At 63.9% G+C, this 55,107-nt stretch carries 56 protein-coding genes, 1 tRNA gene and 2 pseudogenes (2 of these 59 cut by a window edge); 35 read left to right on the plus strand and 24 right to left on the minus strand.

What is annotated here, in order from left to right:
- From AC0L15_RS11105 to AC0L15_RS11125, 5 genes are all read left to right on the plus strand, one after another.
- On the plus strand, positions 1–120 hold the final stretch of the coding sequence (locus AC0L15_RS11105) for a thymidylate synthase (RefSeq protein ID WP_128246442.1). 675 nt of this gene lie to the left of the window's left edge; 120 of the gene's 795 nt are visible here — the last part of the coding sequence; its start codon lies off the left edge, out of view; its stop codon occupies positions 118–120.
- A 203-nt stretch (positions 121–323) separates the two neighbouring features.
- Positions 324–1,118 carry a molybdate ABC transporter substrate-binding protein gene (gene modA, locus AC0L15_RS11110; RefSeq protein WP_287247382.1) on the plus strand — a complete coding sequence of 265 codons (795 nt, stop codon included), beginning with the start codon at positions 324–326 and terminating at the stop codon, positions 1,116–1,118.
- Positions 1,119–1,131: 13 nt separating this feature from the next.
- Positions 1,132–1,836, plus strand: coding sequence for a molybdate ABC transporter permease subunit (modB, locus tag AC0L15_RS11115; protein WP_027153742.1), 705 nt, complete (start codon positions 1,132–1,134; stop codon positions 1,834–1,836).
- Complete coding sequence (modC, locus tag AC0L15_RS11120) at positions 1,833–2,945, plus strand: molybdenum ABC transporter ATP-binding protein (RefSeq protein WP_287237274.1); 1,113 nt, start codon at positions 1,833–1,835, stop codon at positions 2,943–2,945. Before modB ends, modC begins: the two co-directional genes overlap by 4 nt.
- A gap of 87 nt (positions 2,946–3,032) precedes the next feature.
- Positions 3,033–3,374: a winged helix-turn-helix domain-containing protein gene (locus AC0L15_RS11125; RefSeq protein WP_023798788.1), complete on the plus strand. Its 342-nt coding sequence runs from the start codon at positions 3,033–3,035 to the stop codon at positions 3,372–3,374.
- A 27-nt stretch (positions 3,375–3,401) separates the two neighbouring features.
- On the opposite strand, the gene cobF is transcribed toward AC0L15_RS11125, so the two are convergent.
- Positions 3,402–4,175: a precorrin-6A synthase (deacetylating) gene (gene cobF, locus AC0L15_RS11130; protein ID WP_287247380.1), complete on the minus strand. Its 774-nt coding sequence runs from the start codon at positions 4,173–4,175 to the stop codon at positions 3,402–3,404.
- A gap of 347 nt (positions 4,176–4,522) precedes the next feature.
- On the opposite strand from cobF, the gene AC0L15_RS11135 reads away from it, so the two are divergent.
- From AC0L15_RS11135 to AC0L15_RS11165, 7 genes are all read left to right on the plus strand, one after another.
- Positions 4,523–5,530, plus strand: a complete 1,008-nt coding sequence (locus tag AC0L15_RS11135; RefSeq protein WP_287183662.1) for a DUF4424 domain-containing protein — start codon at positions 4,523–4,525, stop codon at positions 5,528–5,530.
- Positions 5,530–6,048 carry a dihydrofolate reductase gene (locus AC0L15_RS11140; protein ID WP_287247378.1) on the plus strand — a complete coding sequence of 173 codons (519 nt, stop codon included), beginning with the start codon at positions 5,530–5,532 and terminating at the stop codon, positions 6,046–6,048. Before AC0L15_RS11135 ends, AC0L15_RS11140 begins: the two co-directional genes overlap by 1 nt.
- Positions 6,049–6,190: 142 nt before the next feature.
- Positions 6,191–7,300, plus strand: coding sequence for an FtsH protease activity modulator HflK (gene hflK, locus AC0L15_RS11145; RefSeq protein WP_473496336.1), 1,110 nt, complete (start codon positions 6,191–6,193; stop codon positions 7,298–7,300).
- A complete protein-coding gene (hflC, locus tag AC0L15_RS11150; RefSeq protein ID WP_287247376.1) occupies positions 7,300–8,277 on the plus strand; it encodes a protease modulator HflC in 978 nt (325 codons plus the stop codon). Before hflK ends, hflC begins: the two co-directional genes overlap by 1 nt.
- A gap of 84 nt (positions 8,278–8,361) precedes the next feature.
- Entirely contained in the window at positions 8,362–8,574 is a 213-nt protein-coding gene (locus tag AC0L15_RS11155) for a DUF2065 domain-containing protein (protein WP_287247375.1), read from the plus strand.
- A 139-nt stretch (positions 8,575–8,713) separates the two neighbouring features.
- The gene (locus AC0L15_RS11160; protein WP_128180498.1) at positions 8,714–10,228 is read left to right on the plus strand and encodes a DegQ family serine endoprotease; all 1,515 of its coding nucleotides are present in this window, start codon (positions 8,714–8,716) and stop codon (positions 10,226–10,228) included.
- Positions 10,229–10,252: 24 nt separating this feature from the next.
- Positions 10,253–10,435: a toxin-antitoxin system HicB family antitoxin gene (locus AC0L15_RS11165; protein ID WP_236386158.1), complete on the plus strand. Its 183-nt coding sequence runs from the start codon at positions 10,253–10,255 to the stop codon at positions 10,433–10,435.
- A gap of 16 nt (positions 10,436–10,451) precedes the next feature.
- Here AC0L15_RS11165 and AC0L15_RS11170 read toward each other — a convergent pair whose 3' ends face one another.
- Entirely contained in the window at positions 10,452–11,015 is a 564-nt protein-coding gene (locus AC0L15_RS11170) for a GNAT family N-acetyltransferase (protein WP_128167085.1), read from the minus strand.
- Positions 11,012–11,899, minus strand: a complete 888-nt coding sequence (gene serB / locus AC0L15_RS11175) for a phosphoserine phosphatase SerB (RefSeq protein ID WP_287247374.1) — start codon at positions 11,897–11,899, stop codon at positions 11,012–11,014. Before serB ends, AC0L15_RS11170 begins: the two co-directional genes overlap by 4 nt.
- Here serB and miaA point away from each other — a divergent pair.
- Both miaA and AC0L15_RS11185 read left to right on the plus strand, forming a co-directional pair.
- Entirely contained in the window at positions 11,889–12,881 is a 993-nt protein-coding gene (gene miaA, locus AC0L15_RS11180) for a tRNA (adenosine(37)-N6)-dimethylallyltransferase MiaA (protein ID WP_473496356.1), read from the plus strand. The two genes, serB and miaA, sit on opposite strands and share 11 nt — an antisense overlap.
- Positions 12,882–12,984: 103 nt before the next feature.
- Positions 12,985–13,776: a GGDEF domain-containing protein gene (locus AC0L15_RS11185; RefSeq protein WP_023798799.1), complete on the plus strand. Its 792-nt coding sequence runs from the start codon at positions 12,985–12,987 to the stop codon at positions 13,774–13,776.
- A 216-nt stretch (positions 13,777–13,992) separates the two neighbouring features.
- Here AC0L15_RS11185 and AC0L15_RS11190 read toward each other — a convergent pair whose 3' ends face one another.
- A complete protein-coding gene (locus tag AC0L15_RS11190) occupies positions 13,993–15,831 on the minus strand; it encodes an ATP-binding protein (protein WP_287247421.1) in 1,839 nt (612 codons plus the stop codon).
- A gap of 160 nt (positions 15,832–15,991) precedes the next feature.
- A complete protein-coding gene (locus tag AC0L15_RS11195; protein WP_473496337.1) occupies positions 15,992–17,794 on the minus strand; it encodes an NAD(P)-binding domain-containing protein in 1,803 nt (600 codons plus the stop codon).
- Between the two features lie 473 nt (positions 17,795–18,267).
- Between AC0L15_RS11195 and AC0L15_RS11200 the strand changes: the two genes are divergently transcribed.
- The 9 genes from AC0L15_RS11200 (at position 18,268) to AC0L15_RS11240 (ending at position 28,890) form a co-directional block, all read left to right on the plus strand.
- Positions 18,268–20,049: an acetolactate synthase 3 large subunit gene (locus AC0L15_RS11200; protein WP_473496338.1), complete on the plus strand. Its 1,782-nt coding sequence runs from the start codon at positions 18,268–18,270 to the stop codon at positions 20,047–20,049.
- Between the two features lie 79 nt (positions 20,050–20,128).
- Positions 20,129–20,701, plus strand: a complete 573-nt coding sequence (gene ilvN, locus AC0L15_RS11205; RefSeq protein ID WP_287247371.1) for an acetolactate synthase small subunit — start codon at positions 20,129–20,131, stop codon at positions 20,699–20,701.
- A 65-nt stretch (positions 20,702–20,766) separates the two neighbouring features.
- A complete protein-coding gene (locus tag AC0L15_RS11210) occupies positions 20,767–21,363 on the plus strand; it encodes a LysE family translocator (RefSeq protein ID WP_287247370.1) in 597 nt (198 codons plus the stop codon).
- A 165-nt stretch (positions 21,364–21,528) separates the two neighbouring features.
- Positions 21,529–22,758, plus strand: coding sequence for an efflux RND transporter periplasmic adaptor subunit (locus AC0L15_RS11215; RefSeq protein ID WP_287247369.1), 1,230 nt, complete (start codon positions 21,529–21,531; stop codon positions 22,756–22,758).
- Entirely contained in the window at positions 22,755–25,916 is a 3,162-nt protein-coding gene (locus AC0L15_RS11220; RefSeq protein ID WP_473496339.1) for an efflux RND transporter permease subunit, read from the plus strand. The genes AC0L15_RS11215 and AC0L15_RS11220 overlap by 4 nt, the downstream gene beginning before the upstream one ends.
- 65 nt (positions 25,917–25,981) lie before the next feature.
- On the plus strand, positions 25,982–26,587 hold the full coding sequence (nthA, locus tag AC0L15_RS11225) for a nitrile hydratase subunit alpha (RefSeq protein WP_023798807.1): 606 nt from the start codon (positions 25,982–25,984) through the stop codon (positions 26,585–26,587).
- Positions 26,584–27,243, plus strand: a complete 660-nt coding sequence (gene nthB / locus AC0L15_RS11230; RefSeq protein ID WP_287247367.1) for a nitrile hydratase subunit beta — start codon at positions 26,584–26,586, stop codon at positions 27,241–27,243. The genes nthA and nthB overlap by 4 nt, the downstream gene beginning before the upstream one ends.
- Complete coding sequence (locus AC0L15_RS11235; RefSeq protein WP_473496340.1) at positions 27,230–27,628, plus strand: nitrile hydratase accessory protein; 399 nt, start codon at positions 27,230–27,232, stop codon at positions 27,626–27,628. The genes nthB and AC0L15_RS11235 overlap by 14 nt, the downstream gene beginning before the upstream one ends.
- Positions 27,629–27,762: 134 nt before the next feature.
- Positions 27,763–28,890: an ATP-dependent DNA helicase gene (locus AC0L15_RS11240; protein WP_287247365.1), complete on the plus strand. Its 1,128-nt coding sequence runs from the start codon at positions 27,763–27,765 to the stop codon at positions 28,888–28,890.
- Positions 28,891–28,948: 58 nt separating this feature from the next.
- Here AC0L15_RS11240 and AC0L15_RS11245 read toward each other — a convergent pair whose 3' ends face one another.
- The gene (locus AC0L15_RS11245) at positions 28,949–29,353 is read right to left on the minus strand and encodes a SpoIIAA family protein (RefSeq protein ID WP_287247364.1); all 405 of its coding nucleotides are present in this window, start codon (positions 29,351–29,353) and stop codon (positions 28,949–28,951) included.
- A 112-nt stretch (positions 29,354–29,465) separates the two neighbouring features.
- On the opposite strand from AC0L15_RS11245, the gene AC0L15_RS11250 reads away from it, so the two are divergent.
- Together AC0L15_RS11250 and AC0L15_RS11255 are read left to right on the plus strand one after the other, a co-directional pair.
- Entirely contained in the window at positions 29,466–30,206 is a 741-nt protein-coding gene (locus tag AC0L15_RS11250) for a pyridoxine 5'-phosphate synthase (protein WP_287247363.1), read from the plus strand.
- A 103-nt stretch (positions 30,207–30,309) separates the two neighbouring features.
- Positions 30,310–32,223: a potassium transporter Kup gene (locus tag AC0L15_RS11255; protein WP_287247362.1), complete on the plus strand. Its 1,914-nt coding sequence runs from the start codon at positions 30,310–30,312 to the stop codon at positions 32,221–32,223.
- A gap of 171 nt (positions 32,224–32,394) precedes the next feature.
- On the opposite strand, the gene AC0L15_RS11260 is transcribed toward AC0L15_RS11255, so the two are convergent.
- Entirely contained in the window at positions 32,395–33,285 is an 891-nt protein-coding gene (locus AC0L15_RS11260; protein ID WP_473496341.1) for an SDR family oxidoreductase, read from the minus strand.
- Between the two features lie 136 nt (positions 33,286–33,421).
- Here AC0L15_RS11260 and AC0L15_RS11265 point away from each other — a divergent pair, with 136 nt between their 5' ends.
- Entirely contained in the window at positions 33,422–33,832 is a 411-nt protein-coding gene (locus AC0L15_RS11265; RefSeq protein ID WP_473496343.1) for a winged helix-turn-helix transcriptional regulator, read from the plus strand.
- An 82-nt stretch (positions 33,833–33,914) separates the two neighbouring features.
- A pseudogene (locus AC0L15_RS11270) lies at positions 33,915–35,147 on the plus strand (FAD-dependent oxidoreductase).
- Here AC0L15_RS11270 and AC0L15_RS11275 read toward each other — a convergent pair.
- Positions 35,113–35,871: a glutathione S-transferase family protein gene (locus AC0L15_RS11275; protein ID WP_287247358.1), complete on the minus strand. Its 759-nt coding sequence runs from the start codon at positions 35,869–35,871 to the stop codon at positions 35,113–35,115. The pseudogene AC0L15_RS11270 and the gene AC0L15_RS11275 sit on opposite strands and share 35 nt — an antisense overlap.
- Before the next feature lie 98 nt (positions 35,872–35,969).
- Here AC0L15_RS11275 and AC0L15_RS11280 point away from each other — a divergent pair, with 98 nt between their 5' ends.
- Positions 35,970–36,422, plus strand: a complete 453-nt coding sequence (locus AC0L15_RS11280; RefSeq protein ID WP_287235605.1) for a MarR family winged helix-turn-helix transcriptional regulator — start codon at positions 35,970–35,972, stop codon at positions 36,420–36,422.
- Positions 36,423–36,477: 55 nt separating this feature from the next.
- Here the strand turns inward: AC0L15_RS11280 and AC0L15_RS11285 are convergent.
- A pseudogene (locus AC0L15_RS11285) lies at positions 36,478–36,888 on the minus strand (anthrone oxygenase family protein); the annotation flags it as partial.
- Positions 36,889–37,020: 132 nt separating this feature from the next.
- Here AC0L15_RS11285 and AC0L15_RS11290 point away from each other — a divergent pair.
- Both AC0L15_RS11290 and ilvC read left to right on the plus strand, forming a co-directional pair.
- Complete coding sequence (locus AC0L15_RS11290; protein ID WP_128167043.1) at positions 37,021–37,674, plus strand: TetR/AcrR family transcriptional regulator; 654 nt, start codon at positions 37,021–37,023, stop codon at positions 37,672–37,674.
- A 138-nt stretch (positions 37,675–37,812) separates the two neighbouring features.
- Positions 37,813–38,832 (plus strand): ketol-acid reductoisomerase, encoded by a 1,020-nt coding sequence (ilvC, locus tag AC0L15_RS11295; protein WP_023798824.1) that lies wholly within the window; start codon positions 37,813–37,815, stop codon positions 38,830–38,832.
- A 198-nt stretch (positions 38,833–39,030) separates the two neighbouring features.
- Here ilvC and AC0L15_RS11300 read toward each other — a convergent pair whose 3' ends face one another.
- Entirely contained in the window at positions 39,031–39,315 is a 285-nt protein-coding gene (locus tag AC0L15_RS11300; RefSeq protein ID WP_128167039.1) for a PilZ domain-containing protein, read from the minus strand.
- Between the two features lie 202 nt (positions 39,316–39,517).
- Positions 39,518–40,135, minus strand: a complete 618-nt coding sequence (locus tag AC0L15_RS11305) for a BA14K family protein (protein WP_287282125.1) — start codon at positions 40,133–40,135, stop codon at positions 39,518–39,520.
- Between the two features lie 152 nt (positions 40,136–40,287).
- On the opposite strand from AC0L15_RS11305, the gene AC0L15_RS11310 reads away from it, so the two are divergent.
- Together AC0L15_RS11310 and AC0L15_RS11315 are read left to right on the plus strand one after the other, a co-directional pair.
- Positions 40,288–41,400: an endonuclease/exonuclease/phosphatase family protein gene (locus AC0L15_RS11310; protein ID WP_473496344.1), complete on the plus strand. Its 1,113-nt coding sequence runs from the start codon at positions 40,288–40,290 to the stop codon at positions 41,398–41,400.
- 12 nt (positions 41,401–41,412) lie between these two features.
- Positions 41,413–42,129: a hypothetical protein gene (locus AC0L15_RS11315; RefSeq protein ID WP_287247351.1), complete on the plus strand. Its 717-nt coding sequence runs from the start codon at positions 41,413–41,415 to the stop codon at positions 42,127–42,129.
- Between the two features lie 31 nt (positions 42,130–42,160).
- Here the strand turns inward: AC0L15_RS11315 and AC0L15_RS11320 are convergent, their stop codons facing one another.
- From AC0L15_RS11320 to AC0L15_RS11335, 4 genes are all read right to left on the minus strand, one after another.
- Positions 42,161–42,403 carry a hypothetical protein gene (locus AC0L15_RS11320; RefSeq protein WP_473496345.1) on the minus strand — a complete coding sequence of 81 codons (243 nt, stop codon included), beginning with the start codon at positions 42,401–42,403 and terminating at the stop codon, positions 42,161–42,163.
- 121 nt (positions 42,404–42,524) lie between these two features.
- The gene (locus AC0L15_RS11325) at positions 42,525–43,742 is read right to left on the minus strand and encodes an ABC transporter permease (protein ID WP_473496346.1); all 1,218 of its coding nucleotides are present in this window, start codon (positions 43,740–43,742) and stop codon (positions 42,525–42,527) included.
- 2 nt (positions 43,743–43,744) lie between these two features.
- Positions 43,745–44,449, minus strand: a complete 705-nt coding sequence (locus AC0L15_RS11330) for an ABC transporter ATP-binding protein (RefSeq protein ID WP_473496347.1) — start codon at positions 44,447–44,449, stop codon at positions 43,745–43,747.
- A 4-nt stretch (positions 44,450–44,453) separates the two neighbouring features.
- On the minus strand, positions 44,454–45,746 hold the full coding sequence (locus AC0L15_RS11335) for an efflux RND transporter periplasmic adaptor subunit (protein ID WP_287247348.1): 1,293 nt from the start codon (positions 45,744–45,746) through the stop codon (positions 44,454–44,456).
- Positions 45,747–45,872: 126 nt separating this feature from the next.
- Between AC0L15_RS11335 and AC0L15_RS11340 the strand changes: the two genes are divergently transcribed.
- Positions 45,873–46,784: a PhzF family phenazine biosynthesis protein gene (locus AC0L15_RS11340; protein ID WP_287247347.1), complete on the plus strand. Its 912-nt coding sequence runs from the start codon at positions 45,873–45,875 to the stop codon at positions 46,782–46,784.
- 104 nt (positions 46,785–46,888) lie between these two features.
- Positions 46,889–46,964: transfer RNA gene (locus AC0L15_RS11345), tRNA-Lys, on the plus strand.
- Positions 46,965–47,063: 99 nt separating this feature from the next.
- On the opposite strand, the gene AC0L15_RS11350 is transcribed toward AC0L15_RS11345, so the two are convergent.
- The 8 genes from AC0L15_RS11350 to cbiE form a co-directional block, all read right to left on the minus strand.
- Positions 47,064–47,600: an MgtC/SapB family protein gene (locus AC0L15_RS11350; protein WP_128180766.1), complete on the minus strand. Its 537-nt coding sequence runs from the start codon at positions 47,598–47,600 to the stop codon at positions 47,064–47,066.
- A 108-nt stretch (positions 47,601–47,708) separates the two neighbouring features.
- Entirely contained in the window at positions 47,709–48,719 is a 1,011-nt protein-coding gene (gene cobT, locus AC0L15_RS11355; protein ID WP_473496349.1) for a nicotinate-nucleotide--dimethylbenzimidazole phosphoribosyltransferase, read from the minus strand.
- A gap of 24 nt (positions 48,720–48,743) precedes the next feature.
- On the minus strand, positions 48,744–49,523 hold the full coding sequence (gene cobS, locus AC0L15_RS11360; RefSeq protein ID WP_287247344.1) for an adenosylcobinamide-GDP ribazoletransferase: 780 nt from the start codon (positions 49,521–49,523) through the stop codon (positions 48,744–48,746).
- A 63-nt stretch (positions 49,524–49,586) separates the two neighbouring features.
- Positions 49,587–50,897 carry a cobyrinate a,c-diamide synthase gene (locus AC0L15_RS11365; protein WP_287247343.1) on the minus strand — a complete coding sequence of 437 codons (1,311 nt, stop codon included), beginning with the start codon at positions 50,895–50,897 and terminating at the stop codon, positions 49,587–49,589.
- Positions 50,894–51,712 carry a uroporphyrinogen-III C-methyltransferase gene (gene cobA, locus AC0L15_RS11370; RefSeq protein ID WP_287247342.1) on the minus strand — a complete coding sequence of 273 codons (819 nt, stop codon included), beginning with the start codon at positions 51,710–51,712 and terminating at the stop codon, positions 50,894–50,896. The genes AC0L15_RS11365 and cobA overlap by 4 nt, the downstream gene beginning before the upstream one ends.
- Positions 51,709–52,473 carry a precorrin-4 C(11)-methyltransferase gene (gene cobM / locus AC0L15_RS11375; protein ID WP_287247341.1) on the minus strand — a complete coding sequence of 255 codons (765 nt, stop codon included), beginning with the start codon at positions 52,471–52,473 and terminating at the stop codon, positions 51,709–51,711. The genes cobA and cobM overlap by 4 nt, the downstream gene beginning before the upstream one ends.
- Positions 52,470–52,856, minus strand: coding sequence for a cobalamin biosynthesis protein (locus AC0L15_RS11380; RefSeq protein WP_287247340.1), 387 nt, complete (start codon positions 52,854–52,856; stop codon positions 52,470–52,472). The genes cobM and AC0L15_RS11380 overlap by 4 nt, the downstream gene beginning before the upstream one ends.
- Entirely contained in the window at positions 52,853–54,094 is a 1,242-nt protein-coding gene (gene cbiE, locus AC0L15_RS11385) for a precorrin-6y C5,15-methyltransferase (decarboxylating) subunit CbiE (protein WP_473496350.1), read from the minus strand. Before cbiE ends, AC0L15_RS11380 begins: the two co-directional genes overlap by 4 nt.
- 1 nt (position 54,095) lies before the next feature.
- On the opposite strand from cbiE, the gene AC0L15_RS11390 reads away from it, so the two are divergent.
- Entirely contained in the window at positions 54,096–54,863 is a 768-nt protein-coding gene (locus AC0L15_RS11390; protein ID WP_473496351.1) for a cobalt-precorrin-6A reductase, read from the plus strand.
- Here AC0L15_RS11390 and AC0L15_RS11395 read toward each other — a convergent pair.
- Positions 54,827–55,107: the end of a precorrin-3B C(17)-methyltransferase gene (locus AC0L15_RS11395; protein ID WP_287247338.1), read on the minus strand. It continues 484 nt past the right edge of the window; 281 of the gene's 765 nt are visible here — the last part of the coding sequence; its start codon lies off the right edge, out of view; it ends in the stop codon at positions 54,827–54,829. The genes AC0L15_RS11390 and AC0L15_RS11395 overlap by 37 nt on opposite strands.

The following is a 55,107-nucleotide window of genomic DNA, read 5'->3' on the forward strand; positions in this document are numbered from 1 at the left end:
GCGCTGCCGACGCTATGGATCAATCCGGAGGTGAAGGACCTTTTTGCCTTCCGCTTCGAAGATTTCCGGCTGGAAAACTACCTCGCCGATGCGACGATCAAGGCGCCGATCGCGGTGTGAGCCGCATCATCGAGCTTTTTGCTTTGTCTCAAATTGCTCGCCGGTGCCGTGTCGTCCGCCCGCGAGCGGTGGCGGTGCCATGCAATGCCGTCGGCGGGCCATTGGGCCAAAGTCTGGCAAAAAACCTTCCCTTGTTATATTCAGGCGGATATATCGACTGGCAGGGTCGCGCCGATCGGATTTCAAGTCCCAGGGAGAGTTTCATGCTGGTGCGCAAGGGTTTTGGATTGAAGGTGGCCGCCATTGGCGGTCTTGCGATATTGATCGCCGCCATGCCGGTTGCCCATGCCGATGACAGGCTGATCGTCTTTGCCGCCGCAAGCATGAAGAACGCACTGGATGCAGTGAACACCGCCTGCGCCGCCGATGTCGGCGAGGCGGCGACAATTTCCTATGCGGCAAGCTCCGCATTGGCCAAGCAGATCGAGGGCGGCGCGCCGGCCGATGTCTTCATCTCGGCCGACCTCGACTGGATGAACTATCTTTCCGACAAGAAGCTGACCAAGCCGGATACCGAAGTGAAGTTGCTCGGCAACCAGATCGTGCTGGTGGCGCCGAAGAATTCGACGGTCGAAACCAGGATCGAAAAGGGTTTTGATCTTGCCGGGCTGATCGGTGACGGCAGGCTTGCCATGGGCGATTTCAAGGCGGTGCCGGCCGGCAAATATGGCAAGGCGGCACTTGAATCGCTCGGCGTCTGGTCCTCGATCGAAGGCAAGTTGGCACAGGCTGAGAATGTGCGCGCAGCGCTCAAGCTGGTCTCATTAGGCGAAGCAGCGCTCGGCATCGTCTACGCCACCGACGCGCATGCCGAGCCCGGCGTCAAGGTGATCGGCACCTTCCCGCAGGATTCGCACCCGCCGATCGTCTACCCGGTTGCCCAGATCGCGGATTCGAAGGACAAGCATGCGTCGGCATTCCTAAAGTGCCTGCAATCCGCCAAGGCAGGCGACCTCTTCAAGGCGCAAGGTTTTACGGTCCTCACGCCGAGCAACTGAGGCACGCCAAAGGATGGATTGGTTGCTGGACCTCACTCCCGACGAATGGAACGCGGTCCGGCTGTCGATCAAGGTGGCGACAGTGGCGATGGTCGCCAGCCTGCCGCCCGGCATATTGATCGCGCTTGTGCTTGCCCGTGGCCAATTCTGGGGCAAGACGCTGCTCAACGGGCTGGTGCATCTGCCGTTGATCCTGCCGCCGGTGGTTATCGGCTATCTGCTGCTGCTCTCCTTCGGCAGGCGCGGCCCGGTCGGGGCGTTTCTGGCCGAGCATTTCGGCATTGTCTTCTCCTTTCGCTGGACAGGTGCCGCATTGGCCTGCGCTGTCATGGGCTTTCCCCTGATGGTGCGGGCCATCCGGCTGTCGATCGAGGCGGTCGACCGCAGAATTGAGGCGGCGGCCGGGACACTTGGCGCCAATCCGTTGTGGGTATTCGGGACGATCACGCTGCCGCTGATCCTGCCCGGCCTGATTACCGGCGCGATCCTGTCTTTCGCCAAGGCGATGGGCGAATTCGGCGCAACGATCACTTTCGTTTCCAACATCCCCAACCAGACGCAGACGCTGCCGTCGGCGATCTACACGTTCACGCAGGTGCCGGGCGGCGATGCCGGCGCGCTCAGGCTGACGCTGATCTCGATCGTCATCTCGATGGCAGCACTTGTCGCATCGGAGGTGCTGGCGCGGCGCGTCGGCCGGCGGATGGATATCGAATGACCGTTGTGGTCGACATCAGCCATCGGCTTGGCGACTTCGAGGTCGACGCCCGCTTCGAGAGCGCCGGGCGGCTGACCGCACTGTTCGGGCCCTCGGGCTCCGGCAAGACGACGCTGATCAACATGATTGCCGGCCTGATCCGGCCGGACAAGGGGCGGATCGAGGCCGACGGCCGCGTGCTGGTCGATACGGATGCGGGTCGGTTCGTGCCGAAGCACAAGCGCCGCATCGGCATGGTGTTCCAGGACGCGCGGCTGTTTCCGCATATGAGCGTGGCCAGCAATCTGCGCTACGGCCGCTGGTTCACGCCGACGGCCGAACGCTATGCGGACATCAAAGCGGTGGTCGACCTTCTCGGCATCGGTGCTTTGCTCGACCGGCGGCCGGCAAAGCTTTCCGGCGGCGAGAAACAGCGCGTGGCGATCGGCCGGGCGCTGCTCGCCAGCCCGAAACTGTTGCTGATGGACGAGCCGCTGGCTTCGCTTGACGAGGCCCGCAAGGCAGAAATCCTGCCTTACATCGAGCGGCTGCGCGACGAGACGAAAATCCCGATCGTCTATGTCAGCCATTCGGTCTCAGAGGTCGCGCGGCTGGCAAGCGACGTCGTTGTGCTGGCGCAAGGCAAAGTCGCTGCTTGCGGCCCGACCGGGGCGATCATGCAGCGGCTCGACCTGTTGCCGGCGGAGGAGCGCGGCGAGGGCGGCGCGGTGCTGGATACCGCGGTGCTGCGCCACGACAATGTCTTTGGCATGACCGTGCTCGGCTCGGTGGCGGGCGAGATCCGCGTGCCGCTTCTGGCCGTGCCGGTCGGTGCGCCGATGCGCGTTCGCATCCGTGCCCGCGATGTGATGATCGCCACCGAACAGCCGACGGGTCTCAGCGCGCTCAACATCCTGCAGGGCACGATCGTGACGATGGCGCCGGGCGAGGGTCCCGCAGTCGAGATCGGCATCGACTGCCATGGCGCAACCGTGCTTGCCCGGATCACCGAGCAATCGCGACAGACGCTGAAACTCCGGCTTGGTCGAGAGGTCTACGCCGTGGTCAAGACGGTGAGCTTCGACCCGGCGAATATGAGCGCCGGCCTGCCAGTCGAGGCGGATGGATGACCCGCGGATGATCGTCGCTATATCATTTTAGAATAGCGGTAGCGCCGGAGAGCTTCTAGGATGGATGGCGGGACTGCGGAGGAGAGAATGCCGTCGCTGAGCTTGCGGATAAACCTCGATCCAGAAGGGCGCATCGGGCCGGGCAAGATCGAGCTTCTGGAGCAGATCGCCGCCTTCGGCTCGATCTCGGCGGCGGCGCGCGGCATGGAAATGTCCTACAAACACGCCTGGGATCTGGTCGAGGACATGAACCGGGTGTTCGGCAAGCCGCTGGTCGCGGCGCAGACCGGTGGCAAAAAGGGCGGCGGCGCCCAGTTGACTCCGGCGGGGCTTGCGGTGGTCAGCCGCTTTCGCGCCATCGAACGGGCAGCGGCTTCCGCGGCGGCGGCGCATCTGGAAGCTTTACAGGCGGAGATCGATGCCGGGTGAGGTCGGTGGAACCTGTATTGGCGGAGCCTACTCCTCCGGCTCGCCGGGCTTGCGCAGCAGATAAGTGTCCATGATCCAGCCTTTTTTCCGGCGCGCCTCGTCGCGGGTCCTGACGATCTCGTCGCCGACGTCGCCAAGGCGGCCGGAAATGAGGATCTCGTCGGGCGTGCCGAGATAAGCGCCCCAGTGGATAAGGAGGTCGTTGTCGTCCAGCGTGTTGAAGGCGCACTTGCCGTCCAGCATGACGACGGTGCTGCCGGCATTGTCGGGCAAGCCTTCCTCGGTGAGCCGGCGGCCGGTGGTGATCTGAACCGCATCGCCGATGCGGTTCAGCGCCATCCTATGGCTTGCGGCGAGCGCCTGGACGGCAGTGATGCCGGGGATCACTTCGAGCTCGAACGCGACATTGCCTCTCATGCGCACCCGCTCCAGGATGCGTAGCGCGCTGTCGTAGAGCGAGGGATCGCCCCAGATCAGGAACGCACCGCAGCCATCTTGCGAAAGCTCGTCGCGGATCAGGCTTTCATAGATCGCGGCGATCGCCTCGTGCCAGTCATCGACGGTCGAGCGATAGGAGGGCGCTGGCTCGGCCCGCACCGGCACGTCGAATTCGACCCGGCGCGAGTTTGGATTGGTGACGAATCGGTCGCAGATCTGGCGGCGCAGTTCTGCGAGATCGTTCTTCCTGGCGCCCTTGTCGGGGATGAACAGCACGTCGGCGCGGTTCAGGCCGTCGACCGCCTGCACGGTCATGTGGTCGGGATTGCCGGCGCCGATGCCGATGACGAGAAGCTTGCGCATGGGCGATCTCCTGCCCGATCGGAACGTCGCTGTCCAGACTGGCCCGGCGGGTGGGCATGGCATTTGCGCAAGCGCGGAAGGGCTTTGAAACCCAACATTGAAACGGCTAGAGCGACGTGCGTCCACTTGGACGCACAAAGTACGCTCTAGCACCTTGAATCGTCGCATCGTGCTTTCCGAAAATCGATTCCGATTTTCGGGCCGATGCGATAGAGCGACGTGCGTCCACCTGGACGCACAAAGTACGATCTAGCACCTTGAATCGTCGCATCGTGCTTTCCGAAATCGATTCCGATTTTCGGGCCGATGCGATAGAGTCATAGCGGCATCTCGCCCAGGGAGCTTCCATGTTCCGTTATGTTCTGACCGCCGCGCTGGCGCTTTCGGCCACGCCCGTGTTCGCCAATGATTCGATCGCCGAATTGGGGACGGGCGGCCTGATCCTGTCGCGCAGCGACGCGGTCGCCATGGAAAGCGAGGACCTCTACATCTCGCCGGAAAAGGTGACGGTCGACTATGTCTTCCGCAACAACACCGACAAGGATGTCGATGCGATCGTCGCCTTTCCGATGCCTGACATCGAAGGCGATCCGAACGAAATGCCGGCAATTCCCGACGGCCAGAGCGATAATTTCCTCGGCTTCGAGGTGACCATAGACGGCGTGGCGGCAAAGCCGCAGCTCGAGCAGAAGGCATTTGCGCTCGGCATCGACATCAGTGCCGATCTCAAGTCGCAGAACGTGCCGTTCTACCCGTTCGGCGATGCGGCCAGGGCGGCATTGGCGAAGCTGCCGCAAGCGGTTGCCGACGACTGGGTCGACCGCGGCCTCATCATCGAGGATACCGCCGACGACGGTTCGGGCATGAAAACCGTCTATGTGCCGTTCTGGCAATTGCGCTCGACCTATTGGTGGCGCTCGACCTTTCCAGCCAACAAGGCAGTCCGCGTCGCCCATCGCTACAAGCCCAGCGTCGGCGGCACCTCCTCGGTCAGCTTCTTCTATGACGGCCAGTTCCAGGGCCAATACGCCGCCTACAAGACCCGTTACTGCATGGACGGCACGTTCGAGAATGCGATTCGCAAGGCGGCGAAGGGCACTCCCGACGGCACGCCGAGATATTTCGAAAACCGCATCGCCTATGTCCTGACCACTGGCGGCAACTGGGCGACTGGCTCGATCGGCAAGTTCAAGCTGACCGTCGACAAGGGCGATCCGAAGAACCTGGTCTCGTTCTGTGGCGAAAACGTCAGGAAAGTCGGGCCGACGCGTTTCGAGATGACGGCAGAGAATTTCTACCCTGAGCACGACATCGACATAATGCTGCTGGTACCTTCGGGCGGGAGCGGCGGCTGATGGACGTCGCGATCTATGTCGCCATCGCCGAAAACGGTGTGATCGGGCGCGATGGCGGTTTGCCGTGGCGGCTTTCCAGCGATCTCAAGCGGTTCAAGGCCGACACGATGGGCAAACCTGTCATCATGGGTCGCAAGACCTATGAAGGCATCGGCCGGCCTCTGCCGGGCAGGCTCAATATCGTGGTGACCCGCGACAAGGCCTGGCGCGCCGAGGGCGTCGAAACCGTGCATTCGCTCGACGAGGCGATCCGCCTGGCGAAGGTGCGCGGGCGCTGCATGGCCGGCGCCGACGAAATCTGCGTCATCGGCGGCGGCGAGATCTATGCCCAGGCGCTGCCGCTGGCCGACCGCTTGCATGTCACCCATGTCCTTGCCGCAGTCGACGGCGACGCGCATTTCCCGCCGATCGACCTGGATTTGTGGCGCATCGGCCGCTCGCAGGACGTTCCGGCCGGTGAAAAGGATAGTCATGCGACACGCTATTCGGTTTACGAGCGACGCCGCGACGTGCATTGAGAGACGGTAAAGGGTCGCGACGGTCCAAAACGGACGGTGACGACGACCGATCGCGTTGAAAGCGCGCCGTCGCATCCCTATAGAAGAACAACACCGGATTTTGCGTCGTCAGGCCGGCGCATGAGGGAGCGAAAGGACATTTATGCCCTGGAATGACAAAAGCGGCGGAGGCGGCGGCCCATGGGGCGGCGGCAACAATCCAGGACCCTGGGGGCAGGGACCAAAGGGACCTAGCGGTCCGCAGGGCTCGCCTCCCGATCTCGAAGACATCATCCGGCGCGGCCAGGACAGGTTGCGGCGTGCTTTGCCGGGTGGCACTGGCGCCAGCCCAGCCGTGTTCGGATTGATCGCGGCAGCGCTTATAGCGCTGTGGGCGTTCAAGGCGGTCTATACCGTGCAGCCCGACGAGGTTGCGGTCGAACTCAGATTCGGCGTGCCAAAGGCAGAGTTCTCCCAGCCCGGCCTGCATTTCCATTGGTGGCCCATCGAGACGGTCGAGACGGCCGTGATTGCCGAACAACTCGTCAACATCGGCGGCGGCACGGCCTCCGGCAACGGTTCAGGGCTGATGCTTTCGGGCGACCAGAACATCGTCAACGTCCAGTTCTCGGTGGCCTATCAGGTCTCCGATCCGAGGGCCTATCTGTTCGACGTGTCCGATCCCGACGGCATGCTGCGCCAGGTCGCCGAAAGCGCCATGCGTGAAGCAGTCGGCCGGCGGCCGGCGCAGGACATCTTCCGCGATGATCGCGAGGGCATTGCAGCGTCCGTGCGCGAAATCATCCAGACGACGCTGGACGGCTACAAGGCCGGCCTGAACGTCAACGCGATTTCGATCGAGGATGCCGCACCGCCGCGCGAAGTGGCCGACGCCTTCGACGAGGTGCAGCGCGCCGAACAGGACGAGGACAAGTTCGTCGAGCAGGCCAACCAGTATTCCAACCAGAAGCTCGGCCAGGCGCGCGGCGAGGCCGCACAGATCCGCGAGGAGGCGGCCGGCTACAAGAACCGGGTCGTGCAGGAGGCCGAAGGCGAGGCGCAGCGCTTCATCTCGGTCTATGACGAATACGCCAAGGCGCCGGATGTGACGCGCCAGCGGCTTTATCTGGAAACGATGGAGAGGGTTCTGAAGGATTCCAGCAAGGTCATTATCGAGCAAGGCAGCGGACCAGGGGTCGTTCCCTATCTGCCGCTGCCTTCTTTCCACCAGACGGCGCCGGCGCCGGCGCCGGTGCTGGGAGGAAACCAGTGATGGCCAACCGTCTTCCCATCATCGCCGTCATCGCCGCGGTCGTCCTGTTCCTGCTCTATTCGTCGGTCTTCGTTGTCAATGCGCGCCAGCAGGCACTGGTGCTCAGGTTCGGCGAGATCGTCGACGTCAAGAGCCAGCCGGGCATCTATTTCAAGGCGCCGTTCGCCTTCTTCGATGCCGACAGCGTGCAGTTGATCGAAAACAGGGTGCTGCGCTTCGACCTCGACAACATCCGCGTCCAGGTTTCGGGCGGCAAGTTTTATGAGGTCGACGCCTTCATCGCCTATCGGATCTCGGATCCGCGCGTGTTTCGCTCCGCGGTTTCCGGCCAGATCGAGCTGGCCGAGGCACGCTTGAGGACGCGTCTCGACGCCGCCTTGCGCCGTGTCTACGGTCTGCGCGACTTCGAGGCGGCGCTCTCGGAAGAGCGAGCCGTGATGATGCGCGAAGTGCGCGATCAGCTGAGGCCCGACGCCACGTCGCTCGGCCTGCAGATCGAGGATGTCCGCATTCGCCGGACCGATTTGACGGCGGAAGTCTCGCAACAGACATATGACCGCATGAAGGCTGAGCGTCTGGCCGAAGCCGAGCGGCTGCGGGCGCGCGGCAACGAGGCGGCGCAGCGCATCAGGGCGCGCGCCGACCGCGAAGTGGTGGAGATCGTCGCCGAGGCACGGAGAGAGTCTGAAATCCTGCGCGGTGAAGGTGAAGCTCAACGCAGCGCCACCTTCGCGAACGCCTACCAGCGCGATCCAGCCTTCTTCGACTTTTACCGGTCGATGAATGCCTACGGCACGGCGCTGAACAGTACCGGGACGACGATGGTGCTGTCGCCGAATTCGGACTTCTTCCGTTTCTTCCGCAATCCCGCCGGCGCGGACATGCCGGCAGCGACGGCTGCACCGGCAGCGCCTGGGCCAGCAGCTGTGCCCCGTGCACCCGCTGCACCGACAGCGCAGCCAGGCACCGGCCAGTAACGGCCGGTGCAGGACTTTCTGGCGGCAATAGGCCTGGTTCTCGCGCATGACCCCGAAAATCGGAATCGATTTTCGGAAAGGATCATGCGCCAAATCAAAGTGCTACAGCGTCCTTTGCGCGTCCAAAAAGACGCGCGGCGCTGTAGTGTCGAGGGCCTGGTCTATGGCGGCTTTCCCGGTCTCGCCAAGAAACTTGCCGGCGAAGTTCTGTCGATGCCGGAAAATACGCTGCGGGTCGCCGGGCTGATTGCAATCGCCGTTGGTGTCGGCCCGGTCTGGCTGGTGCGTGGTGGATGACGATGATTTCGGGATAACGGAGGATTTATCCTCTGCCGATAGCCATAGCCGCAAACGTGCCGTATTTCTTGCCAACATGGCTCGACGCAGCGTCTTCGGCGAGCGCTTTTTCTTCTCAGAGACACCGGGAGACTTCTCGATGACATCCAACAGCTTTTTGCGCGCGGCGAGGCGGACGTTGACCGCGGGTGCTGCAGCACTTCTTATCGGCGTCGCTACCGTCCCGTCGCTGGTGACGCCCGCGGCCGCCGACGACGGCCCGGCTTCGGTCGCCGATCTGGCGCAGGGCCTGCTCGGCGCCGTGGTCAATATATCGACCTCGCAGAGGGTGAAGGGCACGGAAGGCCCGGGCGCGGTGCCGATGCCGCAGCTTCCAGAGGGCTCGCCCTTCCAGGACTTCTTCGACGATTTCTTCAAGAACCGTCCCGGCGAACAGGGCAACCCCTCGCAAAAGGTGCAGTCGCTGGGCTCAGGCTTCGTGGTCGACGCCGAGCAGGGCATCGTGGTGACGAATAACCACGTGATCGCGGATGCCGACGACATCGAGGTGAATTTCTCCGACGGCGTGACGCTGAAGGCGACGCTGGTCGGCACCGACACCAAGACCGACGTGGCGGTGCTGAAGGTCGATCCGAAAGGGCACAAGCTGACGGCGGTGAAATTCGGCGATTCCAGCAAGATGCGCGTCGGTGACTGGGTGATGGCGATCGGCAATCCGTTCGGCCTCGGCGGCACCGTGACGGTCGGCATCGTCTCGGCCCGCAACCGCGACATCAATTCCGGCCCCTATGACGATTTCATCCAGACTGATGCCGCGATCAACCGCGGCAATTCCGGCGGGCCGCTGTTCAACAGCGCCGGCGAGGTGATCGGCATCAACACGGCGATCATTTCGCCGTCCGGCGGCTCGATCGGCATCGGCTTTTCCATCCCCTCGCAGCTGGCGTTGGGAGTCGTCGACCAGCTCCGTCAGTTCGGCGAGACGCGGCGCGGCTGGCTCGGTGTGCGCATCCAGCCGGTGACGGACGACATTGCCGAGAGCCTCGGCATGGCGACCGCCAAGGGCGCGCTGGTCGCCGGCGTCATCAAGGGCGGGCCTGTCGACAACGGCACCATCCTGGCGGGCGACGTCATCATCAAGTTCGACGGCAGGGACGTCAATGAAATGCGCGACCTGCCGCGCGTCGTCGCGGAGAGCACGGTCGGCAAGGCTGTCGACGTGGTCATCGTGCGCAAGGGCGTCGAGCAGACCGTGAAGGTGACGCTTGGCCGGCTCGAAGATGGCGAAAAGCTCGCCAGCGGCGAGAACGGCAATACCGACAAGGACACTGGCGACGAGGCGCCTGCCGTCTCGACGGCGTCCGTGCTCGGCATGACCGTTGGCGACCTCAACGACGAGACGCGGACGAAATTCGGCATTGCCGCCGAAGTCTCCGGCGTCGTCATCACTGAAGTCGCCAAGGATTCAGCCGCTGCCGAACGCGGCATCCAGGCCGGCGAGGTGATCACCGAGATCGCGCAGGAATCGGTCGCCACGCCCAAGGATGTCATGGACCGGATTGCTGCGTTGAAGGAGCAGGGACGCAAGAATGCGCTGCTGATGCTGGCGTCGAAGAGCGGCGAATTGCGGTTTGTGACGATCCGGATGGACTGAGTCCCGGAGGCACGTGCTGATGGTGTGTCGCTGAACCAGTGGATCGCGTCGGCGGTGGCGCAAAAGGTTGGAGCCATGAAGACAGCGGCCGATTTCCTGCGCCGACGGGCTGGTAATGCATCGGGCGACGATTTCGCGAAAGTGCTCGATCGGGTCGGCGTCAAACCGCCGCAACCCGGCGACGAGCTTCCGTTTGAAAAGCGCTGATCAGGGCCGGCGCTGATCAGCGCCGATTTGCTCGCCAATCCGTGGCTGTCAGCCTGTAGAACACATGCCGCTTGAGCCTGGCGTGGCTGTCCGGAATGCCGGGGTGGTCGAAATCCCTGGCCGGGTCGGCGGTCATGCCCAGGCGTTCCATGACGGCGGTGGACCGGCTGTTATCCCTGACGGCGAAAGAAACGATTTCCTCGAGGCCAAGCGTTTCGAAGCCATAGGCGAGCCAGGCTTCGGCTGCCTCGGTGACATAGCCATGGCCCCAGAATTCGGGCGCCAGCCGCCAGCCGATCTCGACGGTGCCGGCCGGCAGGAACGGCAAATGATCGGTGTCGAGGAGGCCGACGAAGCCGATGCATTGGCGCGTTTCAACTATCTCGGCGGCAGCGAAACCGTAGCCATCCTCGGCAATCCAGGCGCGGAACTCGTCCATCTTGGCGTCGGCCTGCGCGCGGTCGCGGCGAAACGGAAAGAACTCCATGACGCGCTCGTCGGAGTTGATGCGGTAGAAGAGGTCGCGGTCGCGATCCTCCCAGTTGCGCAGGATCAGGCGCTCGGTGCGGATTGGCGTCACTCCACAAACTCCTCCCGCCGGTAGCCCTGCAGATAGAGAAGCGCGGTCAGGTCGCCATGGTCGATGCGGAACTTTGCCTCCGCCGCCACGACCTGCTTGGCATGAAGCGCCACACCGGTGCCGGCAAGGCGGATCATGTCGAGGTCGTTGGCGCCATCGCCGACAGCAATGGCGTCGGCGGTCGTCAGCCCGAGGCGCGCCGAAATCTCGAGCAGCGCATCGGCCTTGGCGGCGCGCCCCAGGATCGGCTCGGCGACCAGCCCGGTGAAGCGGCCATCCTGCTCGATCAGGCGGTTGGCGCGATTCTCCTGAAAGCCGAGCATGGCGGCGATGCGTGAGGTGAAGACGTTGAAGCCACCCGACACGAGTGCAGTCCAAGCGCCGTTGGCCCGCATGGTCTGGACAAGCGCGCGGCCACCGGAAGCCAGCGTCAGGCGATTGGCGATGATGCGGTCGACCACGGCAGTGTCGAGACCTTTCAGCAGCGCCACCCGCTCGCGCAAGGCCGGCTCGAAAGCGATCTCGCCATTCATCGATCGCGCCGTGATGGCGGCGACGTAATCCTTGACGCCGATCTCGTCGGCGAGCTCGTCGATGCACTCCTGGTCGATAACGGTCGAATCCAAATCGGCGATAAGGATTTTCTTCCGCCTTGCCTCGGGCCGCTGAACGATCACGTCAACCGGTTCGGGTGCAAGCACCGCGCGCAGGCTGGCGGTCGTTTCAGCGGCTTCGGCCGTCTCGGGCAGAGAGAATTCGCAGGCGATGCCTTCGGCCAGCCAGCGAACAGTGCTTGCGCCGACCGACCGTGACGCCATATTCGCAAGCGCCGGCGACAATGCGCGACCGGCGGGATGGGATACAAGCGTGGCGATCAGCGGCATCGAAAATTCCGGCGGGCAGGCGGGCGAGGGCCGCGTTAAGAACGCGATCCTGATAGCCGGGCCGACCGCCAGCGGCAAGTCCGCCCTTGCGCTCGGCGAGGTCGAGCGCAAGGGCGGCGTCATCGTCAACACCGATTCGATGCAGGTCTATTCGGTGCTCGACGTGCTGACGGCGCGGCCGACTGCTGCTGAACTCGCCCGCGTCCCGCATTTCCTCTACGGGCATGTCCATCCCGCCAGCGCCTATTCCACCGGCGCCTGGCTGCGCGACGTGATGAAGCTCATCGACGGCGGTGCGCTCGTCGAACGGCCGGTCGGCACGTTCTTCGAACGGCCGGTGATTTTCGTCGGCGGTACCGGGCTCTACTTCCGGGCGCTTGCGGAAGGCATTTCGGAAATGCCTGACATTCCGCAGCCGATCCGTGATCGCTGGCGCTACGAACTCCAGGAGCACGGCGCAGCCAAGCTGCACCGCATCCTGCTGCGCGAGGATTCCGCAGCCGGCATGATGCTGAAGCCGACCGACGGCCAGCGCATCGTGCGGGCGCTGGAGGTGCTCGACGCATCGGGCCGTTCCATCGTGGAATGGCAGGCGGCGCGCGGCCGTCCACTGATCGACAGAGCCAGCACGCGCTTCCTTGTGATCGAGCCGGACCGAGCGGAGCTGGTGGAGCGGATCGAGGCGCGGTTCGACCGCATGCTGGAGAAGGGCGCCCTCGACGAGGTCAGGCAGATCACCAATCTTGGTCTCGATCCCGATTTGCCTGCGATGAAAGCCATCGGCGTTCGCGAACTCCAGGCCGCAATGGCCGGCGAGCTGAGTTTTCCCGAAGCGATCGAGCGCGCGAAGATCGCGACGCGACAGTATGCCAAGCGCCAGGCGACCTGGTTCAGGCATCAGTTGGGTCCGGAATGGCTGAGATTGCGCCTTGGTGATCGTGTGGAATCCACGATCTTGGACACCTTTTCGAGTGCAACCTGAAAAGTTGACTTTAAGGGAAGACTTCCCGTTGAAGTTGTCCTAATTAACCCTCCGTAAGGCCGTCGATGCCATAACGTCTTTCGGGTTTTGCAACGGGGAGCAGATGCGTTTTCACAAGGCGGAATCAGCCTTTTTCGTCTTCATCTTCGTGATCCTGGCCGCCGGCCTGGTGACGCTTCACGCCTATGGGCTTCTGCAGGCGCTCGCGGCGGAGATCACTACGCCTGCCGCGATTGAGAAGACCACTTATCTCAACAAGCTGTTGTTTGGGACCGGCGTCCTTTTGGCGACTGCCCTGTTCTTCGGGATTTTCTTCATCTACCCGCTGATCCGCAAGCAGGCGACGGAAGAAGGCAAGCTGCGCGCCATGACGGTTTCGCTCAGCGCCCGTTCGGAAACGCTGGAGCATGCGGCGCTGACCGACGGCCTGACCGGCATGCAGAACCGGCGTTATTTCGACGATGCACTGAAGGAATATCTCGAGGAATTCCGTCGCATCGACAAGCCGGTCGGGCTGATGATCCTTGATCTCGACCATTTCAAGCAGGTCAACGACACCCACGGCCATGATGTCGGTGACCAGGTGTTGCGGGCGGTCGCCAGCTGTCTCAAGGACATGACACGCTATCACGACGTGGTGGCGCGCCTGGGTGGCGAGGAGTTCGCGGTGGTCACGCCCAACATGGACGCCGAACTGCTGTCCAGGTTCGCCGAGCGCATCCGCAAGGCGATCGCCAACATGTCGATACTGTCGGGCAATGTCCGGCTGAAGATCACCACCAGCGTCGGTCTTGCCATCTGGGACCGCAAGGAAACCGCCGAAGAGTTCTATCGCCGCGCCGACCGCCAGCTCTACGAGGCCAAGAGGCAAGGCCGCAACCGCGTCTGCGCCTGAAATCCCGGAGACGAATTCATGAGGCCGGCCGACTGACGCAGCTTTCTCGACTTCCGGTGCTCATGGACTCAAATGTCCACTCCGCGCCGGGTTCTCGAAAGCCACGTCATTCGATCCGGCCTGATGAATTCCCTTCCGGGATTTGTCCTGGTTTCCTAGGGTGACATAGTTTTAACTTTGGAAGCGCCTTAGCCTCACAGGCTAAAGCCGCCCGGCTCAATCGTTCTGCGAGCGCAGGCCGAAGGTTGCGGGTTTCAGGCCATAACGCATGTCGAAATCGTCGTCCGGCTGGGCGCGTGCGACAGTCGGGGCGGGCGGCTTGCGATAGTCGGGATCGCCGGCCTGCCGGCTCGAATCCACGACTTCGGCGAAGGCCATCGCCTGCTGCGGTTTTGGCACGTTGCGAAGCCTTTCGACGATCGCCACCAGATCGACATCGTTGCCAAGCTTGGACGGCAGGGCTTCCTCGCGCTTGGCCGTGCCCGGGATCAGGCCCTCGGACAGTTTTTCGAATTTCATTCGCATGGTCGTCGCCACGCCTTCACCAAAGGCGATGGCTTCGCGTTGGCCCATCGAAGACAGGAATGCCAGTGTAGAGGCCGACGAATCGGCGATCGCCGAGCGGATGATCGCCTGGTCCTGCTCGTTGGCGAGTCGCATCGCAAAAAAGGTCGAGCACTGCGACAGGATGGTGGGGTCGAGTTCGCCCGGGCGCTGGGTGACGATGCCGAGATAACAACCATATTTGCGGCCTTCCTTGGCGATGCGCGACAGCGCGTGCCGGGTCGGCGCGAAACCAAGGCGCGGATCGGCCGGCATGTAGCGGTGCGCTTCCTCGCACAGCAAAAGCAGCCGCAGCCGGCCTTCGCTCCACAGCGCCAGGTCGAAGGCCAGACGCGCCAGCACCGAGCAGACGGAATTGACCACTTCCGAAGGCATGCCTGCCATCTCGAAGCAGGTCACCGGGCGGCCGTGATGCGGCACGCGGAAGATGTTGCCGATCGTCTCGTGGATGGTGTCCTCGATCAGCCGCGAGTTGAACATGAAGCGGTAGCGCGGATCGGAGGCTGCCGATTCGATGCGCGTCTTCAGCGATTTGAGGGTGGGGCGGTCGTTCTTGCTTTCCAGAAGCCCCATGCGCTCGTCGACCTGCTTGATGAGATCGACAATGCGATAGGGCACTGGCGTGTCCGCGGTCAGCGCATCGCTGCCGCGCCTGAGATACGTGCCCGAATTCGGGTTGCGATAAAGGTTTTTGGCCGCGGGAATAAGATCGCGCAAGGCGTCCACCTCTTCCGGCACGATCTCTCGACCGCGAAACAGCACTTCGGCAAACTCCTCGAGCTTGAACATCCAGAAGGGCAGGTCCAGCGTCGCCGAATCGACCCTGACGCAGTGCTCTGGCAAGGACGCGGCGAACTCGTTGTGCGGATCGAGGATGAGAACGCGCAGGTCGGGTCGAGCGGCGATCGACTTGCGCAAAAGCAGCGAGACGGCGGTGGATTTGCCGACGCCGGTGGTGCCGACAATGGCGAAATGGCGCGCCAGCGTGTCGTCGATAGCGATGTTGGCGTCGATCTCCTCATCCTGTGACAGCGTGCCGACGGTGATCGAGTGACGCCCGGCCAGGTCATAGACGGCCTGCAGGTCGCGGCTGCGGATGCGGTGGGCAATGGCGCCGATATGCGGATAGGTGGTGATACCGCGGTCGAAAACCGGTTTGGCGCCGGGCTCGGCGCTGTCGCGCACCTCGCCGATGAGCTCGATACTGACCTCGATCGGGTTCTGGCCCTCATCGTGCCAGGCGCGATCCGACTTGCCGACCGCGTAGACCAGCCCGACGGTTCGCGTGTTGCCAAGGTTGATGGAGATCATCTTGCCGACGCTCCAATGGCCGGTGACCGTGCCCAGGATATCGGCGGCATGGGCGCTGATGGTGGCGCGCGCGCCGTCGCACTGGACGACATTGCCCAGAACGCGCTTGTCGCTCTGCTCCGCCTTGCGGCGCTCCTGCAATGTCGGCTCTCCAACGGAGGCGTCGCGGTCGACGAACATGGACAGGCTGTTCCCCATTTCCCTTTTCCATTTTCCCCAAGGCGATCGACCTTACGCCGACGCGGTTAAGGGGGGGTGAGGTCGGATGGTGTAGGGACGATTAAGCCGGTCGCGAAAATTGAACCGACCGGCGGCAAGTCCCGGCGACAGCCTCGATCGTCTATCCTGTGTGATGGACCTGCTGCAGCCCGTAGACCGGCGTCGCGATGCCCTCGTGCCGCGCTTTCAACTGCAGCGACAGGAACTGCGAATAGTGGCGTGACTGGTGCAGATTGCCGCCGTGGAACCAGAGCGCTTCCTGTTGCGTCGGCTTCCACATGTTGCGCTGCTCGCCCTCCCAGGGACCGGGATCCTTGGTGGTGTTCGAGCCGAGCCCCCAGCATTTCCCGACTTTGTCGGCGACCTCTTTCGAGATCAGCTCTGCCGCCCAGCCGTTCATCGAACCGTAGCCGGTGGCATAGACGACGACATCGGCCGGCAGCTCGGTGCCGTCGCTGAGCAGGACCGAATGTTGCTTGATCTCGGTCACGTCGACGCCGCTCTTCAGCTTGATGGCGCCGTCGATGATCAGCTGGGAGGCGCCGATATCGATATAGTAGCCGGAACCGCGCCTGAGATATTTCATGAACAGGCCCGAACCGTCGTCGCCCCAGTCGAGCATGAAGCCAGCTCTTTCCAGGCCCTCGTAGAAGGCGGCATCACGCTCCTTCATCTTCTCGTAAAGCGGGATCTGGAATTCGTGCAGGATCTTGTAGGGCAGCGAGGCGAAGATGAGATCGGCCTTGGCCGTGGTCATGCCGTTTTGCACGGCCTGCTCCGAATAGAGGGCTCCGAGCCCGATATCCATCAGCGTGTCGGATCTGACGATGTGCGTGGTCGATCGCTGCACCATGGTGACGTCGACGCCGGCTTCCCAGAGTGCGGCGCAGATATCATGCGCGGAATTGTTCGACCCGATGACAACGACTTTCTTGCCAGCGCAGCTGTCTGGACCGGGATGTTTCGAGGAATGGTGCTGATCGCCCTTGAAATTCTCCATGCCTTTGAACGGCGGGATGTTGGGCCGGCCCGACATTCCGGTGGCCAGCACCAGCTGCTTCGGCTTCAGCGTGATGTCCTTGCCGTCGCGATGGACGACGACCGTCCATTCCCTCTTCTGATCGTCATAGGTGGCGCTCTTGGCCTGCGTGGAGGACCAATAGTTCAGCTCCATGACCTTGGTGTACATTTCGAGCCAGTCGCCGATCTTGTCCTTGGGCGAGAAGACCGGCCAGTTCCGAGGAAAGTCGATATAGGGCAGATGGTCGTACCAGACCGGATCGTGCAGGCAGAGCGACTTGTAACGCTTGCGCCATGAATCGCCGGCACGCTCGTTCTTCTCGACGATGATGGTCGGCACGCCGAGCTGCCTCAGCCGGGCACCGAGCGCGATGCCGCCCTGGCCGCCGCCGATGATCAGCGTGTTGGGCTGATTGACAAAGCCGAGTTCGGCGGCTTCCTTCTCGCGCTCCTCCTTCCAGGTCGGCCGGTTTTTGCCGTGACCGTGCTTGGCACCCATCGGCCGGGCGAAGCCGGCGGGTTCCTCATGGTCCTTCAGCTCGACCATGGTGGTGAGCAGCGTCCAGATCTTGCCGTTCTTCAGCCTGATATGGCCGAAGCCGCGCGCAACCTCCGTTTCGAAACTGATCCAGCCTTCGAGCAGCCCGTCGCTCTCCGTGGCGTCTTCGCCTTTCGCAAGCGCCCAGTTCGATGGCTTTATCTTCGCCAACTGGCTCATCAGCATATCGCGCACCTGGTCGCGACCCTCCATGGTCTTGATGTTCCAGGTGAAGGTCACCAGATCGCGCCAGTAGCAGTCTTCCTGAAAGCACCCGACCGCTCCGTCGATGTCGCCGGCGGCGAGCGCTGCGCTGAATTGGTCGAGCAGGTCGGCTAGTTTCTTGGCTGGGGCCTTGTCGAGCATCAAATTCCTCCCGTGAAGTGCTGGTCGTCATCGCGGCTTTGCCGGACCCTCCCAGCCCGGTCGACCGGAGTATCGCGGCAAACTGCGTGCCGCGTCACGTCGTCAAATAGTTTGGTGTGGTTTCAATGGCTTATCGCGAAGATCGTGGGCACTGGCCCTGCCGGCGGTCGTACCGGAACGGTGGTTCGACGCGATGGGCGCAACCGGGCCTGCCTGATACGGTCAAGTGGCTCGAACCGCCCGGCATCGTGCATATTCGCCGTTGACAGCGGCGCAAAACCAATTCTATTGTCCGCCACCATGAAAACGGCACTCATTCTCGTAGTAGGAAAGCGTGTGGGCAAGGCGGTGTAACCGCCGGGCGAAACCCCCCCATGCGCAGACACAGGCTCCCTCGGGGGCCTTTTTTATTGCCCGAAACACGACTAAACGACCAGCAATCGCCCGATGGCGGACAATACGGGACCAGACCGATGAGCAGTGGACAGAACGAACGGCGCGAAATGACCGGTGCCGAAATGGTGGTGCAGGCGCTGAAGGACAATGGCGTCAAGCATGTTTTCGGCTATCCGGGCGGCGCGGTTCTCCCGATCTATGATGAAATCTTCCAACAGGACGAGGTCGAGCACATCCTCGTCCGTCACGAGCAGGGCGCCGGTCATGCGGCGGAGGGCTATGCGCGCTCGACAGGCAAGGCTGGCGTCATGCTGGTGACATCGGGGCCGGGCGCCACCAACGCGGTCACGCCGCTGCAGGATGCGTTGATGGATTCGATCCCGCTGGTCTGCCTGACCGGTCAGGTGCCGACCTCGCTGATCGGCTCGGATGCGTTCCAGGAGTGCGACACGATCGGCATCACGCGGCCCTGCACGAAGCACAATTGGCTGGTGAAGGACGTCAACGATCTCGCGGCGATTATCCATGAGGCCTTTCACGTCGCGACGACAGGTCGCCCCGGCCCGGTCGTCGTCGATATCCCGAAGGACGTGCAGTTCGCCAAGGGCATCTATGTGCCGCCGCAGACGGCGCCGCGCACCAGCTATCAGCCTAAGGTCCAGGGTGACCTGGAAAAGATCAAGGCGGCGGTCGAGCTGATGGCCGCCGCGAAAAGGCCGATCCTCTATACCGGCGGCGGTGTCATCAATTCCGGCCCGGAAGCCGGCCATTTGCTGCGCGAACTGGTCGACCTGACCGGCTTTCCGATCACCTCGACGCTGATGGGGCTTGGCGCCTATCCGGCATCGGGCAAGAACTGGATGGGCATGCTCGGCATGCACGGCACCTATGAAGCCAACATGGCGATGCATGATTGCGACGTCATGGTCTGCATCGGCGCGCGCTTCGACGACCGCATCACCGGCCGGCTCACCGCGTTCTCGCCGAACTCGAAAAAAATCCATATCGACATCGATCCGTCATCGATCAACAAGAACGTCCACACCGATGTGCCTGTCATCGGCGATGTCGGCCGGGTTCTGGAGGATCTGGTGCGGCTGTGGCGGGCGACCGCCAGGGCCGACAAGAAGGCGCTGCACCCATGGTGGGAGCAGATCGCGAAATGGCGGGCGCGGGATTCGCTTGCCTACAAGATGAACCACGACGTCATCATGCCACAATATGCCGTCCAGCGGCTCTATGCGCTGACCAAGGACATGGACACTTACATCACCACCGAGGTCGGCCAGCACCAGATGTGGGCAGCGCAGCACTATCATTTCGAGAAGCCGAACCGCTGGATGACCTCCGGCGGGCTCGGCACGATGGGCTACGGCCTGCCGGCGGCGCTCGGCGTGCAGATCGCGCACCCGGATGCGCTGGTCATCGACATTGCCGGTGACGCCTCGGTGCAGATGACGATGCAGGAGATGAGTGCCGCGGTGCAGCACGAGGCGCCGATCAAGATCTTCATCCTCAACAATCAGTACATGGGCATGGTGCGGCAGTGGCAGCAGCTTCTGCACGGCAACCGGCTGTCGCATTCCTACACCGAGGCAATGCCGGATTTCGTCAAGCTTGCCGAAGCCTATGGCGGCCATGGCATTCGCTGCGAGAAGCCGGACGAGCTGGACGACGCAATCAGGGAGATGATCTCGGTGAAGAAGCCGGTGATCTTCGACTGCCGGGTCGCCACGCTTGCCAACTGCTTCCCGATGATCCCGTCGGGCAAGGCGCATAACGAGATGCTGCTACCGGACGAGGCAACCGACGAGGCGGTGGCCAACGCCATCGACGCCAAGGGCAGGGAACTGGTGTAGGCCTGAGCCGGGGCAGGGCTGTCGGATGAAGCCGTGCGAACAGAGAAACAACTCAAAAGTTGAAATCGAGAACCATATCATGACCGCACACCTTCAACCCACCGGGTCCGCCTACTTCATCGCCAAGGAGACGGAAAGACCGGAAATCCACACGCTTTCCGTGCTGGTCGACAATGAGCCGGGCGTGCTTGCCCGGGTCATCGGCCTGTTTTCCGGACGCGGCTACAATATCGAGAGCCTGACCGTGTCCGAAACCGAGCACGAGAAGCATCTGTCACGCATCACCATCGTGACGCGCGGCACGCCACATGTGCTGGAGCAGATCAAGCACCAGCTCGAGCGCATCGTGCCGGTGCACCGTGTCGTCGATCTCACCGTGCGTTCGCACGAGCTCGGCCAGGAACGGCCGCTTGAGCGGGAACTCGCGCTGGTGAAAGTGGCCGGCACCGGCGAGGGCCGCGTCGAGGCGCTAAGGCTGGCCGATGCCTTCCGTGCCAGCGTCATCGACGCCAACACCGAGCATTTCATCTTCGAGATCACCGGCAAGGGCTCCAAGATCGACCAGTTCATCGCCATCATGAAACCGCTCGGCCTGGTCGAGATCTGCCGGACCGGCGTGGCGGCGATGAATCGCGGCCCGCAGGGGATGTAAGCAGGCTGGGGATCCTGATCGTCAGCCTCATGCCGGAACGTGTTGAGTCGACTGGAAGGAAGCCAATGTCTTTCGATGCATTCCTTGCCCTGCTGGTCTATGCCTTCGTGACTTCGATCACGCCGGGTCCGAACAACTTCATGCTTCTGGCTTCCGGCGTGAATTTCGGTTTTGCCAAAACCATTCCGCACATGCTGGGCATCAGCATCGGCTTCCTCGTGCTGTTGCTTGCCGTCGGCTTCGGTCTTGGCGCGGTGCTGACCGCGTTTCCTGTTCTCCAGACCGCATTGAAAATCGCTGGCGGCGTCTATCTGCTCTATCTCGCCTGGAAGATCGCCATGTCGCGGTCGCTCAGCAACAAGGGCGAGACCAAGGCGCGACCGATGCGCTTCATCGATGCGGCAGCGTTCCAGTGGGTCAATCCCAAGGCGTGGGTGATGGCGATCACCGCCATGGCCGTCTATGCCGTTCCGGAGCATCCGTTTCTGTCGGTGGCGCTGGTTTCGATAGCCTTCACCGTCGTCAACCTGCCGAGCGTTTCGGTGTGGGCAGGTTTTGGCACGGCGCTGCGCAGTTTTCTGTCGGACCCGGTGCGGCTGAAATGGTTCAACATCGCAATGGGCGTGCTGCTGGCAGCGACACTGTGGCCGATGCTGCGGTAGCTGCCGTTTTATTGTGTACTGCACATTAAATCTTCGTAATCCCGGGTTTTGGCCCTTTTTTGCCCTCGGCGCCTTCTATCTGTTGGTGAAACCGCGGCACGAGGCTGCGAGTTATACCCAGACATGACCACCGAACCACGGCGTGTCGATGGAAGGTCTTCGACGATGCGTGGAAAGATCGTGCTTGCGATGCTTGCGGTCGCCTGCCTTGTCACGGCTGGGCTCTATCTTTCGCCCGCGGCAACGGACAAGGTCCGGCAGATGCTGTCAGCGGGTCAGGCGCCTGACAAACCGGCGGCCGCCGCGAATGCCGCACGTGCGACCGCCGTGGTTGCCGCCACCGCTTCGACGGCCGATTTCCCGATCCGGCGCTACGCCATCGGCTTTGTATCCTCGCCCGCCGTGGTCAGCGTGAATGCGCGGATCTCGAGCCAGATCATATCGATCGCCGTCAAGGACGGGCAGATGGTGAAGGCCGGCGACCTCCTGTTCTCGCTGGACGACCGCGCGCTGAAGGCGCAATTGGCCCGTGACCAGGCGACGCTCGCTAAGGACCAGGCGCTGCTTGCCAGTGCGACGGCCGATCTTGAGCCTGCCAAGGCTCTTGTCGCCAGGCAGGCCGGCACGCAGCAGACCTATGACCAGGCGATCGCCGCGCAGAAGTCCGCTGCGGCCACGGTCGATGCCGACAGAGCGACGATCGAAGCGGACGAGATCCAGCTCGGCTTTGCCACGATCACGGCGCCGATTTCCGGCAGCCTGGGTGTGGTCAGCGTCGCGATCGGCGGTCTCGTCACCACCAACAGCGGCAGCAGCACGTCGGCCCCGCTGGTGACCATCACCCAGATGGACCCGCTGCGGGTGAACTTCAATCTTCCGGAAAGCGATCTTGCCCTTTTGCACAAGGCGCTGGCGGCGCCAGGGCAAGGCGCAGTCACGCTGACCAGGGACGGTGACCCGACGCCGATCGGCAAGGGGACCCTCGATTTCGTCGATTCCAGCGTCGACACCGCCTCCGGCACGATTGCAACGCGGGCCAGTGTGCCCAACCCCGATCTTTCGCTGTGGCCGGGCCAATATGTCAATGTCGTGCTCGACGCCGGCATCATGCCGCAGATGACCTCGGTTCCCACGGTTGCGGTCCAGCCAAGCCAGAAGGGGCCGTTCGTCTATGTGATCAAGCCCGACAACACGGTGGAGGTGCGGCCCGTGCAGGTCGCACTGACCGAAGGCGACAACAGCGCTATCGGCGCGGGGCTGAAAAGCGGCGAAAATGTCGTCGTCGAGGGCCAGGCAAAGCTGAAGGACGGTGCGCCGGTCCGCGAAGGCGAGGCCGGTGGTCAGGCGTCTCCCAGGGTTGCCGAGGCTGGCAAGGCGGATGGGACGCGGCCATGATCTCCGAATTCTGCATCCGCAGGCCTGTCGCCACCCTGCTCATGTCGTTTGCGCTCGTTCTGGGCGGGCTGTTCGCTTACAGGTTCCTGCCGGTGGCCGCGCTGCCGAGCGCCGAGTTTCCGGTGGTCAACGTCTCGGCCTCGCTGCCCGGCGCCTCGCCGGAAACCATGGCGACCTCGGTGGCAACGCCGCTGATCAAGCAGTTCACCACCATCGCCGGCATCGATTCGATCTCGACCACCAACGCGCTCGGCTCGACCTCGATCGCCATCCAGTTCGTGCTCAACCGCGATATCGATGCAGCCGCCGCCGACGTGCAGGCGGCGATCGCGCGAACGCAGCGGCAATTGCCGCCCGAGATGACCAGCCCGCCGAGCTATCGCAAGGTCAATCCGGCCGATGCGCCGATCCTGCTGATGTCGCTGGTCAGCGACACGGTTCCGCTGACCGATCTCGATGCCTTTGCCGAGAATGTGATCTCGCCGTCGCTGTCGACAATCGAAGGCGTGGCGCAGGTCTCGATCTTCGGCCAGCAGAAATACGCGGTGCGCGTCCAGATCGATCCGACGGCGCTCGCTGCACGCGGTATCTCGATCGACCAGTTGCAGACGGCGATCGCCTCGGCCAACAGCAACACGCCGCTCGGCGTGCTGCAGAACGACAAGCAGCAGCTGACGATCACCGCCAACACGCAACTGAACAACGCGGCGGGATTTTCCAACATCATCATAGCCACCAGGAACGGCCGTCCGGTGCGGCTCGGCGAGGTGACCCGCGTCATCGATTCGGTCGAGACCACGACGACGGCAAGCTGGTACGACGGCACCCGCGCCATCATCATGGCAGTGCAGCGTCAGCCCGATGCCAACACCGTCGACGTCGTCGACCGGGTCAAGGCAATGCTGCCGTCCTTCCAGGATCAGATGCCGGCGGCGGCCAGCATCCAGTTGCTCAACGACCGCTCGACGTCGATCCGCGAGGCGGTCGACGACGTGCAGTTCACGCTGCTGACCATCGCGCTGGTGGTGATGGTGATCTTCCTGTTCCTGCGCCGGGTAACGGCGACGATCATCCCGGCGGTGGCGGTGCCGATCTCGCTGATCGCCACGCTCGGCGCCATGTTCCTGTTCGGCTTTTCCATCGACAACATCTCGCTGATGGGGCTGACGCTGGCGGTCGGCCTTGTCGTCGACGACGCGATCGTCATGCTGGAGAACATTTTTCGCCACATGGAGGAGGAGGGACTCTCGGCCTTCGACGCGGCGCTCAAGGGTGCGCGCGAAATCGGCTTCACCATTATTTCGATCTCGATCTCGTTGGTCGCTGTGTTCATCCCCGTGCTTTTGATGGGCGGAGTGATCGGGCGCATCTTCAACGAATTCGCGGTGGTGGTGACGGTCGCCATCCTGGCCTCGATGTTCGTGTCGCTGACGCTGACGCCGATGCTGTGCTCGCGGCTCTCGTCGGTTTCGAGGGCTGAGCGCGAAGCAGCGCAGGGCGAAGGTCACAGGCATAATGTCTTCATGCGGGGTTATGACTGGCTGCTGACCTTTTGCCTGCGGCACAGTTTCCTGGTTCTTCTCGTCTTCATTGGGACGGCCGCACTGTCGGCCTGGCTGATCCAGACCTCGCCGAAGGGCTTCTTCCCGCAGGAGGATATCGGCCAGATTTCGGTGACGACCACCGCGCGCCAGGACATCTCGTTCGACGCCATGGTGAAGCTGCAGGGCCAAGTGGCTGATGTCTTTACCTATTCACCCTATGTCTCGCATGTCGGGTGGTCGGTGGGCAGCGGCGACAACGCACTCAACCAGGGCCGGCTCTATGTGCAATTGAAGGACAAGGACCAGCGCCCTGTCATCGACAAGGTGCTTTCGGATCTGCGGCGGCAGCTGGCCAATGTCGCCGGCATCGAAACCTTCATGCAGCCGGCGCAGAACCTGCGGCTCGGCGCGCGCGCTTCGGCCAGCGCCTATCAACTCGTCGTGCAGGGTCTCGACATCGGCGCGGCGGACAGCTGGGCGCAGAAGCTCACCGACGCGATGGCCGCCGACCGTAGCGCCTTCACCGACGTCACCAATGACTTGCAGAACAACGCCCTGCAGGCGTCGCTGGTGGTCGACCGCGACAAGGCGGCGACGCTCGGCGTCGACACCGATACGTTGCGCTCCAGCCTCTATGGCGGTTTCGGCACCGAGCAGGTCTCGACCATCTTCGGTTCGGCCGATAGCTACGAGGTGATCATGGAACTCGACCCGAGGATCGAGTGGTCGCCGGAAAGGATGCTGGCGATCAAGGTGAGGACGGCCAGCGGCAGCCTGGTGCCGCTCGGCGCCTTTGCCCGCGTCGATCGGACCGCCGGGGCCCTGACCGTCAATCAGCTCGGCCAGCTTCCGGCAGTGACCATTTCCTACAACCTGCCGCAGGGCGTCGCGCTCGGCGACAGCGTGAGCCGCATCGATGCGTTGAAGGAAAAGATCGGCATGCCGGCGACGATCTCGACCACTTTTTCGGGCACGGCGAAAACGTTTCAGGATTCGCTTGCCAACCAGGGCCTGCTGATCGCCGGCGCGATCCTGACCATCTATATCGTCCTCGGCATCCTCTACGAGAGCTTTATCCATCCGCTCACCATCCTGACCGGACTGCCGTCGGCGGTGCTCGGCGCGCTTGTTGCACTGCGGCTGGCGGGGATGGACCTGTCGGTGATCGCGGTCATCGGTATCCTGATGCTGATCGGCATCGTCAAGAAGAACGGCATCATGATGATCGACGTCGCGCTCGAACTCAGGCGCGAGGGGATGTCGCCGCTCGAGTCCATTCACAAGGCCTGCCTGATGCGTTTCCGGCCGATCATGATAACGACGCTGGCGGCACTGATGGGCACGATCCCGATCGCGCTCGGCACCGGCGCCAGCGCCGAACTGCGCCAGCCGCTCGGCGTGGCGGTGGTCGGCGGCCTCGTCGCTTCGCAAGCGCTGACGCTGTTCGTCACGCCGGTCATCTATATCTATATGGAGCATTTTTCGGGCTGGCTTGTCGGGCTGTGGCCGAAGCGCCGGGACAAGCAGCCACCGGTCGAAGCCGTCGACCAGCCGTCGCTGTTCGAGAACGGAGAAGCGTTGCAGGGCGAGCCGCACAAGGCGGCGGCCGAATAGAAGCCGACGGGCTGGCCCAAACCGCGGCGCTTGCGGTGGAACGCTTGCAGCCGTAATTTACGGCCATGTCCCACGATCATAATCACGACAACGAGCTTGATCCTTTTGCCGCCCGGGTGCGCGCACTGGAGACGATCCTCACCCAGAAAGGGCTGATCGATCCAGCCGCGATCGACGTGATCGTCGACACCTATGAGACAAAGATCGGTCCGCGCAACGGCGCCAAGGTGGTGGCGAAGGCGTGGGTCGAGCCGGACTTTGCCGTTTTGCTGAAACGCGACGCGACGGCGGCGATCGGCTCGCTCGGCTACACTGGCCGGCAGGGCGAGCACATGCAGGCCGTGTTCAACACGGCGGACACGCACAACCTCGTCGTCTGCACGCTGTGCTCCTGCTACCCGTGGTCGGTGCTGGGCCTGCCGCCGGTCTGGTACAAGGCGCCGCCCTATCGTTCGCGCGCGGTCATCGATCCGCGCGGCGTGCTCGGGGAATTCGGGCTGACCTTGCCGGCAACGACAAAGATCCGGGTGTGGGATTCTACCGCCGAGCTGCGTTACCTGGTCGTGCCGATGCGGCCGAAGGGCACCGACAGCTGGAGCGAGGAGCGGCTGGCGGATCTGGTGACGCGCGACGCGATGATCGGCACCGGACTGGCGCGGGAGCCGGCATGAACGGGCCGCAGGATCTCGGCGGGCAGATGGGGTTCGGGCCGGTCGCACCCGAAAAGGACGAGCCCTGTTTCCATGCCGCCTGGGAAAGGCGGGCGCTTGGCGTGACCTTGTGCGCGGGCGCCATGGGCGCCTGGACCATCGACGAGAGCCGGCATGCGCGGGAATTGCTGCATCCCGCCGACTATTATGGCTCCAGCTATTATGAGATCTGGATCAAGGCGCTCGAAACCTTGCTGAAGCGGCACGGCTTCGTCAGCGACCGCGATCTGGCCGCGGGCAAGGCGGTCGACCCTGCCGCGACGCCAAAACGGGTGCTGAAGGCCGAAAACGTGCCGGCAGTGTTGGCCAAGGGCGGCCCATGCGACCGGCCGATCGCCGCGCCGGCCCGGTTCAAGGCAGGCGATATGGTGCGCACGAAAAATTTCCATCCGACCGGCCACACAAGGTTGCCACGCTACGCACGCGGCAAGCAAGGCGCCGTCGAGGCGGTGCGCGCTGGTTTTGTCTTCCCTGACACCAATGCACATGGCCAAGGCGAAAACCCGCAATGGGTCTATACGGTGGTTGTTGACGGCGCCGAGATCTGGGGCGAGGGCGCCGATCCGACGCTGACCGTGTCGATCGATGCCTGGGAGAGCTATCTTGAGCCGGCGTGAGGCGAAGTCAGCCACCGCCACGCTGCCGGCGGATGCGCCGGTATTCGCCGAGCCGTGGCAGGCGGAAGCCTTCGCCATGACGGTCGCGCTGCACGACAGCGGCCTGTTCTCCTGGAGCGAATGGGCGGACGCCTTGTCCGCCGAGGTCAAGCAGCCTGGTGCCGCAAGCGATGGCCACGATTATTACGAGCACTGGCTGGCGGCGCTGGAAAATTTGCTGTCGGCAAAAGGCGTTGCCGGCAAGGGCGACGTCGATGCGCTCGCTGCCGCCTGGGAACGCGCCGCGCATGCAACGCCGCACGGCAAGCCGATCCTGCTCGAGAACGATCCCAGCCCGACCGAAGGTCGTGGCGGCCCGACCGAGGGTCGTGGCCCGGCCGGCTAGACCGTCTCGAACCGTGCTCGTTCTCTTTACGTTCTGATCTCTGCCTGATAAATTGCGTTATTGCAGGCGGTGCGGCCCGCCGCCGATGATCGTTGCGCCTTGTCTTTCCCTCGCGAATCCGGTCTCTCGCGCTGATGGAATTCTCTCCTCAACAGGACGATGCGCTGAAGGCGGTCGCCACCTGGCTCAAGACCGGAAAGCCGCAGCTGTTCCGGCTGTTCGGCTACGCCGGCACCGGCAAGACGACGCTGGCGCGCTATTTCGCCGAGCATGTCGACGGCCAGGTGCAGTTCGCCGCCTTCACCGGCAAGGCGGCGCAGGTGCTGCGTTCCAAGGGCGCGGTCAATGCCCACACCATCCATTCGCTGATCTACCGGCCGAAGGGCGAGGAATCGGTGGCGGACGAGGTGACCGGCAAGACTTCGATGTCGCCGACCTTTTCGCTCAACCGGCAAAGCCCGATCTCGCGGGCCAAGCTCGTCGTCATCGACGAATGTTCGATGGTAGACGAGCAGCTTGGCCGCGACCTCTTGAGTTTCGGCACGCCGATCCTGGTTCTCGGCGATCCCGGCCAGCTGCCGCCGATCTCGGGCGGCGGCTTCTTCACCGAGCATGAACCGGATATTCTGCTCACCGAGATCCACCGGCAGGCGCGCGACAACCCGATTATCCGGCTGGCGCTCGACGTGCGCGAGGGCCGCGAGTTCATGCGCGGCGACTATGGCGCGGCGCAGGTGATCGGCAAGGAAGACGTCACCCAGGAACTGGTGCTGAAGGCGGACCAGGTGCTGGTCGGCACCAACAGGACGCGGCGTCGCTATAATCAGCGGCTGCGCGAGCTGAAGGGGTTCAATGCCGACTATCCACAGGCGGGCGACAAGCTCGTCTGCCTGCGCAATGACCCAGCCAAGGGACTGCTCAACGGTTCGCTGTGGAAGGTGATGACCTCGTCGCGCGAGACGGTGAAACCCGGCATCAATCTGCTGGTCTCCCCGGAGGAGGACGATCCGGACCGCGGCGTCGCCAAGATCAAGCTGCTCAAAGCGGCGTTCGAGGACCCGGACGCCGACATTCCCTGGCAGCAGAAAAAACGCTTCGACGATTTTGACTATGGGTACGCGCTGACCGTGCACAAGGCGCAAGGCTCGCAGTGGAACGAGATCGTGCTTTTCGACGAAAGCTGGGCGTTCAAGGAAACCCGCCAGCGCTGGCTCTACACGGCAATCACGCGGGCGGCGGAACGGCTGACGATTGTCAGATAGGCCGGTCGAGCAGCCCCCATGGACCAGGAATCCGGGACTGGCACGGGATCGACCTGCGTCAGCGTGGGGCCAGCGGTCTGGCGTCGAGCCATTCCCAGGCGGATGCTTCGTCCTTTGCCTCGAAATGCCTGAGTTCGACGGCTGAGGAAGCAGGCAGCACGCTCTGTGCGCTGGGTACCCAGTTCGGCTCGCCGAGCGCAGCGCAGCGGCCGACATGCTCCACGGCATGGGCCGTGCCCTGTTCAAGCGTTTCGTCCGACACATCGGCCCAATCGACGCCTTCATGGTCGATCAGGCGCACCAGCACATCGATTTTCGGGTGCAGCGCATAGGCCGCCTCCAGCAATCCGAACAGGTTTTCCGCATCGGCCGCCGTGACATGGCCGACGACGTCGATGGCGAACAGGTCGTCGCGGTCGGTGTCGATGCGGCGAACCGCCGGCACGTCTTCAAGATAATTCACGGGTCTTCCTCTTGCTGGATATTATACGTCCCTCTGGAACACCGGAAACCCCCTGTCTGTTCCCGCCAAAGGCGGTATAGATGGCCGCGATTATGTCCGGACCCGAGAAGCCATGCCTGCAAAACTCTCCGTCAATCTCAATGCCATCGCCATGCTGCGCAACCGGCGCGACCTGCCGTGGCCAAGCCTCATCGGGCTCGGGCGCCTGGCGCTGGCCGCGGGCGCGCATGGCCTGACCGTGCATCCGCGGCCCGACGAGCGGCACACCAGGCATTCCGACCTGCCGGAGATCAGGGCGCTGATCGACGACGAATTCCCCAAGGCAGAGTTCAACATCGAGGGCTACCCGAGCGAGGATTTCCTGGCGCTTGTGGAAAAGCACCAGCCGGAGCAGGTGACGCTGGTGCCCGACGACCCTGCCCAGGCCACCTCCGACCATGGCTGGAACTTTGCCGGCGAGGCGGCGTTCCTGACACCGATCGTCAAACGGCTGAAGAAAGGGGGCTTGCGCGTGTCGTTGTTTTCCGACCCGGATCCGGCAGGGATGAACGCCGCGCGCGACACAGGCGCCGACCGGATCGAGCTCTACACGGGGCCGTATGGCAGCTTTCATTCCGATTCGGCAAAAGCGGCGAATGAGCTGGAAAGATTGGGAAAAACCGCGGATGCAGCACTTGCCGCCGGGCTTCAGGTCAATGCCGGCCACGATCTGGTGGTGAACAACCTGCCGGCATTGGCAAAACGCATCCCGACATTGGCCGAAGTGTCGATCGGACATGGGTTGACAGCCGATGCGTTGGAGTATGGCATGGCCGGTACGGTCAAAAGATTTCTGAAGGCTTGTGGGTGGTAGAGATGGAAGCCTCGCTTTGCGGACATGGCAGCCATCACGTTGGGGCACTTGATATTGCATCGCAGCAAGCGTAGAGCACCGCGCGCTTATCGGAGTGTCGTCCATGGCCCTTACCAACAGTGGTAGTGAGGCAGAACCAGTCGAACAATCCAGCCATCCTGAGGTCGAAAAGCACAGCACCAAGGTCCTGATGCTGGGCGCTCTCGGCGTGGTCTATGGCGATATCGGCACCAGCCCTATTTATGCGCTTCGCGAAGCACTGCATGCTTCGTCGGGCACCGATCCGCGCAGTGCCGTTCTGGGCATTCTGTCGCTGATCGTCTGGGCACTGACGATTATCGTGACCATAAAGTATGTCGCCTTCGTGCTTCGGGCGGATAACAAGGGTGAAGGCGGCACCCTGTCGCTTATGGCGCTGGCCCGGAAAGCCTATCCGGCTGGTTCCGGCCTCATTCTCGTCATCGGTCTGTGCGGAGCCGCACTGTTTTTCGGCGACGCGATCATAACGCCGGCCATTTCGGTGCTTTCAGCGGTGGAAGGGCTGAGCGTCGTGACCCCGGCGTTCGATCCATACGTGGTTCCCATTACATTGGTGATTCTTGCCGTCCTGTTTGCCGTGCAGCGCTTCGGGACCGGCAGAGTGGCCTCGGTTTTCGGGCCGGTGACGGCGCTCTGGTTTCTGGCGATCGGCATTGCCGGATTGGTGCATATCCTCGACGATGTCTCCGTCCTTCTGGCAATCAATCCCTATTATGCGGTGGCCTACCTTGCCGAGGCCAAAGCGGGCGCGTTTCTCACCGTCGGCGCGGTTTTTCTGGCGGTTACCGGTGCCGAAGCGCTTTACGTCGATCTCGGACATTTCGGTCGCCGTCCAATCGTGCTGGCCTGGTTCTGGATCGTCTTTCCCTGCCTGCTGCTCAGCTATTTTGGGCAAGGCGCATTCGTTCTTGCTCACGGCGGCGTGCCCGACAATCCGTTCTTCCAGATGCTGCCGGATTGGGCACTGATACCGATGGTCGGGCTCGCAACAGCAGCGACCGTGATCGCCAGTCAAGCCGTTATCTCCGGGGCGTTTTCGCTGACCCGGCAGGCGGTGCAGCTCAATCTTCTGCCCAGAATCGAAGTTCAGCATACTTCCGAGATGCAGCTTGGCCAGATTTACATGCCACGCGTGAACCTCATTCTCGCGCTCGGCGTGATGCTGCTGGTCGTCGGCTTTGGCAGTTCGAGTTTGCTGGCGTCCGCCTATGGGATTTCGGTGACAGGCGAGATGCTGATGACGACGATTTTGCTGTTCGTGGTGATGCGGTGGCAATGGAAATGGCAGACCGCGCTCGCTGCGGCGCTGGCGCTGCTGTTTGGCACGATAGACACCGGCTTCTTCCTGGCGAATATCGTGAAATTCGTAGAAGGCGGATGGGTTTCAATCGCCGTGGCCTGCATCATGGGGCTGATCATGGGGACCTGGATACGCGGCAGCCGATATCTGTTCGACAAGACGCGCAGGAACGAGATTCCACTCGATTTCCTTGCCGCCAATCTGTTGAAGAAGAAGCCGCAGCTGGTGTCCGGCACGGCCGTGTTCCTGACCAGCGATCCGGTCAGCGCGCCGACCGCGCTGATGCACAGCCTGAAGCACTACAAGGTGCTGCACGAACAGAACGTCATCCTCTCGGTGGTGACGGCGCAGCAGCCCGTCGTGCCTGACAGCGACCGAGTCAAGATGGAGACGATCAACGATATGTTCATGCGGGTGACGCTGACCTTCGGCTACATGGAACAGCCCAATATTCCGCGTGCGCTGGCGATCTGCCGCAAGCAGGGCTGGAAGTTCGACATCATGACGACCTCCTTCTTCCTGTCGCGGCGCTCGCTCAAGGCGTCACCCAATTCCGGCATGCCGGTGTGGCAGGACAAGCTGTTCATCGGCTTGGCGCGCACGGCAGCCGATGCGACCGAGTATTTCCAGATCCCGACCGGACGTGTGGTCGAGATCGGAACGCAGGTGGCGATTTAGAGCCGCTCCGTCGCGATCCTTCGCGCCCTGGTTTTTCCGAGGTGGCGCACGCTGCCAGTTTCTTTTCGGTCGCGTTCCGTCGCCCACCCCCCTCTGTCCTTCCGGACAGTCCGGCAGGACAGAGGGGGTGCTGTCCCGCCGGCCTTGGCAGTCCGGCACTCTATTCCGACTTCAGCCGGCCAGAGCTGCCTTGTTCGCTTCAAGAAACTGCTTCAGCGATTGCGGCTTCCTGCCCGACAGTGTCTCGATCGCGTCGGTCACCATGTCGATGCGGCCGGTGCGCGTGTTGGTGTCGAAGGACGTGACGATTGGGGCAAAGCCCTCGGGAACGCCGGCAGCCTTCAGGCCCTCGGTCAACGCCTCGTCCGAAAGCTGGACGACCTCGATCGGCTTGCCGGTGACGTCGGTCACCAGGGCTGCGATCTCGGCGACGGTATGGGCCTGCGGACCGGTCAGCGTGTATGTCGTGCTTTCGGTGGCGCCCGAGGCAAGGCCGGCAGCGATCGCCGCGGCCATGTCGTCGCGGGCGCCATGGGCGATGCGGCCGTCAGCTGCGGATGTATACCAGTGCCCCGAGGCAATGGCGTGCGGCAGCGACATGAACAGGTTCTCCTGATACCAGCCGTTGCGGAAAATCGTGTAGGCGATGCCGCTCGCCTTGATCGCCTGCTCGGTCCCGTAGTGATCGCCCGCAAACAGCACCGGCGATCCCGGCTCAGGATTGGGCATCGAGGTGTAGAGCAGATGCGAAGCGCCAGCCTGCCTCGCGGCTGCGACGGCATTCTCATGCTGCTTGAGCCGCTTGCCCCGAAGATCGAGCTCGCCGGTCGAGATGATCAGGACCCTGCCGGCGCCCTTGAATGCTTCGACAAGCGACGCGGTGTCATCGAAATCGGCTTGCCTCATGATGACGCCGCGCGCTGCCACTTCGGCGAGGTTTTCCGGATTGCGGGTGGCGGCGATGATGCGTTCGGGCGGAACCTTGAGCGTGTCCAGCAGATGATCGACGACGCCGCGGCCAAGCTGGCCGGAGGCGCCGGTGACGAGAAGGGTATCGGTCATGGGAAGTCCTGTCGTTGCGCCGGAGCGGCGGGTGCTTATATAAGTCTCAAAAAGAGACCAGCACTAAAATAGGAATTGACCGACCCTCGTAAAGAAGGCAGTTTTGCGGGAGGTAGGCAGGCGCAGGGAACCAGCGATGGACAGCAAAGTCGTCAGTCTGAAGTCGAAGCTCGAGATTTACAAAGCGCGCAGCGGCGGGGGCAACATTGCCGACTGTCCGGTGCGCGATGTGATCCAGGGCATCAGCAACAAATGGAGTTCGCTGCTGATGATGGCCCTGGCCGAAAAGCCGTACCGGTTCGGCGAATTGCGGCGGCTGGTGCCCGACATTTCCCAGCGCATGCTCACCCAGACACTGCACGATTTGCAGCGCGACGGTTATGTCCATCGCGAGGTCTTCCCGACCAAGCCGCCGAGCGTCGAATACAGTCTGACCGATCTCGGAAGCTCGATGTTTGGGCCCCTGCATCAGCTGCTCCAATGGGCCGAGCTCAATCATGGCGCGGTGCGCGCTGCGCGGAACGCTTTCGACGCTGCCGGGACCTGACTCATCGATGCCAGCAGCGACGGCTTGATTTGGCGATAGTGCTGAAGGATTGTCCGGCCTGGGCGAGACGATTCGGCGGGCAATGGGCATTTCTCTGGACATTGCGATTGCCGGCGCCGGCCCGGCCGGGCTGGCCGCGGCGGTCTATCTGAAGCGTGCCGGGCATCGGGTCACCATCTTCGAGCGCTTCGACGAGCCAAAGCCGGTCGGGTCCGGGCTGATCCTGCAGCCGACCGGGCTGACGGTGCTTGCCGATCTCGGCTTGCTCGACGACATCCTGGCGCTGGGCGGCCGCATCGACCGCCTGCATGGCGCCGATGCGAAAACGGGCCGCACCGTGCTCGATGTCCGCTATGATGCGCAGCGCCGCAGTCGTTTCGGGCTGGCGGTGCACCGGGCGGCCCTGTTCGGCGTGCTTTTTGGTGCCGTCCGGCGCGAGGCGATCACCATCGAAACCGGCGTCGAGCTCGAGACGCTGGAAACCGGCGAACGGGCAACGCTGATCTGCGGCAACGGGCGAAGGATAGGGCCGTTCGATCTGGTCGTCGATGCCAGCGGTTCGCGCTCCAGATTGCGGCAGCGCGTAGGGAGCCCGGGGGAGCCGCGGCCGCTCGCCTATGGCGCGTTCTGGGCGTCGCTCGGCTGGCGCGGCGACGGTTTTGACGAGCACGCGCTGCTGCAGCGCTACGACAGAGCGAGCGTGATGATCGGCGTGCTGCCGATCGGCAGGCCGGAACCGGGCGCCGGAAGATGGCGGCGTTCTTCTGGAGCCTGAAGCCGGCGGACGCAGAGCAGGTCAGGGCGACAAACCTCGACGCCTGGAAGGCGAGGGTGGTTCGGCTGTGGCCCGAATGCGAGGCGTTCACGCGCCAGATCGACAGTTTCGATCAGCTTTCGCTGGCGCGCTACGGCCATCACACGCTCAAGGTGCCGGCCGGACGGCGATGGGCGGTCATCGGCGACGCGGCGCATTCGACCAGCCCGCAGCTCGGGCAAGGGGCGAACATGGCGCTGCTCGACGCGGCGGCGCTCAACTATGCGCTCATAGGAACGGATCGTGTCGATACTGCGCTGGAGGTCTATGTCCGGGCGCGGCGATGGCATGTCCGGGTCTTTCAGGCGCTGTCGCTGATGCTGACGCCGTTCTACCAGTGGATTCGACCGTGATGCCGTTTATCCGCGATAGCCTGGTGGCGTCGGTGGCAAAAATCCCGCCGGCGCCAAACATCCTTGCCTCGATGGTGGCCGGAAGGTGGTCGATCCGTTCAGGCGGATCGGTATCAAGGAAGCGCGGTGGCCGCCTCGCTGCGGATGAGTTTCGAAAGGTGCGAACCCTTCGCTTGCAGGAATGCATGAAGGCGCTGTGGATAGTCCGGGGTGACAGCGTCCTTCACCGACTTGCGTTCGTGCAATCGATTTCGCCAGGCCTCGACACGCGGCTTTCCGCTCAGGATGCCAAACGCGCCGATCCGATCGAAGGCGTCGAAATAGCGGAAGACTGGCCCAAAGACAGCATCGACCAGTGAAAAGCGCTCGCCGGCAAACCATGGCCCAGCCCGGCCAGCCGCCAGTTCCGCTTCGAGACGATCGAACATTGCCGACAGAGCTTCGCTTTCGGCAAGGAAGGCGGCCTCGGTCGGTGCGGAATAGAACCGACCGATGGCGTTGAGGATGGCCGAGCCGAACTCGATCCAGGCGCGATGCCGGGCGCGGGCCAGCGGGTCGGCAGGGTGGAGTGGGTTGGCCTGCGTTTCCTCAAGAAATTCGAGGATGACCGCCGACTCGAAAATCACGGTTGCCTCGCTATTCTGCGGCACGCGCAGCAGCGGCACCTTGCCGAGCGGCGATATCGCCTTGAACCAGGCCGGTTTTTTGGCGAGATCGACGGTGATCCGCTCGAACGGCACGTCCTTTTCGCAGAGCGAGATCGCCGCGCGCTGCACATAGGGGCAAAGGTGGTGGCTGACGAGAACGAGCTTGTCGGTCATCAGGCCGCCCGTCTCCGGAATGTCGGCGATCTCGCAGGTTTCATGCTTCATGACAGGGCCATCCGATATAAATGCAGTTGCATCTATATAGATGCATTTGCATCCATTGGCAAGCTTGATGCAATTGCATCTATCGCCTATGCTGCATCATGACGGAGAATCCTTCGCCGGCGGCCATCAAAGCCTGGGCGCGCCTGATGCGCGTTTCGCGCCAGCTGCTGGAAAGAGCCGAAGACGCGCTGAAGGACGCCGGCTTGCCGCCGCTTGCCTGGTACGACGTGCTGCATGAGCTTGCCGAAGCCGGCGAGGGCGGCTTGCGGCCGTTCCAGCTGATCGAGCGCACGCTGTTTGCGCAGTACAACGTCTCGCGGCTGCTGGCGCGCCTCGAAGCGGACGGGCTGGTCGAGAAGCTCAGGGTTGCCGATGACGGTCGCGGACAGACTGTCCGCATCACCGGCAAGGGGCGCGAGATGCGCCGCCGGATGTGGGCCGTCTACGGGCGATCGATCGCCGAACTGGTCGGCGCCAGGCTCTCCAATGATGATCTGGAAACCTTGTCGGCTCTGCTCGGGCGGCTGCGTCATCCGGCGATGCCGGGGTGATGTGGTCCGGCTGGCGCTGAAGGTCGCTTGCAGCCGTCAGGCACTGCCCCAGAGGAAATGCCAGTGCCGCCAGCACGCCAAGCATGACGCGAACCAGATGCAGATTGCCCCATTTGACGATCAACGCCCGGGCCTGCGGATTGGCGGCGGCCGCGTCCATCGCCGCCAGCAACCGGTTTGTCGGCATCATTGCGACCAGCGTCCATGGCCATGGCAGGATGATCAGCACCGCCCCGATGAGATAGCCGACACTGCCGGTCTGCCACCAGGCAACGACACCAAGAACACAGGCGACGATGGCGATCGACGCCTGCATGGCGGCGCCGCGCTTGTAGGAAGGTTGCCATTCCTGCAGCAGTGCACGGTCGTCGAGGCGAAGCCGCGCCGGCTGCTCGGCAACGCTGATATAGATGGCGGCGCCCGCGAAAGCGGCGGCAACCGTCAATGCAAGCAGGCCGACGAGCATCTTTCTCCCCGCGACAAGCCGGTCAAAAAGCGGAGATAGGGCTTGCCCCGGGTCTGGCAATACGTCATAGACATGCCGAACCGTAACGTACGGTACGCCCATTGCCGTACCGTTATCGAGCAGGAAAAGAGATTGCTGCAGGCAAGCGTCGACGTCGACACCAGCGAAGCGCTGACCGAGCGGCAGAAAGCCGTGCTCGACGCCGCACTTCGCCTGCTGGTCGAGGAGGGCGATCAGTTGACCATGACCGCCGTTGCGCGGCGGGCAAGCTGTTCCAAGGAAACGCTCTACAAATGGTTCGGCGATCGCGACGGGCTGTTGACGGCAATTGTTCAATGGCAGGCCTCCAAGGTGCGGGTGGTCCCGGTCGACGGCAAGGGGCTTACCCTTGCTTCGCTGACGGTGAGCCTCGCACGCTTCGCTTCGGACTGGCTCAAGGTGATTTCGAGCGACACATCGATCGCGCTGAACCGCGTCGCCATTGGCCGTGCCGGCTCGGGCAATGACGATCTCGGCGCCATCGTGCTGGAGAACGGGCGTTTCGCGCTGGCCCGGCGCCTGAAGCCGGTGCTGGAGGCCGGTCGGCAGGCCGGACTTCTCGAGTTCTCGGATGCCGAAGCGGCATTCCGCACCTTTTTCGGGCTGGTCGCCCGCGACGTGCAGATCCGCCTGCTGCTCGGCGACCGGCTGAAATTGACTGATGCGGCGATTGGCGGCGATGCCGTCCGGGCGACGCAGCAGTTTCTCGCTCTTCACGGAGCAAAAACCGGGCCGCAAGGCCTCTAGAGCCGGATGATTTCAGGTCAAGTCGACCTGAAATCTGAATCCGGCTCTAAATCAAAGAGATAGAGCATGATGTCGTCCGAAAACCGCTTCACACTTTTCGGCATCATGCTCTGAATTCAAAAACGGGAAGGAAGAAAAATGCGTGTCTACTACGATCGCGACGCCGATCTCAACCTGATCAAGGGCAAGAAGGTCGCCATCATCGGCTATGGCAGCCAGGGCCGGGCGCATGCGCTCAATCTCAAGGATTCCGGCGTTGGGGAAATCGCCATCGGCCTCAAGGCCGGCTCGGCGACCGCCCAAAAAGTCGAGGCCGACGGGCTCAAGGTGATGAGCGTGGCGGACGCCGCCAAATGGGCCGACCTGATGATGATGGCGACGCCGGACGAGCTGCAGGCCGACATCTACAAGTCCGAGATCGCGCCGAACATCCGCGATGGCGCGGCGATCGCCTTTGCCCACGGCCTCAACGTGCACTTTGGCCTGATCGAGCCGAAGGCCTCGGTCGACGTCGTCATGATCGCGCCGAAGGGGCCCGGCCACACGGTGCGCGGCGAATACCAGAAGGGCGGCGGCGTGCCGTGCCTGGTCGCGGTCAACCAGGACGCTTCGGGCAATGCACTTGATCTCGCTCTGTCCTATGCCTGCGGCGTCGGCGGCGGCCGTTCGGGCATTATCGAGACCAATTTCCGCGAGGAATGCGAGACCGACCTGTTTGGCGAGCAGGTGGTGCTGTGCGGCGGTCTGGTCGAGCTTATCCGCGCTGGCTTCGAGACGCTGGTGGAAGCCGGCTACGCACCGGAAATGGCCTATTTCGAGTGCCTGCACGAGGTCAAGCTGATCGTCGACCTGATCTATGAAGGCGGCATCGCCAACATGAACTACTCGATCTCGAACACCGCCGAATGGGGCGAATATGTTTCGGGCCCGCGCATCATCACCGCCGAGACCAAGGCCGAGATGAAGCGCGTGCTGAAGGATATCCAGACCGGTAAGTTCACCTCGGAATGGATGCAGGAGTATCGCGCCGGCATGTCGCGCTTCAAGGGCATCCGCCGCAACAACGACAGCCATCAGATCGAGGAAGTCGGCGCCAAGCTGCGCGCGATGATGCCGTGGATTTCGAAGAACAAGCTGGTCGACAAGGCCAAGAACTGACCGAAATCCCCGTTCGTTTCCTTGCGCGTCCTCGGGCTTCGCCCTGCGGGCGCGCGGAGATTTCGAAGAACAAATTGGTCGACAAGGCCAAGAACTGATCGAATCCGCAATTTAGCACAGGAAAGCCGGCGGAGCGCTCCGCCGGCTTTTACATGAAGGCCGTGTGGTCGACTGCTTAGAGGGCCCCGTTCAGGGGATCTAGCCGTAGTGCCAGTGGGGCTTTGGCTCGGTGCCGGTGAACATCACTCCGATGCGATCCTCGCGGCGCCAGCGGACCACTGCCTTGTAGGCGATGCCGTCGGTCGGCACATAGAGCAGGAACTCGTCGGGCACGCGAGCGTCGATCGAGACCTTCAGTTCGGCGCCGCCGTCATGCATGTTGCGGACCGTGCACGTGACCTCGGAATTGGTCATGCCGGTCAGGATCGTCGCGCCCTTGAAGACGCGCTGCCTGTGTTTGTCCCTGTTTTCGTCTTCAGCCATCGCGCGCCAATCCCCGGCGATCGTCGCATTTCATGTGGTGCGATCGGCAAGATAACTAGGCCTGCCTGATAAACATAGTGTTATCGTCGGCGGCAAAACGATTTCGCGGTGCCCTGGCCGGACAAAGAACAGTTCAGAAGAAGGCTGCGCCAGACGGAAACGGCGCCGCGAGGGGCGGCGCCGTCTGGAATGCATCAGTCGATCACCTATAGGGCGACCAGCATTGCCGGCGCGGGCCGTTATAGGGTTGGAACGTGTTGTCCCAGGTGCGATACGACCGGTATCGATTGTAGCACCAGCGGACATGGGCGCTCGAACCGTTGTTATAGTAGCCCCGGTTGTAGTAACCCTGGTTGTAGTAGCCCTGGTTGTAGTAGCCCTGGTACAGGCTGCCAAGGCCGAACCCAAGGCCCAAACCGAGAAGCGCGGCGGCGCCGTCGTCGTCGTCGTCGTAGTAACGGCCGTAATAGCCGCCACCGTAGTAACGGCCGTAATTGCTGCCACCGTAGTACCGGCCACGATTATGGCGCCAGTGCCGCCCACCGTTCCAGTTGCGGCGCCAGTGCCGCCCACCGTTCCAGTTGCCACGGTTCCAATTGCCACGGTTCCAGTTCCGGGAGAAATTACGGCCACGCATCCAGACGTTATTATTGCCGCCAGCCCAGCTCTCGCGCACCGGCACGATTTCGCGTGCCGCGGCAGCAGTTGGGAGCGGGACGTCAGGCTGAATGGGCCCGGCCATGGAAGGCGCCGAGAGGCCGGAAACAAGACCCAAGGTCAACATGCCCGATCGAATGGTAGTCAAAAAGAGCGGTTTCATTTCACTCTCCGAAGATTCAGGCCCCACTCAGACTTATCCTTAATCATGGACCTTTGCGTCTGAACGGAAGATGAACGGAAACGTTCCATCAACCATGAATGGGCATCGCCCAGCCTTGTTTTCGGCCGCGCTTGTGGGCAAAGGTCACCGCCATGTCGCTGCGCCTCGCCACCTTCAATGTCGAAAACCTGATGAACAGGTTCGATTTTTCCGGATACCGCAACCAGCTCAACGAGGATCGCACGCTGGCGCTCTTCGACATCCAGAGCGAGGCCGAATACAAGATGCTGGAGCAGGCGCGGGCGATCGCGCAATCCGACGATACGCGGCAGCTGACGGCATTAGCCATCGCCGCCACCCGCGCCGACATCATCTGCATGCAGGAGGTCGACAATATCGAGGCGCTGAAGGCTTTCGAACACGGCTATCTGTTCAGGATGGTCGGGCATGGCTACCGCCAGAAATACACCACCGCCGGCAATGATTCGCGCGGCATCGACGTCGCCGTGATGATGCGCAACGAGACCGCGCAGGGCCAGCCGATCGAATTCGTGCGCATGACAAGCCACGCCTATGTCACGTTCGAGCAGTTCGGCCTGCACACGCCGGAGCTGGCAGCGTTCGGGCATCAGGCCAACCAGCGCATCTTCAGGCGCGACTGCCTGGAAATCGACCTGACCGTCGGTGGCGTGCCGCTGACGCTCTATCTGGTGCATTTCAAGTCGATGGGCACGCCCCGCAACGGCCTCGACGGCCGCCAGGCGACGATGCCGCTGCGCATCGCCGAGGCGCAAGCGGTGCGCCGGATCATCGAGGAGCGTTTCGGTGGGGATCACGCCGCCGACAAATATTGGGCGATCTGCGGCGACATGAACGACTATCGGCAGCGCGTGAAGATCTCCGGCGACGCCTTTGACGGCTACCGCTTCGAGGTGATTGATGAGACCCAGTCCTGCCTCAACGTGCTCACCGCCGGCGGCTTTTGCGAGAATGCGGTCGAGCGGCGTCCGGAGATGGACCGTTGGACCTTGTACCATACGCGCGGGCCGCAAGAGCGGCATCTGTGCCAGCTCGACTACATCCTGTTGTCGAAGGCACTGGCAGCCAGGAATGCGACCGCCGTTCCCGACATCATCCGCAACGGCCAGCCCTGGCGCACGATATTTCCGGCAGGCCAGGAGGTGGACCGGTTTCCGCGTTGCGGCTGGGACCGTCCGAAGGCGTCGGACCATTGTCCGGTGGCGATCACCCTTGAAATGACCTGAGGATCGTTTTCGTTGAGCTTCGACCTGCCGCGCAACATCATCCTGCCGGTCGACGCCGTCGACGTCAGGCTCGACCCCGGCCCGCATCCGTTCGAGCGCGACAATGCGCAAGCGATCGCCGAGAATTGGCGGCGCGAGACCGCAGCCAACCCGGCGCTGTTCGACGGCACCGTGGTGCTGCTTTCGGCGCTCCGCTATCGCGACAGCAGCCTCGTCGGCCGCTGCCATGCGGTGCGCTACTCGACCTTCATGCTTTGGCGCGGCAATCGCCAGGTGGCGGGGGCCGAGCACGCCTATGCCCATGCCATGCTGGTCGCCGCCGACAACGCGCTGGTGGCGATCCGCATGGCGTCGCACACCGTCAATGCCGGGCGCGTCTATTTCGCCGCCGGCTCGTTCGAGCCAACCGATTTCCGCGACGGCCTTGTCGATGTCGACTTCAACATGATCCGCGAGGTGCGGGAAGAAACCGGCCTCGACCTTGCCGGCGCGATGCGCGGCAGGCGCTACTATGCCCTGTCGACGGCAACCGGCACGGTGATCTTTCGCCGCTATCACGAAGCGGCATCCGCCGACGAGGTCGCGCAGCGCATCAGCGCCTTTGTCGCCACCGAGGCAGAGCCGGAAATCGACGGGCCTGTCATCATCCGCAATGCCGATGACCTGCCGGACGGGCTGATGCCGCATATGAAGCCACTGATCGAGTGGCATTTTGCCGACAAGGGATAGTTTGCAGAGTGGGGATAGTTGCGGAGATGAGTTAACGACGCATCTTGTTCTCGATGGTTTTGCGGTCGTTGCAGGCGGCGACGAAAAACAGCATGACGCCGATACCCAGCAGCGCACCCATCGTCGTTCCCATCGTCTGACCGACAACCTGCTGGAAATCGGCGGTGACATGATCGGGGTTGGCCATGCCATAGCTGGCCAAATACCACCAAAAGCCCGCCAATGCGGCCTCGATGATCACCGTCACCAAAGCCACTCGCTCTTTCTTGCTCATCCCACTATCCCCCATATCCCCAAGGCGATTGCTAGCACCGCGGGCTGTTCCGCGACAGGGGCAGGGCGACGGCCGCGTCAAAATTTTGGGGACATCTGAAGGCGGCGCACGCTGCGTCGTGCTATTCATGCCTCAGCGCGTCGATCGGATCGAGCCGTGCGCCGCGCAGCGCCGGGAAGAAACCGAACACCATGCCGATCAGCGCCGAGAAGCCGACGGCGAGCAGGATCACCGCCGGGCTTGGCGCAAACGGGATCGCCAGCGTCAGCCAGGCGAGGCCGGCCAGCGCCAGGCCGATCAGGATGCCGATGATGCCGCCGAGCAGCGACAGCACGGTCGCCTCGACCAGGAACTGGATGAGGATGTGCTTTTCATGCGCGCCGATGGCCAGCCTTATGCCGATCTCGCGGGTGCGCTCGGTGACCGACACCAGCATGATGTTCATGATGCCGATGCCGCCGACCAACAGGCTGACGCCGGCGACCGCGCCCAGCATGCCGGTCATCGTCGTGGTGGCGCTCGCCATGGCGTCGGCGATCTGGGTCATGTCGCGTATCGAGAAGTCGTCTTCGCGGTCCGGTGGGATGCGGCGTGCATCGCGCAAGATGTCCTCGACGCGCGGCAGCAGCTCGGTGGTCGGCGTCCTGTCGTCGGCGGCGACGTAGATCGAGTCGATGTCGCGGTTGCCGGCGATGCGGCGCTGGTAGGCGGCGAGCGGCATCAGCACGACATTGTCCTGGTCCTGGCCGAAGCCGGTATAGCCCTTCGGCTCGAGCAGGCCGATGATCTTGCACGAGGTGCGGTTGACGCGAATGATCTCGTCTTCGGGGTCGCCGGCGCCGAAGAACTGCTGGCGCACGGTTTCGCCGATCAGGCAGACGCCGGTGCCCGAGCGGATTTCCGAATCGCTGAACGGGCGGCCCGAGACCAGCTTCCAGTCGCGCGCATCGAGATAAGCGCTGTCGGTGCCGGTGACACCCGACGTCAGGCTTTCGGTGCCGAAGATGACGCGGACCTGCTTTTGCGAGGCGGGCGAGATGGCGCGGGCGCCGCTCAAATGTGCGACGAGCGCGGCAAGTTCCTTGCTGCCGAGCGGACGTGTGGCCTGGTCGAGCCCTCCCGGTCCGCCGGGGCCGGCCGGGCGGCCGGGACGGACAACGAGCAAATTGCTACCAAGCTTGGAGATGTCGGCCTTGACCTTTTCGGTGGTACCCGAGCCAATGGTGAGCATGGCGATGACGGCGGCAACGCCGATGACGATGCCGAGCAGCGTCAGAAACGAGCGCAGCACGTTGCGGCGCACTGAAAGCAGCGAGAGGCGGACGGTTTCCCAGATCATGGTTACACCACCTCGAGATTCACAGCGTCGGAGGCGACGTGGCCGTCGAGAAAGCGGATCGTGCGCCCGGCATAAGCAGCGACATCGGCCTCGTGTGTGACCATGGCGATGGTCAGGCCAAGCTCGGTGTTCAGCCGCGTCAGCAACTCCATGATCTCATGCGTGCGTGCGGAGTCGAGATTGCCGGTCGGCTCGTCGGCGACGAGCAGCGTCGGCCTGGTGACGATGGCGCGCGCGATCGCCACGCGCTGCTGCTGGCCGCCGGAGAGCTCGGCCGGCGTGTGGTGCTCGCGGCCGACAAGGCCGACCTCGGCCAGCGCCTTCATCGCGAGGTCGTGACGCTCGCGGGCGGCGACGCCGCGATAGATCAGCGGCAGTTCGACATTCTCCACCGCGGTGGTGCGCGGCAGGAGATTGTAGCCCTGGAAGACGAAGCCGACATAGAGATTGCGCAGCATGGCGCGGCGGTTGCGGTCGAGGCGGCCAGCATCGATGCCCATGAAGCTGTAGGTTCCGGCCGTCGGTGTGTCGAGGCAGCCGATGATGTTCATCGCCGTCGACTTGCCCGAGCCGGACGGACCCATGATGGCGACGAATTCGCCGCTGCGGATGGCAAGATCGACGCCAGCCAGCGCATGGACCGTGGCCTCGCCCTGGCCATAGCTTTTCCAGACCTTGTCGAAGGTGATGAGCAGCGAGCCTGACATGATTTCAGCTCCGCTGCTGCGCTGCGGTGATGACTTGCGCACCTTCTGCGAGACCGGAGATGATCTCGGTCAGCTCGCCATCGGTGGAGCCGACCTTGACGTTGACCGGCCGAGGCCGGCCATTCTCCAGCACGTAGAGCGTGCGCGAGCCGTCGGTGGGCTGCGCCGTCGCCTGGCGCTGGCGGTTGCCGCGTGGACGGCCCATACGGCCGGTGAACAGGTCGCTCAGGCTCCACGCTCGGGCAGCAGATGCCGCCGGCCGGTAACGGAAAGCTGTCGACGGCACGGTGAGCACGCCCTTGGCCTCTCTGGTGACGACCGAAACGGTGGCAGTCATCCCGGGCCGCAACAGAAGCTCGTTGTTGTCGACCTCGAACCGCGCGTCGTAGGTGACGACGCCGTCGGTGGTGACCGAGGCATAGGAGATGTCGCGGATCTCGGCATCGAACGGCCGCTCGGGAAAGGCGTCGACGGTGAAGCGGGCATGCTGGCCGGGCTTGACCGCGCCGATGTCGGCCTCGTCGACCGCTGCCTTCAACTCCATGTTCCTCAGGTCGGCGGCGATGACGAACAGCACCGGCGCTTGCAGCGAGGAGGCAACCGTCTGGCCGGGATCGACCGAGCGCGTCAGAACGATGCCGTCGATGGGCGCATAGATGGTGCTTTTGGCGAAGTCCGTCTGCTGCGCCTTGAGATCGGCATTGGCGATGGCCAGATTGGCTTTGGCGCTGTCGAGCGCTGCCTTTGAGCGGTCGCGCGTCGCTGTCGCCGCTTCAAGCGACTGGTCAGTCGCCATGCCGCGCTTGGTGAGCGCCGCCGCGCGCGCAACCGCCCTTTCGTTTTCGGTGAGGGTTACGGTGGCCGTCTCGACATTGGCAGCCGCCGCCTTGGCGGAAGCCTCGGCGCGCTCGATCTGCACCTCCAGCTTAGCCGTATCGAGCGCCGCGAGCACATCGCCCTTCTTCACCTGCTGGTTTTCGTTGACCGCGACCGAGCGGACGACGCCGGACAGTTCGCTCGAAATGTCGACCTGGGTGAGCGGCTGCAGCGTCCCGGTCGCCGATACTTCGACCGTGAGATCGGCGACAGCGGCCGGCACAGTGGTATAGTCGATCTTGGCGGGAGACGCGGCATACCATTGGTACCCCGCCAGGCTTGCGGCGACGACGACCAGCACAAGCAGGCCATAAAGCCAGCCGCGACGCCGTTTCTTCTTCAGACCCAGGCGGTCGAGCCCGAGTGCCGTCTTTATGTCGGAAGTGGATTCCGTCTTTGGCAGATTGACAATCTGGTCCACGCCGGACCCCTATAATACCAGTGATGTCCCAACCGGTGCACTGATCAGGCCGAATGGTTCAAATATCAAATTAAATTTCGCCCATGTTTGGGCCCCTGTTGGGATTGAGGCAGAAGGCTTTCTACAATGCTGACCCGGAATTACTTACTTTACGACGTGTTCACCACCGAGCGGCTGGGCGGCAATCCGCTGGCCGTCGTGCTGGACAGCAAAGGGCTGAACACGGCGGCGATGCAGGCTATCGCGGGCGAGTTCAACCTGTCGGAAACCGTTTTCGTGCTGCCGCCCGACAATCCCAAGCACCGCGCCCGCATCCGCATCTTCACGCCCGACCATGAGATGCCGTTCGCCGGCCATCCGACGGTGGGCGCTGCGATTGCACTTGCCGAAATGGCTGGCGATGGCGACACCGCCGGCATCTTCGTCCTGGAAGAAAACATCGGCCCGGTGCGCTGCGCCGTCAGCAAGCACGCTGGCGCCAGCTTTGCCGAGTTCGACCTGGCCAAACTGCCGGAGCAGCTGGAATTGTCCGCCGACCCGGAGGCGATCGGGGCGGCACTTGGCCTGGGGCCGCACGAAATCGGCTTCGAAAACCACCGCGTCTCGTTCTGGTCGGCCGGCGTGCCCTACGTGACCATTCCGGTCGCCGATCTGGAGGCGGCGGCCCGGATAAGGCTGGACAACCAGGCGTGGTCGGAACTGGCGCCCCGCAAGAGCGATTGGGCCCTCGCCAGCCCGTATGTCTATTGCCGCGAGACGGTGAACCACGACAGCGCCTTCCATGTCCGCATGATCGTGCCGGGCAATCCATCCTATGAAGATCCGGCGACCGGTTCGGCGGCGGCCGCCTTCGCCGGCGCGATCATGCATTTCGACGGCCCGAGAGAGGGTGTTTCCCAGCGTTGGATCGAACAAGGGCTGGAGATGGGGCGGCCTTCGCGCATCCGCCTCGAACTGAATGTCGAAGGCGGCAAACTGGCCGCCGCCCGCATCGGCGGCCATGCCGTCAAGGTGGCGGAAGGCAAGCTGTTCGTCTGATCGCGATCGACTCGAGCCGATTTGTCGGGAAATGAATCCGGCAGGGCTGGACATGGCGGATGGCGGCGGCTATATGCCCGCCGACGCTGGTTTTACCGGCGAGTGGGTGCGTAGCTCAGTTGGTAGAGCAGCTGACTCTTAATCAGCGGGTCACAGGTTCGATCCCTGTCGCACCCACCATTTAACCGGTTGATATTAATTGCTTTTTCGCTGTGGCGAACATAGCGGTTCCAATCCTGACGGTTGGTTTCCAATTCGCGTTCGGTCCCAGTTGCAGCCTCAGCCTTTGGGCGGCTTGGACACGTCTTCCTCCGACTTGGGCTTTCCTGGTCCGGTGTTCTCGCCAATACCGGACCTGGCGGCAAAACTGTAGAGAAGGCCTGCCACGACAAGCACCAATAGCGTGCCGAGTGCCGCCACTTGCCACAGACCGAGCCCGCAGGCGACGCCAATTGCCCCAGACAGCCACATGCCTGCACCGGTCGTCAGCCCGTGGATCTCGCCTTTCGAAAACAAGATCGATCCGGCAGCAAGGAACGCGACGCCAGCGGTAACCGCTTCGACAACACGAATCGGATCGACCCTTACGGAATCCTGCTGAAACATCGGCGCGTGAATGATTTCAATCGTCAGAATACCGAAGGTAGCCGCTGCCACGCAGACCAGGGTATGGGTGCGAAGCCCGGCAGGCCGATTTCGCCATTCGCGTTCGAACCCGATCGCCGCACCGAAGATCGTTGCCAACAGAAGCCTCGCCGCAATAACGGGAAACGGGACGTATGTCGGATGGCCGAATTCCTGGAGAAGCTGTTGCATGCGTAACCCGGGCTGACCGGCCACAACGTGCTCGGGCCGGCCAGGTTCCCCAGGGCCGCCGTGATCCATCGAGGAATCGGTCGAGACTTGTTTCCAAGTTGACGGGATTTACTTCTCCGAAACACCGGCCTCGGCAAAGCTTGCCATGCGGGCATGGCATTCGAGCGCGGAGCGGACGATGTTGACGGCGAGGCAGGCGCCGGAGCCTTCGCCGAGCCGCATGCCGAGGTCGAGCAGCGGCGGCAGGCCGAGCGCCTCGAGCAGCCGGCGATGGCCGGATTCGGCCGAGACATGGGCGGCAAGCGTGTGGGCGAGGCCGGCGGGGTCCAATCTCGCCAGCGGTGCGGCGGCGGCGGTGCAGACGAAGCCGTCGAGCAGCACCGGCACGCCTGAATGGCGCGCCGCCAGCGTCGCGCCAAGGATGGCGGCGAGTTCGCGCCCGCCAAGTGTTGCCGCGACCATCAGCGGGTCGGCAAGGTCCTCGGCGTGGCGCTTGAGGCCGGCCTCGATGGCGGTGATCTTGCGCACCAGGCCGGCATCGTCGACGCCGGTGCCGCGTCCGGTCCATTTTTCCGCGCCGCCGCCGAACAAGGCGGCCGAAATGGCCGCCGCCGGCGTGGTGTTGCCGATGCCCATTTCGCCGAAACAGACGAGGTCGAGGTCCTTCGTCACCGCGCCGTAGCCGGCCGAGACGGCGGCGAGGAAGGCCTCGCCGTCCATTGCCGGCCCTTGGGTGAAATCGCGGGTCGGATAATCGAGGTCGAGCGGAATGACGTGGAGCTCGGCGCCGGCGATGCGGGCGAGCTGGTTGATGGCGGCGCCGCCGTCAGAAAAATTCGCCACCATCTGCACGGTGACTTCCGACGGGAAGGCCGACACGCCCTGTGCGGTGACGCCGTGGTTGCCGGCAAAGACCAGGACTTTTACGCGATCGAGCTGCGGCATGTCGCGGCCCTGCCAGCGGGCCAGCCATGCGGCTATGGATTCCAATCGGCCAAGGCTGCCTTGCGGCTTGGTCAGCGTGTCCTGGCGGCGGGCGACAGCATTTGCCGCGGCCTCGCTGCCGGCAGGCAGATCGAGGCAGGCCGCGCGCAACTCATCGAGTGATTTGAAAGGCATGGGGGAAAAATCTCCGAAACAGAGTCAGGAAAGCCAAACGGAAGCGACGAGCAGGATTGCGATCTCGCCAAGCTGCTGCAGCGCGCCGACCGTATCGCCGGTCTGGCCGCCGATCTGGTTGCGGCACAGCTCGCGAAAGGCGGCAAACAAAAGGCCGAGCAGGATGAGGGCGGCGACCGCGCCACCGAAGCCTAGCGCCAGCAGCGCGACGGCGCCGAGCACGGCGCCGGCAATGGCGGTTTCGGCCGACACGGGGCCTGCATCGGCCGAGAGGCCGTCGCTGCGAGCCGCCGGCAACAGATGCATGAAAGCGCCGAACAAGCCGCGCGAGGCGGCATGCGCGGCAATCAGAGCCCAGAACATCTGGGCCGGGCCGGCGAATTCCGAAAGCACGCTCCAGCGGATCAGCAGCGACAGGGCGAGCGCGCAGGCGCCATAGGCGCCGATGCGGCTGTCGCGCATGATCTCCAGTTTTTTCTCGCGTGTCCTGCCGCCGCCAAAGCCGTCGGCGACATCCGAAAGCCCGTCCTCATGCATGCAGCCGGTGGCGAGCAAGGTTGCGGCCAAGGTCAGTGCTGCTGCCGGGCCGGCGGCAAGACCGAGCCAGGTCCCGACCGCGTAGACCAAGCCGCCGATCAGCGCGACGGCAAGGCCGGCGACCGGCGCCGCCCACATCGCGGCAGCAAGGCTGCGGTCCCGAAAATCGACGACCGGCAGCGGCAGCCGGGTGAAGAAGACGACGCAGAGCGCGATGTCTTCGAGCGCTTGGCGAAGCGAAGGGGGCATGTCCTCGAGTTTGAGCATGATCTATTCCGAAAATCGGTTCCCACTTTTGGCTGGTGCGGACCTCCGGTTCGGGATCATGCTCTAGCCTCTCGCAATGGCATGGAAGAACGTGCCGCTGACAAGGCCGCGCCGGTAACCGGAGGCGCCGAGCTGATTGCCTTGGCCGTCAGCGAGGTCGGCCAACGGTTCGTCACTGCCGGTGGCAGTCATCTGCGCGTAGTGGAATTCGTGGCCGCGGATCAGCGCGCCTCGGTCTCCCAGCGGGCAATCGGCGCGCAGCCGCGCCTCGCGGTAGCCGAGGTTCATCTTTCGCTTGGCAAAGCTGGTCGAGTGGCCGAGCAGGCCGAGCATGGCGTGCGTCTCGCCCGATGCGTCCTCCAGCCCTTTGCCGAGCACCATGAAGCCGCCGCACTCGCCATGCACCGGCCGTGTTGCCGCAAACGCCTCGATGCCGGCCCTGAAATTCGCAGCCGCCGCAAGGCGGCCGGCGTGAAGCTCGGGATAGCCGCCGGGCAGCCAGCAGACATCGCAATTTTCGCCGGGCGCTTCGTCGGCAAGCGGCGAGAAGCGGATGATTTCAGCCCCTGCCTTGCGCCAATGCGCGGCGACATGCGGATAGAGGAAGGTGAAGGCGGCATCCTCTGCCAGTGCGATGCGCTGGCCGGGCGGTGGCAGCGCGTCGCCGTAACTGCCGGTAGCGGGTGCGAAGGGCGCCGCCAGCGCCATGATGGCGTCGAGATCGAGCGAGCGTTCGACCATGTCGGCCAGCCGGTCGAGATGCGCCATCAGATTCTCGTATTCGCCGGCCTGGACGAGGCCGAGATGGCGCTCCGGCAGGTTGAGCGATGGATCGCGCAGGATCGCGCCGACCACCGGCAGGCCGATCGCCTCGATGGCGTCGCTGCAGAGACGGCGGTGGCGTTCGCTGCCCAGCCGGTTGAGCACGACGCCGGCCATGCGCACATCAGTGTCATAGCTGGCAAACCCCTTGGCGACGGCTGCCGCGGTCGTCGACTGTCCGGAAACGTCGAGCACCAGCAGCACCGGCAGGCCGTAGAGCCGGGCGAGATCGGCGGCCGAGCCGGTGCGGCCCGGAGCAGCCGGAATCCCGTCGAACAGGCCCATGGCGCTTTCCAGGAAGATGAAATCGGCATCTTCAGTTGCGTCGCCGGCCAGCGCGTTGAGCAAAGCAGGCGGCATCGCCCAGCTGTCGAGATTGACGCCGGAAAGGCCTGTCGCGGCGGTGTGGAAACCTGGGTCGATATAATCGGGGCCGGATTTGGCGCCGCGCACCTTGAGGCCGCGCCTGGCAAGCGCGCGCAAGATACCGATGGTGACGCTGGTCTTGCCCGAGCCTGAGCGCGGCGCGCCGATGATGATCGCGCGGGTCATGGCTCGCCCGCCAATGCCGCGCGCATCGCGACGATGCCGCCGACGACGATCAGCGCCGGCGCGGTCAACCCGGCGGCGGCCGCCTCCTCGGCAATGGTGGCGAGGGTGGCGACGACGATGCGCTCCTGCGGCGTCGTCGCGGCGACGATCACTGCAGCAGGCGTGGAAGGCGGCAGGCCGCCGCCAAGCAGCGAGGCTGATATCAGCGGCAGATTGGCCATGCCCATATAGACGACGACCGGCTGACCGGTGCGGGCGATTGCCGCCCAGTCGAGGTCGTCGTCGGTACCGGCGGCGTGGCCGGTGGCCAGGATCACCGCCTTGTTGATGCCGCGCATGGTGGCCGGGATGTCGGCTCCGGCAAGCGCGCCGAGGCCCGAAGTCAGGCCGGAGAGGACGCGGAACGGGATGTTTTCGCGCGCCAGCGCCAGCGCCTCTTCGCCGCCGCGGCCGAAAATATAGGGGTCGCCGCCTTTCAGCCTGACGACGAGGCGGCCTTCTCGCGCCAGCCGCACCAGCAAAGCGGTGATGTCGTCCTGCTTCATCGACGGCTGGCCGCCGCGCTTGCCGGCGTAAAACAGCTCGGCGCCCGCGGCGACGGCGACGATTTCGGGAGAGACCAGCGCGTCGTAGACGAGGGCATCGCACTGCCCAAGCGCGGCCAGCACTTCCAGCGTCAGGCAGCCGGGATCGCCGGGGCCGGCGCCGGCCAGCCAGACATGGCCCGGCTCAAGCTGGCGCGGCTTGAAGTTCAGCCGGGCCAAAGCCTGTTCGATCGTGGTATTTCCACCGCTGTTTCCTGTGCCGTCGTTCACAGTCCGTCCCGTCCGCGAAAACGCCGCTGGTAGTGGGCGTCGTAAAGTGAGCTCTCGCCAAAGCCTTCCGCCGCCAGCGAACGGCCGACAAAGATGATGGCCGTGCGCTCCATCGGATCGGCGGCCAGTTGCGCCTCGATCGTCGCCAGCGTGCCGGTCAGCACGCGCTCGTCCGGCCAGGAGGCACGGAAGACGATCGCTACCGGGCACTCGGCGCCATAGAAAGGCGTCAGCTCGGCGACGATCCTGTCGATGGCGTGGATGGCAAGGTGGATGGCGAGCGTCGCGCCGGTGCGGCCGAAGCCGGCCAGCGTCTCGCCGGGCGGCATTTTGGACGCGCGGCCGGAGATGCGGGTCAGCACCAGGCTTTGCGCGACTTCGGGAATGGTCAGTTCGCGGCGCAGCGCTGCCGCGGCAGCCGCGAAGGAGGGCACGCCCGGCGTCAGCGTATAGGCGATGCCGTGCTTCTCCAGCCGGCGGATCTGCTCGGCGACAGCGCTCCACACCGACAGGTCGCCGGAATGCAGGCGGGAGACATCGTGGCCGGCCTGGTGGGCCGCCAGGTACTCCGCTTCGATCTCGTCGAGCGACATCGGCGCGGTGTCGATCAGCTTCGTGCCGGGCGCGCAGTGCTGCAACAGTTCCGGGGCGACGATCGAGCCGGCATAGAGGCAGACCGGGCAGCTTGCCAGCAGCCGGCTGCCACGCAAGGTGATGAGGTCGGCCGCGCCGGGACCGGCGCCGATGAAGTGAACGGTCATGCCGCATCTCCGCTGATGGCGATGGCGCAGGTGACCGGGCCGAGCACGATGCGCGGCCCGAGCAGTTTTGCGCCTTTTCCGGCGGCGGCAAGCGCCGAGGCTTCGGAAACCGACGGCGTGCCGGCATGTTCCTGCGACAGGCTCGAGCGGCTCATTGCGCGCGGCGACGCGGCCTCGAGCGCAGCGTCCTCGACAACGATCACTGGAAGAGCGAGTTCGCGCCCCGCAGAGAAGATTGCCTGCTCGTCCTGCTTCTGAGAAGCGGTGGCGAGCGCCGAAAGCGCCGTCATCGCCAGCCCATGTGCTTCCAGAGCGGTTTCTATGGCTGCAAGCACATCCCTTGCGCTGACGCCCTTGCGACTGCCGATGCCCGCGACCATCATGGCTTGACCCAGCTCCATTGGCTGACCGGCATGGCCGGCCGCCAGGCCTGCATCGAGCCAACCGGCGAAGCGCGGGATAGTGCGATGCGGGTGAGATCGCCGCCGAGCGACGCGTGGCGGGCGAGAAGCAGCGCCTCCATCTCCAGCGTCACCGCATTGGCAACCAGCCGGCCGCCAGCACGTAGGGCCTCGAGGGCAGTATCCAGCACGCCGGTATCGCTGCCGCCGCCGCCGATGAAGATCGCGTCCGGCGTCTCCAATCCGGCGAGCGCCTGCGGCGCCGAACCCTCGACGACGGCAAGACCGGGCACGCCGCAGGCGGAACCGTTGCGGCGGATGCGGGCGGCACGGGTTGGATCGGCCTCGATGGCAATAGCGCGCATCGTGGGATGGGCGAGCATCCACTCGATGCCGATCGAGCCGGAGCCGGCGCCGATGTCCCACAGCAACTCGCCGCGCCTGGGGGCGAGGGCCGACAGGGTGATGGCGCGCACCTCGCGCTTGGTGAGCTGGCCGTCATGCTCGAACAAGTGATCGGCAAGGCCCGATGTCAGCGGCAGGATGCGTGCTTCCGAAGTTGAGTCAACTTCGACCGCCAGAACGTTGAGCGGATTGATCTTTTCGATGTCGAAGGCGTCCGCGCGCGCCAAGCACAACCTTTCGTTCGGGCCGCCCAGCGCCTCAAGTGACGTCAGTTGCGAGGCACCGAAGCCGAGCTCGGTCAGCAGGCGCGCAATCGCCGCCGGCGCATCGCCGTCCGAGGTCAGCGCAAGGATGCGGCTGCCCGGATGCAGCACCGGCCGGATCAGGTCGAGCGGGCGGCCGTGCAGCGAAATGGTCTCGATATCCTGCAGCGCCCAGCCGAGGCGGGCGGCGGCCAGCGAGAAGGCAGAAGTGGCGGGGATCACCTGCATCTCCTGGGGAGGAATTTTGCGAGCAAGGGTGACGCCGACGCCATGGAAGAACGGATCGCCCGACGCCAGCACGCAGACGCGTCTGCCGGAAAGCGCCAGCACGTCGCGCATCTCGGCATCGAAAGGGGTCGGCCAGGCACGGGCTTCGCCTTTGGCGAGCGACACGACGAGCGCAAGGTGCCGCGTGCCGCCGAAGACGAATTCGGCCTCGGCGATCAGCTGCTTGGCCTCGTCGCCGAGACCCGCTACACCGTCCTCGCCGATGCCGACGATTGTGAGCCATCTTGAGTTGAGCTTGGCGCCGCGCGGACCCTCAGCAGGCATGATGACCCACCGCATTCTGATCCTCGGCGGAACCACCGAAGCCCGGCAACTGGCGGGAAAGCTGGCCGCGCGCGCCGATGTCTCGCTCACGCTGTCGCTGGCCGGCCGCACCGAAAATCCCGTCGCGCAAGGTGTGCCGACGAGGGTGGGCGGTTTCGGCGGCGCCGACGGGCTGGCTGCCTACCTCCGCGAGACCCGCATCGAGCTGCTGGTCGACGCCACGCATCCCTATGCGGCGCAAATCTCGGCCAATGCCGCGGCAGCGGCGCGAGAGGCCGGCGTGCCGATCGTTGCGCTCAGGCGCCCGGGCTGGGAGCCTGCCGAAGGCGACCGCTGGACGCTGGTCGACAGCGTTGCCAGCGCGGTGACGGCGCTGGCCGCTGCGCCACGCCGCGTTTTCCTGGCGCTTGGCCGGCAGGAGGTCGCCGCCTTCGCGGCGGCGCCCCAGCATCATTATCTGATCCGCAGCGTCGATCCGGTCGAGCCAAGGCTCGCTGTGCCCGACGCGACCTATCTCCTGGCGCGCGGGCCGTTCCGGGAAGCCGACGAACGTGCACTGCTTCTGGAACACCGCATCGATGTCGTCGTGTCCAAGAACAGCGGCGGCGAGGCGACCTACGGCAAGATCGCCGCAGCGCGGGCGCTCGGCGTCGAGGTGGTCATGATCCGCAGGCCGACGCTGCCGGACGTTGCGTCGGCTGAAACCGTCGAAGCCCTTGCCGCGATGGTCGATCATTTTCTTGGGCCCGCCGCCGAACGCGGCGTGTAGACCAGCGCCGGTCTTTCGCCGCGCTTGATGATCCTGGTTTCCGGCGAGCCGATGATGATGCAGGTCGCCATGTCGGCCTTTTCTGAATCGGCGTCCGCCAGCAGAAAAATCTCGATGCGCTCGTCGGGACGGCCGGCGGCACGGCCGAAGACGACCGGTGTGGTGCCCGGCAGGATCGCAGTCAGGCATTCGAAGGCGCGGCCAAGCTGCCAGGGGCGCGCCTTGCTGATCGGATTGTAGAGCG

Source organism: Mesorhizobium sp. WSM4846 (assembly GCF_055811415.1).

What these genes read in the sequence shown, in the direction of transcription:
- modA (WP_287247382.1), top strand. Translation starts at nt 324, where the DNA reads ATGCTGGTGCGCAAGGGTTTTGGATTGAAGGTGGCCGCCATTGGCGGT.
- modB (WP_027153742.1), top strand. Translation starts at nt 1,132, where the DNA reads ATGGATTGGTTGCTGGACCTCACTCCCGACGAATGGAACGCGGTCCGG.
- modC (WP_287237274.1), top strand. Translation starts at nt 1,833, where the DNA reads ATGACCGTTGTGGTCGACATCAGCCATCGGCTTGGCGACTTCGAGGTC.
- AC0L15_RS11125 (WP_023798788.1), top strand. Translation starts at nt 3,033, where the DNA reads ATGCCGTCGCTGAGCTTGCGGATAAACCTCGATCCAGAAGGGCGCATC.
- cobF (WP_287247380.1), bottom strand. Translation starts at nt 4,175, where the DNA reads ATGCGCAAGCTTCTCGTCATCGGCATCGGCGCCGGCAATCCCGACCAC.
- AC0L15_RS11135 (WP_287183662.1), top strand. Translation starts at nt 4,523, where the DNA reads ATGTTCCGTTATGTTCTGACCGCCGCGCTGGCGCTTTCGGCCACGCCC.
- AC0L15_RS11140 (WP_287247378.1), top strand. Translation starts at nt 5,530, where the DNA reads ATGGACGTCGCGATCTATGTCGCCATCGCCGAAAACGGTGTGATCGGG.
- hflK (WP_473496336.1), top strand. Translation starts at nt 6,191, where the DNA reads ATGCCCTGGAATGACAAAAGCGGCGGAGGCGGCGGCCCATGGGGCGGC.
- hflC (WP_287247376.1), top strand. Translation starts at nt 7,300, where the DNA reads ATGGCCAACCGTCTTCCCATCATCGCCGTCATCGCCGCGGTCGTCCTG.
- AC0L15_RS11155 (WP_287247375.1), top strand. Translation starts at nt 8,362, where the DNA reads ATGCGCCAAATCAAAGTGCTACAGCGTCCTTTGCGCGTCCAAAAAGAC.
- AC0L15_RS11160 (WP_128180498.1), top strand. Translation starts at nt 8,714, where the DNA reads ATGACATCCAACAGCTTTTTGCGCGCGGCGAGGCGGACGTTGACCGCG.
- serB (WP_287247374.1), bottom strand. Translation starts at nt 11,899, where the DNA reads ATGCCGCTGATCGCCACGCTTGTATCCCATCCCGCCGGTCGCGCATTG.
- AC0L15_RS11185 (WP_023798799.1), top strand. Translation starts at nt 12,985, where the DNA reads ATGCGTTTTCACAAGGCGGAATCAGCCTTTTTCGTCTTCATCTTCGTG.
- AC0L15_RS11190 (WP_287247421.1), bottom strand. Translation starts at nt 15,831, where the DNA reads ATGTTCGTCGACCGCGACGCCTCCGTTGGAGAGCCGACATTGCAGGAG.
- AC0L15_RS11195 (WP_473496337.1), bottom strand. Translation starts at nt 17,794, where the DNA reads ATGCTCGACAAGGCCCCAGCCAAGAAACTAGCCGACCTGCTCGACCAA.
- AC0L15_RS11200 (WP_473496338.1), top strand. Translation starts at nt 18,268, where the DNA reads ATGAGCAGTGGACAGAACGAACGGCGCGAAATGACCGGTGCCGAAATG.
- ilvN (WP_287247371.1), top strand. Translation starts at nt 20,129, where the DNA reads ATGACCGCACACCTTCAACCCACCGGGTCCGCCTACTTCATCGCCAAG.
- AC0L15_RS11210 (WP_287247370.1), top strand. Translation starts at nt 20,767, where the DNA reads ATGTCTTTCGATGCATTCCTTGCCCTGCTGGTCTATGCCTTCGTGACT.
- AC0L15_RS11215 (WP_287247369.1), top strand. Translation starts at nt 21,529, where the DNA reads ATGCGTGGAAAGATCGTGCTTGCGATGCTTGCGGTCGCCTGCCTTGTC.
- AC0L15_RS11220 (WP_473496339.1), top strand. Translation starts at nt 22,755, where the DNA reads ATGATCTCCGAATTCTGCATCCGCAGGCCTGTCGCCACCCTGCTCATG.
- nthA (WP_023798807.1), top strand. Translation starts at nt 25,982, where the DNA reads ATGTCCCACGATCATAATCACGACAACGAGCTTGATCCTTTTGCCGCC.
- nthB (WP_287247367.1), top strand. Translation starts at nt 26,584, where the DNA reads ATGAACGGGCCGCAGGATCTCGGCGGGCAGATGGGGTTCGGGCCGGTC.
- AC0L15_RS11240 (WP_287247365.1), top strand. Translation starts at nt 27,763, where the DNA reads ATGGAATTCTCTCCTCAACAGGACGATGCGCTGAAGGCGGTCGCCACC.
- AC0L15_RS11250 (WP_287247363.1), top strand. Translation starts at nt 29,466, where the DNA reads ATGCCTGCAAAACTCTCCGTCAATCTCAATGCCATCGCCATGCTGCGC.
- AC0L15_RS11255 (WP_287247362.1), top strand. Translation starts at nt 30,310, where the DNA reads ATGGCCCTTACCAACAGTGGTAGTGAGGCAGAACCAGTCGAACAATCC.
- AC0L15_RS11260 (WP_473496341.1), bottom strand. Translation starts at nt 33,285, where the DNA reads ATGACCGATACCCTTCTCGTCACCGGCGCCTCCGGCCAGCTTGGCCGC.
- AC0L15_RS11265 (WP_473496343.1), top strand. Translation starts at nt 33,422, where the DNA reads ATGGACAGCAAAGTCGTCAGTCTGAAGTCGAAGCTCGAGATTTACAAA.
- AC0L15_RS11275 (WP_287247358.1), bottom strand. Translation starts at nt 35,871, where the DNA reads ATGAAGCATGAAACCTGCGAGATCGCCGACATTCCGGAGACGGGCGGC.
- AC0L15_RS11280 (WP_287235605.1), top strand. Translation starts at nt 35,970, where the DNA reads ATGACGGAGAATCCTTCGCCGGCGGCCATCAAAGCCTGGGCGCGCCTG.
- ilvC (WP_023798824.1), top strand. Translation starts at nt 37,813, where the DNA reads ATGCGTGTCTACTACGATCGCGACGCCGATCTCAACCTGATCAAGGGC.
- AC0L15_RS11300 (WP_128167039.1), bottom strand. Translation starts at nt 39,315, where the DNA reads ATGGCTGAAGACGAAAACAGGGACAAACACAGGCAGCGCGTCTTCAAG.
- AC0L15_RS11305 (WP_287282125.1), bottom strand. Translation starts at nt 40,135, where the DNA reads ATGAAACCGCTCTTTTTGACTACCATTCGATCGGGCATGTTGACCTTG.
- AC0L15_RS11310 (WP_473496344.1), top strand. Translation starts at nt 40,288, where the DNA reads ATGTCGCTGCGCCTCGCCACCTTCAATGTCGAAAACCTGATGAACAGG.
- AC0L15_RS11320 (WP_473496345.1), bottom strand. Translation starts at nt 42,403, where the DNA reads ATGAGCAAGAAAGAGCGAGTGGCTTTGGTGACGGTGATCATCGAGGCC.
- AC0L15_RS11325 (WP_473496346.1), bottom strand. Translation starts at nt 43,742, where the DNA reads ATGATCTGGGAAACCGTCCGCCTCTCGCTGCTTTCAGTGCGCCGCAAC.
- AC0L15_RS11330 (WP_473496347.1), bottom strand. Translation starts at nt 44,449, where the DNA reads ATGTCAGGCTCGCTGCTCATCACCTTCGACAAGGTCTGGAAAAGCTAT.
- AC0L15_RS11340 (WP_287247347.1), top strand. Translation starts at nt 45,873, where the DNA reads ATGCTGACCCGGAATTACTTACTTTACGACGTGTTCACCACCGAGCGG.
- AC0L15_RS11350 (WP_128180766.1), bottom strand. Translation starts at nt 47,600, where the DNA reads ATGCAACAGCTTCTCCAGGAATTCGGCCATCCGACATACGTCCCGTTT.
- cobT (WP_473496349.1), bottom strand. Translation starts at nt 48,719, where the DNA reads ATGCCTTTCAAATCACTCGATGAGTTGCGCGCGGCCTGCCTCGATCTG.
- cobS (WP_287247344.1), bottom strand. Translation starts at nt 49,523, where the DNA reads ATGCTCAAACTCGAGGACATGCCCCCTTCGCTTCGCCAAGCGCTCGAA.
- AC0L15_RS11365 (WP_287247343.1), bottom strand. Translation starts at nt 50,897, where the DNA reads ATGACCCGCGCGATCATCATCGGCGCGCCGCGCTCAGGCTCGGGCAAG.
- cobM (WP_287247341.1), bottom strand. Translation starts at nt 52,473, where the DNA reads ATGACCGTTCACTTCATCGGCGCCGGTCCCGGCGCGGCCGACCTCATC.
- AC0L15_RS11380 (WP_287247340.1), bottom strand. Translation starts at nt 52,856, where the DNA reads ATGATGGTCGCGGGCATCGGCAGTCGCAAGGGCGTCAGCGCAAGGGAT.
- cbiE (WP_473496350.1), bottom strand. Translation starts at nt 54,094, where the DNA reads ATGCCTGCTGAGGGTCCGCGCGGCGCCAAGCTCAACTCAAGATGGCTC.
- AC0L15_RS11390 (WP_473496351.1), top strand. Translation starts at nt 54,096, where the DNA reads ATGACCCACCGCATTCTGATCCTCGGCGGAACCACCGAAGCCCGGCAA.